The organism is Haemophilus parainfluenzae (assembly GCF_003252755.1).
Lineage (GTDB): Bacteria > Pseudomonadota > Gammaproteobacteria > Enterobacterales > Pasteurellaceae > Haemophilus_D > Haemophilus_D parainfluenzae_N.
In genome coordinates, this window is the sequence record NZ_QEPT01000002.1 from 228,412 (window position 1) to 286,082 (window position 57,671).

59 protein-coding genes, 4 tRNA genes and 1 other annotated feature (2 of these 64 only partly in view) are annotated in these 57,671 nt (G+C 39.0%); of the genes, 44 read left to right on the top strand and 19 right to left on the bottom strand.

The window, feature by feature from the left end:
• The 5 genes from tilS to znuC form a co-directional block, all read right to left on the bottom strand.
• Nucleotides 1-877 carry the 5' portion of a tRNA lysidine(34) synthetase TilS gene (gene tilS / locus DPV95_RS03415; protein ID WP_049368034.1) on the bottom strand. It extends 416 nt beyond the left edge of the window, so 877 of the gene's 1,293 nt are visible here — the first part of the coding sequence; it begins with the start codon at nt 875-877; its stop codon lies off the left edge, out of view.
• Nucleotides 877-1,743 carry a pyridoxal kinase gene (pdxY, locus tag DPV95_RS03420; protein ID WP_049364468.1) on the bottom strand — a complete coding sequence of 289 codons (867 nt, stop codon included), beginning with the start codon at nt 1,741-1,743 and terminating at the stop codon, nt 877-879. Before pdxY ends, tilS begins: the two co-directional genes overlap by 1 nt.
• 114 nt (nt 1,744-1,857) lie before the next feature.
• Nucleotides 1,858-2,805: an acetyl-CoA carboxylase carboxyl transferase subunit alpha gene (accA, locus tag DPV95_RS03425; RefSeq protein WP_049368033.1), complete on the bottom strand. Its 948-nt coding sequence runs from the start codon at nt 2,803-2,805 to the stop codon at nt 1,858-1,860.
• A gap of 87 nt (nt 2,806-2,892) precedes the next feature.
• Nucleotides 2,893-3,678 (bottom strand): zinc ABC transporter permease subunit ZnuB, encoded by a 786-nt coding sequence (gene znuB, locus DPV95_RS03430; protein WP_005696720.1) that lies wholly within the window; start codon nt 3,676-3,678, stop codon nt 2,893-2,895.
• 9 nt (nt 3,679-3,687) lie between these two features.
• Complete coding sequence (gene znuC / locus DPV95_RS03435) at nt 3,688-4,482, bottom strand: zinc ABC transporter ATP-binding protein ZnuC (RefSeq protein ID WP_049370526.1); 795 nt, start codon at nt 4,480-4,482, stop codon at nt 3,688-3,690.
• Nucleotides 4,483-4,660: 178 nt separating this feature from the next.
• Between znuC and mepM the strand changes: the two genes are divergently transcribed.
• From mepM to DPV95_RS03465, 6 genes are all read left to right on the top strand, one after another.
• Nucleotides 4,661-6,136, top strand: coding sequence for a murein DD-endopeptidase MepM (gene mepM / locus DPV95_RS03440; protein ID WP_049369154.1), 1,476 nt, complete (start codon nt 4,661-4,663; stop codon nt 6,134-6,136).
• 134 nt (nt 6,137-6,270) lie between these two features.
• Nucleotides 6,271-7,224: an ABC transporter permease gene (locus DPV95_RS03445; protein WP_049369155.1), complete on the top strand. Its 954-nt coding sequence runs from the start codon at nt 6,271-6,273 to the stop codon at nt 7,222-7,224.
• The gene (locus DPV95_RS03450; RefSeq protein WP_111406648.1) at nt 7,217-8,176 is read left to right on the top strand and encodes an iron chelate uptake ABC transporter family permease subunit; all 960 of its coding nucleotides are present in this window, start codon (nt 7,217-7,219) and stop codon (nt 8,174-8,176) included. Before DPV95_RS03445 ends, DPV95_RS03450 begins: the two co-directional genes overlap by 8 nt.
• Nucleotides 8,167-8,928: an iron ABC transporter ATP-binding protein gene (locus tag DPV95_RS03455; RefSeq protein ID WP_111406649.1), complete on the top strand. Its 762-nt coding sequence runs from the start codon at nt 8,167-8,169 to the stop codon at nt 8,926-8,928. Before DPV95_RS03450 ends, DPV95_RS03455 begins: the two co-directional genes overlap by 10 nt.
• Before the next feature lie 14 nt (nt 8,929-8,942).
• Nucleotides 8,943-9,851, top strand: a complete 909-nt coding sequence (locus DPV95_RS03460) for a siderophore ABC transporter substrate-binding protein (protein WP_049381640.1) — start codon at nt 8,943-8,945, stop codon at nt 9,849-9,851.
• A 120-nt stretch (nt 9,852-9,971) separates the two neighbouring features.
• A complete protein-coding gene (locus tag DPV95_RS03465; RefSeq protein WP_111406650.1) occupies nt 9,972-10,922 on the top strand; it encodes a sigma 54-interacting transcriptional regulator in 951 nt (316 codons plus the stop codon).
• On the opposite strand, the gene hflX is transcribed toward DPV95_RS03465, so the two are convergent.
• The 3 genes from hflX to rluC all read right to left on the bottom strand — a co-directional run bounded on the left by hflX (nt 10,912) and on the right by rluC (nt 13,628).
• Nucleotides 10,912-12,267: a ribosome rescue GTPase HflX gene (gene hflX / locus DPV95_RS03470; protein WP_049364478.1), complete on the bottom strand. Its 1,356-nt coding sequence runs from the start codon at nt 12,265-12,267 to the stop codon at nt 10,912-10,914. The two genes, DPV95_RS03465 and hflX, sit on opposite strands and share 11 nt — an antisense overlap.
• A 9-nt stretch (nt 12,268-12,276) precedes the next feature.
• Nucleotides 12,277-12,561 (bottom strand): RNA chaperone Hfq, encoded by a 285-nt coding sequence (gene hfq, locus DPV95_RS03475; protein ID WP_049364479.1) that lies wholly within the window; start codon nt 12,559-12,561, stop codon nt 12,277-12,279.
• Nucleotides 12,562-12,647: 86 nt separating this feature from the next.
• Complete coding sequence (rluC, locus tag DPV95_RS03480) at nt 12,648-13,628, bottom strand: 23S rRNA pseudouridine(955/2504/2580) synthase RluC (protein ID WP_049364480.1); 981 nt, start codon at nt 13,626-13,628, stop codon at nt 12,648-12,650.
• Nucleotides 13,629-14,054: 426 nt separating this feature from the next.
• Between rluC and rne the strand changes: the two genes are divergently transcribed.
• Both rne and DPV95_RS03490 read left to right on the top strand, forming a co-directional pair.
• A complete protein-coding gene (gene rne / locus DPV95_RS03485; RefSeq protein WP_111406651.1) occupies nt 14,055-16,859 on the top strand; it encodes a ribonuclease E in 2,805 nt (934 codons plus the stop codon).
• A 154-nt stretch (nt 16,860-17,013) separates the two neighbouring features.
• A tRNA-Ser gene (locus DPV95_RS03490) sits at nt 17,014-17,103 on the top strand.
• A 68-nt stretch (nt 17,104-17,171) separates the two neighbouring features.
• Here the strand turns inward: DPV95_RS03490 and priC are convergent.
• The 4 genes from priC to gloA form a co-directional block, all read right to left on the bottom strand.
• Nucleotides 17,172-17,753 carry a primosomal replication protein PriC gene (gene priC / locus DPV95_RS03495; protein ID WP_111406652.1) on the bottom strand — a complete coding sequence of 194 codons (582 nt, stop codon included), beginning with the start codon at nt 17,751-17,753 and terminating at the stop codon, nt 17,172-17,174.
• 39 nt (nt 17,754-17,792) lie between these two features.
• Nucleotides 17,793-19,145, bottom strand: coding sequence for a Na+/H+ antiporter family protein (locus DPV95_RS03500; RefSeq protein WP_111406653.1), 1,353 nt, complete (start codon nt 19,143-19,145; stop codon nt 17,793-17,795).
• A gap of 102 nt (nt 19,146-19,247) precedes the next feature.
• Nucleotides 19,248-19,375 (bottom strand) — a sequence feature (His leader region).
• 117 nt (nt 19,376-19,492) lie between these two features.
• The gene (rnt, locus tag DPV95_RS03505) at nt 19,493-20,182 is read right to left on the bottom strand and encodes a ribonuclease T (protein ID WP_049368020.1); all 690 of its coding nucleotides are present in this window, start codon (nt 20,180-20,182) and stop codon (nt 19,493-19,495) included.
• A 10-nt stretch (nt 20,183-20,192) separates the two neighbouring features.
• The gene (gene gloA / locus DPV95_RS03510) at nt 20,193-20,600 is read right to left on the bottom strand and encodes a lactoylglutathione lyase (RefSeq protein ID WP_049368019.1); all 408 of its coding nucleotides are present in this window, start codon (nt 20,598-20,600) and stop codon (nt 20,193-20,195) included.
• Nucleotides 20,601-20,832: 232 nt separating this feature from the next.
• On the opposite strand from gloA, the gene DPV95_RS03515 reads away from it, so the two are divergent.
• Nucleotides 20,833-22,161 (top strand): phosphoglycerate transporter protein PgtP, encoded by a 1,329-nt coding sequence (locus DPV95_RS03515; RefSeq protein ID WP_005696695.1) that lies wholly within the window; start codon nt 20,833-20,835, stop codon nt 22,159-22,161.
• Nucleotides 22,162-22,287: 126 nt separating this feature from the next.
• Entirely contained in the window at nt 22,288-24,864 is a 2,577-nt protein-coding gene (locus DPV95_RS03520) for a GDYXXLXY domain-containing protein (protein ID WP_049368018.1), read from the top strand.
• Nucleotides 24,865-24,931: 67 nt separating this feature from the next.
• Here DPV95_RS03520 and cmoA read toward each other — a convergent pair whose 3' ends face one another.
• Nucleotides 24,932-25,657, bottom strand: a complete 726-nt coding sequence (cmoA, locus tag DPV95_RS03525; protein ID WP_049368017.1) for a carboxy-S-adenosyl-L-methionine synthase CmoA — start codon at nt 25,655-25,657, stop codon at nt 24,932-24,934.
• A 184-nt stretch (nt 25,658-25,841) separates the two neighbouring features.
• On the opposite strand from cmoA, the gene aspS reads away from it, so the two are divergent.
• From aspS to ruvB, 9 genes are all read left to right on the top strand, one after another.
• A complete protein-coding gene (aspS, locus tag DPV95_RS03530) occupies nt 25,842-27,608 on the top strand; it encodes an aspartate--tRNA ligase (RefSeq protein WP_049368016.1) in 1,767 nt (588 codons plus the stop codon).
• Nucleotides 27,609-27,668: 60 nt separating this feature from the next.
• Nucleotides 27,669-28,358, top strand: a complete 690-nt coding sequence (locus tag DPV95_RS03535) for a hypothetical protein (RefSeq protein ID WP_111406654.1) — start codon at nt 27,669-27,671, stop codon at nt 28,356-28,358.
• 364 nt (nt 28,359-28,722) lie between these two features.
• Nucleotides 28,723-29,991 carry an NRAMP family divalent metal transporter gene (locus tag DPV95_RS03540; protein ID WP_014064903.1) on the top strand — a complete coding sequence of 423 codons (1,269 nt, stop codon included), beginning with the start codon at nt 28,723-28,725 and terminating at the stop codon, nt 29,989-29,991.
• Between the two features lie 101 nt (nt 29,992-30,092).
• A complete protein-coding gene (gene nudB / locus DPV95_RS03545; RefSeq protein ID WP_049368014.1) occupies nt 30,093-30,551 on the top strand; it encodes a dihydroneopterin triphosphate diphosphatase in 459 nt (152 codons plus the stop codon).
• 47 nt (nt 30,552-30,598) lie between these two features.
• Complete coding sequence (locus DPV95_RS03550) at nt 30,599-31,339, top strand: YebC/PmpR family DNA-binding transcriptional regulator (RefSeq protein ID WP_005697071.1); 741 nt, start codon at nt 30,599-30,601, stop codon at nt 31,337-31,339.
• 17 nt (nt 31,340-31,356) lie between these two features.
• Nucleotides 31,357-31,791 carry an ACP-like domain-containing protein gene (locus tag DPV95_RS03555; protein WP_049368013.1) on the top strand — a complete coding sequence of 145 codons (435 nt, stop codon included), beginning with the start codon at nt 31,357-31,359 and terminating at the stop codon, nt 31,789-31,791.
• Between the two features lie 50 nt (nt 31,792-31,841).
• Nucleotides 31,842-32,414 carry a crossover junction endodeoxyribonuclease RuvC gene (gene ruvC, locus DPV95_RS03560; RefSeq protein ID WP_049368012.1) on the top strand — a complete coding sequence of 191 codons (573 nt, stop codon included), beginning with the start codon at nt 31,842-31,844 and terminating at the stop codon, nt 32,412-32,414.
• A gap of 59 nt (nt 32,415-32,473) precedes the next feature.
• Complete coding sequence (ruvA, locus tag DPV95_RS03565; RefSeq protein ID WP_049368011.1) at nt 32,474-33,085, top strand: Holliday junction branch migration protein RuvA; 612 nt, start codon at nt 32,474-32,476, stop codon at nt 33,083-33,085.
• A 13-nt stretch (nt 33,086-33,098) separates the two neighbouring features.
• On the top strand, nt 33,099-34,106 hold the full coding sequence (gene ruvB / locus DPV95_RS03570; protein WP_041918230.1) for a Holliday junction branch migration DNA helicase RuvB: 1,008 nt from the start codon (nt 33,099-33,101) through the stop codon (nt 34,104-34,106).
• 55 nt (nt 34,107-34,161) lie between these two features.
• On the opposite strand, the gene DPV95_RS03575 is transcribed toward ruvB, so the two are convergent.
• Nucleotides 34,162-34,473: a DUF5339 domain-containing protein gene (locus DPV95_RS03575; RefSeq protein ID WP_049368010.1), complete on the bottom strand. Its 312-nt coding sequence runs from the start codon at nt 34,471-34,473 to the stop codon at nt 34,162-34,164.
• A 458-nt stretch (nt 34,474-34,931) separates the two neighbouring features.
• Here DPV95_RS03575 and DPV95_RS03580 point away from each other — a divergent pair, with 458 nt between their 5' ends.
• The 23 genes from DPV95_RS03580 to iscX all read left to right on the top strand — a co-directional run bounded on the left by DPV95_RS03580 (nt 34,932) and on the right by iscX (nt 50,506).
• Nucleotides 34,932-36,497, top strand: coding sequence for a cytochrome ubiquinol oxidase subunit I (locus tag DPV95_RS03580; protein WP_014064908.1), 1,566 nt, complete (start codon nt 34,932-34,934; stop codon nt 36,495-36,497).
• A gap of 14 nt (nt 36,498-36,511) precedes the next feature.
• On the top strand, nt 36,512-37,651 hold the full coding sequence (cydB, locus tag DPV95_RS03585) for a cytochrome d ubiquinol oxidase subunit II (protein ID WP_049368009.1): 1,140 nt from the start codon (nt 36,512-36,514) through the stop codon (nt 37,649-37,651).
• 11 nt (nt 37,652-37,662) lie between these two features.
• Nucleotides 37,663-37,761, top strand: a complete 99-nt coding sequence (locus DPV95_RS03590; protein WP_111406655.1) for a cytochrome bd oxidase small subunit, CydX/CbdX family — start codon at nt 37,663-37,665, stop codon at nt 37,759-37,761.
• A gap of 2 nt (nt 37,762-37,763) precedes the next feature.
• Nucleotides 37,764-38,051: a cyd operon protein YbgE gene (gene ybgE / locus DPV95_RS03595; RefSeq protein ID WP_049368048.1), complete on the top strand. Its 288-nt coding sequence runs from the start codon at nt 37,764-37,766 to the stop codon at nt 38,049-38,051.
• A 71-nt stretch (nt 38,052-38,122) separates the two neighbouring features.
• Nucleotides 38,123-38,551 carry a tol-pal system-associated acyl-CoA thioesterase gene (gene ybgC / locus DPV95_RS03600; protein WP_239660989.1) on the top strand — a complete coding sequence of 143 codons (429 nt, stop codon included), beginning with the start codon at nt 38,123-38,125 and terminating at the stop codon, nt 38,549-38,551.
• Between the two features lie 20 nt (nt 38,552-38,571).
• A complete protein-coding gene (gene tolQ, locus DPV95_RS03605; protein ID WP_005696675.1) occupies nt 38,572-39,258 on the top strand; it encodes a protein TolQ in 687 nt (228 codons plus the stop codon).
• A gap of 78 nt (nt 39,259-39,336) precedes the next feature.
• Entirely contained in the window at nt 39,337-39,756 is a 420-nt protein-coding gene (gene tolR, locus DPV95_RS03610) for a colicin uptake protein TolR (RefSeq protein WP_032803822.1), read from the top strand.
• A 17-nt stretch (nt 39,757-39,773) separates the two neighbouring features.
• Nucleotides 39,774-41,015: a cell envelope integrity protein TolA gene (gene tolA, locus DPV95_RS03615; protein WP_049368008.1), complete on the top strand. Its 1,242-nt coding sequence runs from the start codon at nt 39,774-39,776 to the stop codon at nt 41,013-41,015.
• Between the two features lie 41 nt (nt 41,016-41,056).
• The gene (gene tolB, locus DPV95_RS03620; RefSeq protein ID WP_005696671.1) at nt 41,057-42,340 is read left to right on the top strand and encodes a Tol-Pal system beta propeller repeat protein TolB; all 1,284 of its coding nucleotides are present in this window, start codon (nt 41,057-41,059) and stop codon (nt 42,338-42,340) included.
• Between the two features lie 24 nt (nt 42,341-42,364).
• A complete protein-coding gene (pal, locus tag DPV95_RS03625) occupies nt 42,365-42,832 on the top strand; it encodes a peptidoglycan-associated lipoprotein Pal (RefSeq protein WP_005696669.1) in 468 nt (155 codons plus the stop codon).
• Nucleotides 42,833-43,010: 178 nt separating this feature from the next.
• Nucleotides 43,011-43,086, top strand: a tRNA-Lys gene (locus DPV95_RS03630).
• Between the two features lie 25 nt (nt 43,087-43,111).
• Nucleotides 43,112-43,187 (top strand) — tRNA-Lys (locus DPV95_RS03635).
• Nucleotides 43,188-43,217: 30 nt separating this feature from the next.
• Nucleotides 43,218-43,293 (top strand) — tRNA-Lys (locus DPV95_RS03640).
• Nucleotides 43,294-43,411: 118 nt separating this feature from the next.
• Nucleotides 43,412-44,131 carry a tRNA (cytosine(32)/uridine(32)-2'-O)-methyltransferase TrmJ gene (gene trmJ / locus DPV95_RS03645; protein ID WP_080351275.1) on the top strand — a complete coding sequence of 240 codons (720 nt, stop codon included), beginning with the start codon at nt 43,412-43,414 and terminating at the stop codon, nt 44,129-44,131.
• A 59-nt stretch (nt 44,132-44,190) separates the two neighbouring features.
• The gene (iscR, locus tag DPV95_RS03650; protein WP_049366739.1) at nt 44,191-44,646 is read left to right on the top strand and encodes a Fe-S cluster assembly transcriptional regulator IscR; all 456 of its coding nucleotides are present in this window, start codon (nt 44,191-44,193) and stop codon (nt 44,644-44,646) included.
• Nucleotides 44,647-44,709: 63 nt separating this feature from the next.
• Nucleotides 44,710-45,924 carry an IscS subfamily cysteine desulfurase gene (locus DPV95_RS03655; protein WP_049366738.1) on the top strand — a complete coding sequence of 405 codons (1,215 nt, stop codon included), beginning with the start codon at nt 44,710-44,712 and terminating at the stop codon, nt 45,922-45,924.
• Between the two features lie 54 nt (nt 45,925-45,978).
• Entirely contained in the window at nt 45,979-46,362 is a 384-nt protein-coding gene (gene iscU, locus DPV95_RS03660; protein WP_005696665.1) for a Fe-S cluster assembly scaffold IscU, read from the top strand.
• Between the two features lie 50 nt (nt 46,363-46,412).
• Nucleotides 46,413-46,736 carry an iron-sulfur cluster assembly protein IscA gene (iscA, locus tag DPV95_RS03665; RefSeq protein WP_007242827.1) on the top strand — a complete coding sequence of 108 codons (324 nt, stop codon included), beginning with the start codon at nt 46,413-46,415 and terminating at the stop codon, nt 46,734-46,736.
• A 9-nt stretch (nt 46,737-46,745) separates the two neighbouring features.
• A complete protein-coding gene (gene hscB / locus DPV95_RS03670; RefSeq protein WP_049366737.1) occupies nt 46,746-47,267 on the top strand; it encodes a Fe-S protein assembly co-chaperone HscB in 522 nt (173 codons plus the stop codon).
• A gap of 74 nt (nt 47,268-47,341) precedes the next feature.
• Nucleotides 47,342-48,028 (top strand): DUF2625 domain-containing protein, encoded by a 687-nt coding sequence (locus tag DPV95_RS03675; protein ID WP_049366736.1) that lies wholly within the window; start codon nt 47,342-47,344, stop codon nt 48,026-48,028.
• Between the two features lie 40 nt (nt 48,029-48,068).
• Nucleotides 48,069-49,925: a Fe-S protein assembly chaperone HscA gene (hscA, locus tag DPV95_RS03680; RefSeq protein WP_049366735.1), complete on the top strand. Its 1,857-nt coding sequence runs from the start codon at nt 48,069-48,071 to the stop codon at nt 49,923-49,925.
• 45 nt (nt 49,926-49,970) lie between these two features.
• A complete protein-coding gene (gene fdx, locus DPV95_RS03685) occupies nt 49,971-50,312 on the top strand; it encodes an ISC system 2Fe-2S type ferredoxin (RefSeq protein WP_005696659.1) in 342 nt (113 codons plus the stop codon).
• Entirely contained in the window at nt 50,312-50,506 is a 195-nt protein-coding gene (gene iscX / locus DPV95_RS03690) for a Fe-S cluster assembly protein IscX (RefSeq protein ID WP_049366734.1), read from the top strand. Before fdx ends, iscX begins: the two co-directional genes overlap by 1 nt.
• Nucleotides 50,507-50,540: 34 nt before the next feature.
• On the opposite strand, the gene DPV95_RS03695 is transcribed toward iscX, so the two are convergent.
• The 5 genes from DPV95_RS03695 to DPV95_RS03715 all read right to left on the bottom strand — a co-directional run bounded on the left by DPV95_RS03695 (nt 50,541) and on the right by DPV95_RS03715 (nt 56,078).
• Nucleotides 50,541-51,197, bottom strand: a complete 657-nt coding sequence (locus DPV95_RS03695) for a class I SAM-dependent methyltransferase (RefSeq protein ID WP_049366733.1) — start codon at nt 51,195-51,197, stop codon at nt 50,541-50,543.
• Nucleotides 51,198-51,273: 76 nt separating this feature from the next.
• Nucleotides 51,274-52,284, bottom strand: a complete 1,011-nt coding sequence (gene mglC / locus DPV95_RS03700; protein WP_049366732.1) for a galactose/methyl galactoside ABC transporter permease MglC — start codon at nt 52,282-52,284, stop codon at nt 51,274-51,276.
• Between the two features lie 18 nt (nt 52,285-52,302).
• Nucleotides 52,303-53,817 (bottom strand): galactose/methyl galactoside ABC transporter ATP-binding protein MglA, encoded by a 1,515-nt coding sequence (gene mglA / locus DPV95_RS03705; protein WP_049366731.1) that lies wholly within the window; start codon nt 53,815-53,817, stop codon nt 52,303-52,305.
• A 77-nt stretch (nt 53,818-53,894) separates the two neighbouring features.
• Entirely contained in the window at nt 53,895-54,890 is a 996-nt protein-coding gene (gene mglB, locus DPV95_RS03710; RefSeq protein WP_014064930.1) for a galactose/glucose ABC transporter substrate-binding protein MglB, read from the bottom strand.
• A 180-nt stretch (nt 54,891-55,070) separates the two neighbouring features.
• Nucleotides 55,071-56,078: a substrate-binding domain-containing protein gene (locus DPV95_RS03715; RefSeq protein WP_049366740.1), complete on the bottom strand. Its 1,008-nt coding sequence runs from the start codon at nt 56,076-56,078 to the stop codon at nt 55,071-55,073.
• A 215-nt stretch (nt 56,079-56,293) separates the two neighbouring features.
• On the opposite strand from DPV95_RS03715, the gene galT reads away from it, so the two are divergent.
• Nucleotides 56,294-57,340 carry a galactose-1-phosphate uridylyltransferase gene (galT, locus tag DPV95_RS03720; RefSeq protein ID WP_049366730.1) on the top strand — a complete coding sequence of 349 codons (1,047 nt, stop codon included), beginning with the start codon at nt 56,294-56,296 and terminating at the stop codon, nt 57,338-57,340.
• A gap of 54 nt (nt 57,341-57,394) precedes the next feature.
• Nucleotides 57,395-57,671, top strand: partial view of a galactokinase gene (gene galK / locus DPV95_RS03725; RefSeq protein ID WP_049366729.1) — the start only. Its footprint extends 878 nt past the window's final position; only the first 277 of its 1,155 coding nucleotides appear in the window; its start codon is at nt 57,395-57,397; its stop codon lies off the right edge, out of view.

The following is a 57,671-nucleotide window of genomic DNA, read 5'->3' on the forward strand; positions in this document are numbered from 1 at the left end:
ATGCCTCAATTTTGGCCTTAATCACATCATCAATAATATGCATTAATTGAACCTGCGTAGGCATGGCAATCTGATTTTTTGCCAACCACATTCGTAAAAGTGCGGTTTGTTTTTGCGATGAATAGCCTAGAAAATTTACGAGTGAAAACTGTTTTTGATCCTCAAGAAGATGCTGCTCAAAGCAAGGTTGTAATAATTCATTAATTAGTTGTTGTTGCTCAAAACAATGTTGTGCGGCACGCTGAACTGCATGATCAAAATGCCCCCAGCGTTGGCATATTTCAGGCAAAATTTGGTTGCGTAAAAAATTGCGATCGTAATAATTATCTTGATTACTTTCGTCTTCGACCCAAGACAGATTTTCTTGATGAATGTAATCTTCTAATTCACTTCGTCTAAAAGAAAGGAGCGGGCGTAGAATAGGCATCCCAAATAATTGGCTTTCTTTTTGCATAGCACCTAAACCTTGTAATCCCGCGCCTCGTTTGAGCGCCAGGAAAAAGGTTTCAGTTTGATCATTTAAATGATGCGCAGTGACCAGATATTCATCTGGCTGAATATGTTTTAAAATCGCCTGATAACGGGCTTCTCTAGCGCCGGCTTCAATGCCATCATGCATTTCCACTTTGACTTTTTCAATAATAAGTGGAATGGCAAATTGTTTACAGCGTTGTTGGCAATGTGCAGTCCAAGCATCCGCATTCGGGCTTAATCCGTGATGGATATGGATAGCTCGCAGGCTTAAGTGCGGTCGTTTTTCTCTGAGTTTTTTAACTAAAGAAAGCAGTGCAGTTGAATCCAAACCACCGCTAAAAGCGGTGAGAAGCTTATTGGCGGTGGTTGGAATTTGTGCTTGGAATAATGAAAAAAGATCCATTAGGCAACTTTAACAGCTTTGTAGTTTGTGCTTGGATTTAAGATCTCAAAACGTGCAGCAATAGGTTGGAGTTCGTAAGATTTCAAATCAAAGGTGGTTTTCATTACGCCTGCAACAGCATTATTCATTTTTTCAAAAGCTTCAACATCGTTGCCACAGTTTAAGTAATGCGCCAAGAAAGTCCCCGCAATTAAATCACCCACACCAACAGGTTCAAAGTTAAATTTATAAAGCGGACGGCTTAAATGCCATACACCTTCAGGTGTCGCCATAATAATTTCAAAGGTATCAGGATCATTTAATTTACCTGCTTTTCCTAGGTGTTTGACCAACACTTTTTTCACACCTTTGGCCACTAATGCATTGGCGGCTTTCAGCACATCGTCAAACGTATTGATAGGGAAGTCAGAAAGCGTACGAAGTTCGGAAAGATTTGGGGTCATGATATCCGCACGTGGAATGGCTTTTTCAATTAAGCGTTCACGTACACCATCAGCTACTACGCAGACTTTTTCGGCATTTGGCATCACAGGATCGCACAAGTAAAGTGCATTTGGGTTACGTGCTTTGATTTTTTCTAAAGCATAGATAATTTTGTCAACTTGCTCAGCTGAACCTAAATAGCCAGAAAGCAATGCATCACATTCTTGCAGTTTTCCAATGGCATCTAAACCGTTAGCGATCTCACCAATTTGTTCTTGTGGAATCACCATGCCTGTCCATTTGCCATATTGGGTGTGGTTAGAAAATTGCACAGTATTGAGTGCCCATACATCTACGCCTAATAGCTGCATTGGAAAGGTGGCAGATTTATTGCCGGCAAAACCATAAACCACGTGAGATTGAATGGCTAATACATTTTTCATTTTGAACTCCTTTTACATTATTTTTATTTTAGTGTTGATACTTTTGCTCGTATCTATGCCTTATTCTCAAAACACAAAAAGAGCGGTTAAACTAACCGCTCTTTTTCTATTTTATTAACAATAACCGTAAGACATTAAACGTTCATAACGTCTTTCTAATAAGCCATCTTTGTCGAAGGTATCGAGTTCGTTTAGTTCTTCAACAAGGCATTGTTTTAAATTACGTGCCATTTCATGATAATTACGATGTGCACCACCTAATGGCTCTTGAACGATATTATCAATTAAACCTAACTCTTTTAAACGAGTTGCGGTTAAGCCCATGACTTCTGCTGCGGTTGACGCTTTTTCTGCGCTTTTCCATAAGATAGAAGCACAGCCTTCTGGTGAAATAACAGAATAGGTTGAATATTGCAACATATTCACTTTGTCACCGACACCAATAGCTAATGCACCACCAGAACCGCCTTCACCGATTACCGTACAGATAACAGGCACTTTTAAGGTAGACATTTCACGTAAGTTACGAGCAATGGCTTCAGATTGACCACGTTCTTCCGCACCGATGCCCGGGTAAGCCCCTGGTGTGTCGATAAAGGTAATGATAGGTAAGTTAAAACGCTCAGCCATTTGCATTAAACGTAATGCTTTACGATAGCCTTCAGGTGCTGGCATACCAAAGTTACGTGTTACTTTATCTTTTACTGTACGACCTTTTTGGTGACCGATAATCATTACCGCGCGACCATCTAAACGAGCAAGACCACCTACGATTGCTTTATCATCTGCAAAGGCACGATCGCCTGCAAGTTCTTGGAAATCAGTAAAAATATGTTCGATATAATCAAGCGTGTATGGACGATTTGGGTGACGTGCCATACGAGAAACCTGCCATGCATCAAGATTTGCAAAGGTTTTTTTGGTTAATTCATCGCTTTTCTTTTGTAAGCGTTTAATTTCATCGTGTAAATCAATTTTGTCATCAGATGCTGAACGTAGCGCTTCAATTTTGGCTTCAAGTTCAGCAATAGGTAATTCAAAATCTAAATATTCTTGGCTCATTTCTTATCCTAAAATATCGTCAAAAGTTGCCCGCACTTTATCAAGATTTAAGGTGCGGTGCAAATGGTTTTCACTGGTTGGAGCGGATTATAAATATTCCTTTTTTAGTAATGATAACAAAAACAAAAATGCGGAACAAATCACGACAGAAGGCCCCGCAGCGGTATCATAAAAGGCGGAAAGGAATAACCCGCCAACGACGGAAAGCATACTGATTAAAATGGCAATAAATACCATTTGTTCAGGTGTTTTGGCAAAACGTCTTGCTGTTGCGGCGGGAATAATTAATAGCGATGTAATAATCAGGGCTCCAACAAACTTCATGCTTAAGGCAATCGTCAGTGCGGTCAAAATCATTAAGATGAATCGCATTTTTTTAATGTTAATGCCCTCCACTTGAGCCAGTTCAGGTGAAACTGTGGTGGAGAGTAAGGCTTGCCAGAAGTAAAGCAGTGTGCCTAATACAATAACAACACCCGCGCCAATATAAGGTAAATCGTTAAAATTAATGGCAAGCAAATCCCCAAAAAGATAACTCATTAAATCTACACGGACATTTTTAAGTAAGCCAACTGTGACTACACCAAGAGAAAGACAACTGTGTGCGATAATCCCTAAAAGGGTATCCACTGAAAATTGCGTGTTACTTTCGAGCCATACCATCAATACAGCGAGAATAATCGTCAAAATTACAATGGCAACATAAGGATTAATTTGTAGGAAAATCCCTAACGCCACACCAAGCAAGGCCGAGTGGGAAAGGGTATCACCAAAATAAGCCATTTTACGCCACACCACAAAAGCACCCAGTGGTGCGGTAATTAAGGAAAGCAGTAATCCCGTAAGCAAGGCGGGAAATAAAATCTCAAACATGATTTTTCCTTATTGTTGGCATTCAGATGGATTGGCACTGCAACTACAAACATCACCGTGCATATTATGATGATGATTATGATGGTGCGTATAAAAGCCCACATTTTGTGAGATTTGGTTGCCCCAAAGGCGTATAAATGTTGGATCATTCGATAAACTTTCGGGTGTGCCGGCACAGCGAATATGTTGATTGATGCACAACACTTCTTTACTGTCCGCCATCACGATATGCAAATCATGGGAAACCATTAAAACCGCACAATTTAAGGCTTGTTGAGTACGGTGAATCAGCTGATAAAGTTCAGCTTGACCATTAATATCGACCCCTTGAGTTGGTTCATCTAGCACCAGTAAATTGGGTTTGTTCAAAATCGCACGAGCTAATAACACGCGTTGCATTTCCCCACCTGAGAGTTTTTGCATATTATTTTTTCTCAAATGAGTGATAGAGAGTTGCTCAAGTGCGGTTGATATTTCTTGCGTTTTAACACCTTTTTTGAGTGCCAGAAAACGCTCAACCGTCATTGGTAAGCTGTGATCGAGGTGAATTTTTTGTGGGACATAGCCAATTCTGACATTGGTGCTATAAATCACCTCACCGGATGTCGGCGGTTGTAATTTTAATAAGGTTTTCAAGAGGGTCGATTTCCCCCCACCATTTGGGCCTACAATGGTGATAATTGAATTAGGATAAATGCTGAAATTAATATCCCGTAATGCTGTCTTTTGTTCAAAGACCACATTGATATTTTTCAGCGTAATTAATGGTGTTGGTTGGGCTGGTTGAATGGCGTGAATCTGCATAATCCCCCCTTTAAAAATGGCTCACTAAAATAGCTCATTTCCTTGTTTTTCTCAAGAAATTCTGACTATGCCTAATATTTAGGCATAAGATTTGACATTTTTAGGGTAAAATGAATTTTTTTTAGAGTTTGTAGTCTGAAGAGCGAAAAGCTTTTTATTCATTTTAAAGGTATCTATTTTGCAACACGTTAAATTAGCTAGAGATCGACGGAAACGAAAATCCCGTATAAAAGCGGCGATTTTTTTTGCCGCACTTTTGCTTATTTTAACGGGTATTTTCCTCGCTTTTAAAGATACCGCTGATTATGATCCTTCTTTGCAAAGTAATCTTGAGCCAGAGATGGTGGATAACGTTCAATATCAATCCCTTACACCTGAAAAAACAGAATCAGATAAGCAACAAACTCAAGCAGGCGAACATCCTGAAACTAAGCAGAATGCGAATACGGAAGATGCGACTTCTTACGATGATGATCTTCAAGCCAAAGATGATGAAGTAGATGAAATTAAACCACAGTTTGATGAGCTAACTGATTTGCCAAAAGATGCACAAGATGCGCTCAGTGGCATTTTAGATGTAGCTGATCAGGCATTGCGTATTACCGATCAATTTAGTCATACCGTGGTGCGTGGCGACTCTTTAAAAGACGTGTTAGAGCTTTCTGGTTTAGAAGATGATACGGCGAAAAATTTAATTGCCGAATATCCTGAATTAAAAAACTTACGCGCCGGTCAGCAGTTCTATTGGATTTTAGATAAAGAAGATCAGCTGGAGTATTTAAACTGGTTGGTGTCTGAAAAAGAAGAACGTATTTATGAACGCACGGAAGACGGTAAGTTTAAACGCCAAATTCTAGAGAAGAAAAGTATCTGGAAGAAAGAAGTGCTAAAAGGCACGATTAACGGATCCTTTGCTTCAAGTTTACGTGATTTAGGTTTGGATGGTCGTCAAATCAGCCAATTAAGTTCTGCGTTACAGTGGCAGGTGAGTCTCCAAAAACTCAGTAAAGGGACTAAATTTGCGATTTTAGTGTCTCGCGAATATTTAGGCGATAAATTAACGGGGCAAGGTAACGTTGAAGCGATTCATATTATAGCCGATGGTAAGAGTTATTATGGTATTCAAGCGGCGAATGGTCGTTACTACGATAAGCAAGGTGAAACTCTTGGTAAAGGCTTTGCGCGTTATCCATTACAACGCCAAGCACGTATTTCGTCACCATTTAACCCAAATCGCCGCCATCCAGTAACGGGACGTGTTCGCCCACATAAAGGGGTAGACTTTGCTGTCGCACCAGGTACACCAGTTATTGCGCCAGCAGAAGGTGTGGTGGAAAAAGTGGCTTACCAAGCCGGTGGTGCAGGACGTTATGTTGTGATACGTCATGGTCGTGAATATCAAACGGTGTATATGCATTTAAGTCGTGCTTTAGTTCGAGCAGGGCAAGCTGTGAAGAAAGGGGAACGTATTGCATTAACAGGGAATACGGGTATTTCAACGGGGCCTCACTTGCACTACGAGTTTCATATCAATGAGCGAGCGGTGAACCCGCTTACGGTGAAATTACCAGGTACCAGCAGCGGTATGGCAACTGCAGAGCGTAAGCAATTCTTAGTCCGAGCGAAAGAAGTTGAAAGAACATTAAAATTATAGTGAATAAAATGCGGTCAAATTTGACCGCATTTTTTATAGGCCTAAAAAATTAGCTGAAAACTGACCGCACTTCATCTTTTCTCTTTTTCCTCAATATGCTATTCTCTTTGCATTTTAGAATTATTCTCATTTTTATGATTAAGAGACGTTATCTGATTTTTCTTTTGATAGTGCTTTCCTTTATTTCACTTTTTCTCGGGGTAAGTACCGTTAATTTGCAAGGGTTACTGAATTTTGAAGGTAATCAATGGCAGATCTTTTTAATTAGTCGCGTGCCTCGTTTAATTAGTATCTTAATTGCTGGCGCATCCCTAAGTATTTGTGGTTTAGTGATGCAGCAACTCAGTCGAAACCGATTTGTTTCTCCCACCACTGCGGGCACCATGGATAGTGCAAGATTAGGGATTTTAATGGCCATGCTGTTTTTCCCAACAGCTTCAATGTTGTTAAAAACCGCCATTGCGGTCATCGTGTCTTTCCTTGGCACATTATTATTTATGACGATTCTGTCCCGTTTGAAATTCAAGGACACGATTTTTGTGCCTTTAGTGGGGATTATGTTCGGTAATATCATCAGTTCAATTACCGCCTTTATCGCTTATAAAGAAGATCTATTGCAAAACTTATCCGGGTGGCTACAAGGGGACTTTTCTCTTGTGATGTCTGGTCGCTATGAATTGTTGTATTTCAGTATTCCTACACTCATTGTGGCTTATTTATTTGCGCATCGTTTTTCTATTGTCGGGATGGGGAAAGATTTTGCGGTTAATCTAGGTCTAAATTACAACCAGGTACTTTATCTCGGATTGCTCATTGTGGCAGTGGTCTCTTCGATTATTATCGTGTCTGTTGGCGTGATCCCTTTCTTGGGGTTAATTATTCCGAATATCGTCACGCTTTATTTAGGGGATAACTTGAAGAAAGTGTTATCTCATACCGCCTTGTTGGGTGCCGTATTTGTTTTATTCTGCGATATTTTAGGTCGAAGTGTGATTTATCCTTATGAGATTTCCATTAATGCCGTAGTTGGCGTATTTGGCAGTGGTATCTTCTTGTTTTTATTATTAAAACGGTATAGAAATGGCTAAGAAATCTTCTTCTCAACTGATTGTATTGTCGTTGTTAGCCATTGTTTCTCTTGCACTCTATTTAGGCTACAACTTACCAAACCGTTGGCAATATGCCTTGGAAAATCGTGCCTTATCCTTAATTGCGATTGTGATTACAGGCGCGGCAATTGCACTTGCTACAATGATTTTCCAAACGGTTGTGAATAACCGAATTCTCACGCCGAGTATTTTAGGTTTAGATTCGCTGTATTTACTGATTCAAACGGCGATTATTTTCCTTTTCGGTTCAAGCACATTGCTTTCTATGAATTCGATTGCATTGTTTGTCTTGTGTACGGGATTAATGATGGCGTTTTCATTAGTGCTTTATCACTTCCTGTTTAAGAAAGAAAACCAAAATATTTTCTTCTTGTTGCTTGTCGGGATTATTTTCGGCACCTTCTTTGGTAGCTTAACGACCTTTATGGAAGTGTTGATTGATCCAAATGAATTTCAGATCGCACAAGATATTGGCTTTGCAAGTTTCAACCGAATCAATACTAAAATCTTGTGGGTCGCATTAGCCATTTTAGTGACGACGATTGTTTTCAGTTTAAAATATTGGCATTGCTTTGATGTGTTGGCGTTAGGGCGAGAAAATGCCATTAACTTAGGTATCGATTATCAAAAGACCTTAAAAGTCCTGTTAATTCTCGTGGCAATTTTAACGTCAGTGTCGACCGCACTTGTTGGCCCACTTACTTTCCTTGGGTTATTGGTGATGAATGTGACCTTTGAATTTGTTCGTGATTATCGCCATAAGGTGCTTATTCCTGCTGCGATGTTAATTTCCATTATTACCTTGGTTTTTGGGCAATTATTGGTTACTCATATTTTTACCTTCCGCACGACATTAAGCATCATCGTTAATTTTGTCGGCGGTGTGTACTTTATTTATTTGTTATTAAGAGCAAACAAAAAATGGCAATAGAAATTCGCAGTATTACTAAAAGTTACGGAAGCAAAAAGGTGGTGGATAATGTGTCCGTTACCATTCCTACGGGGAAAATTACGTCTTTTATCGGGCCGAATGGCGCGGGGAAGAGTACGGTACTGTCTATTATGAGCCGTTTGTTGAATGCTGATAGTGGCGAGATCTATCTTAACGGTGAATTGCTCAATCGTAAGAAAAGTAGCGATATTGCGAAACAACTTGCGATTTTAAAGCAAACTAACAATATTAATTTGCGTCTAACCATTGAAGATTTAGTCGCTTTTGGGCGTTTTCCTTATAGCAAAGGAAACTTAACCAAAACTGACCGTACTTTTATTGATAATGCCATTGCCTATATGAATTTAGATGATATTCGTCACCAATACATCGATAACTTAAGTGGTGGGCAGCGACAACGCGCTTATATTGCGATGACACTTGCACAAGATACCGATTATATTTTGTTGGATGAACCATTAAATAATCTAGATATGAAGCATTCAGTGCAGATCATGCAAGTTTTGCGTAAATTAGCGACAGAACTCAATAAAACCGTGGTGATTGTGATTCATGATATTAATTTCGCCTCTTGTTATTCAGACTACATTGTTGCCATGAAAAATGGAAAATTAGTCCAACAAGGTGAAGTTAACCACATTATGCAATCAACCGTATTACAAGATATTTATGATATGACGATTCCGATTCAGGATATCGACGACCATAAAATTGCCGTTTATTTTAGATAAGTAAGGAAATCTTTATGAAAAAAACATTATCAACTTTAGCACTTTCACTCTTCGCACTTTCTGGTGTTGTACAAGCTGCGGATATTACGGTGGAAAATTCCGTTGGAAAACAAGTCGTGCCACAAAATCCACAACGTGTGGTGGTTCTCGATTTTGGTGCAGCTGATACGCTTCGTGCATTAGGTGTACAAGATAAAGTCGTAGGTTTTCCTCAAAGTAGCAAAATCCCTGCTTATCTTGCAGAATTTGCAGACAAAAAATATAAGAATGTTGGTGATTTGAAAGAGCAATCATTAGAGCAAATTAATGAGCTCAATCCGGATTTGATCATTGCTTCTAAACGTCAAGAAAAAATGCTCGACAAGTTTAAGGAAATTGCACCCGTGTTGAATGTGGATTATGACTACACCAATTATTATCCAAGTTTTCAACAAAATGTGACCGCACTTGGACAGATTTTTGGTAAAGAAAGTGTCGCGAAAGAAAAACTTTCAGCATTGGAAAGCAAGGTTGACCAAGTCGCAAAAGATGCGAAAGACAAAACAGCTTTGTTGGTATTGGTTAATGAAAGTAAAATCAGTGCCTTTGGTGACGGTTCTCGCTATGGCATGGTGTATCAAAAATTTGGTTTTAAACCGATTGATAACAGCATCAAATCGTCTACGCATGGACAAAGTGTTGGTTTTGAATATATCTTAGAAAAAAATCCAGACTTTTTACTCGTAGTGGATCGTACAGCGGCCATTACAGAAAAAGCCAACAATGCACAAAAAGTATTGGATAACGATATCATCAAACAAACCAAAGCGTATAAAGATGGACACATTGTGTATCTTGATGCGGCCAATTGGTATCTTGCGTTTGGTGGTTTAGAAAGCATGGAAATCATCGCACAAGAACTTGATCGTGCAGTGAAAAAATAATACGAAAAACCATCTAAAAGGGCAGTCAAGGATTGCCCTTTTTATATGTAAATTAATCTTTACACATATCAATAAACTTCCTATCATATCGGCATCATTCAATAAATTTGAGCTTATTTTATGCTGACATTTAATCCACAAGATCCGTTCTCTTGCTTTGTCACTCAAAGCCTTTCCATGAAAAGTGCGGTCGAAAATGCACAACGTTTTGCGATGTTTGATGTGCCGCTTTTAATTCAGGGTGAAACGGGCACAGGTAAAGATTTATTAGCAAAAGCTTGCCATTTTGCGAGCTTGCGTCGTGAGAAAAAATTCATTGCAGTAAACTGTGCAGGCCTGCCGGATGAAGATGCGGAAAGCGAAATGTTTGGGCGTAAAGTGGGTGACAGTGAAACCAGCGGTTTTTTTGAATATGCTAACGAAGGCACGGTGTTACTGGATGGCATTGCCGAGCTTTCATTAAGTTTACAAGCAAAATTATTGCGTTTTTTAACCGATGGTTCTTTCCGCCGAGTGGGGGAAGAAAAAGAACATCATGCAAATGTTCGTGTGATTTGTACGTCACAAGAACCGATGGAAAAGCTGTTAGAGCAAGGGAAATTACGCAGTGATCTATTCCATCGCTTAAATGTTTTGGCGCTAAATGTGCCGCCCTTGCGTGAACGAGTGGAAGACATTCAACCTTTAACGGACGGTTTTTTACAAGAAATTAGCACGCAGCTTAAGATTCCAATGCCGCAATATAATGCTGATTTTTTGAGTTATTTGAAAGGGCAGCCTTGGCAAGGTAATGTGCGAGAGCTTTACAATGTCTTGTATCGTGCCTGTTCCTTAGCGAAAAATAACCAGCTTGATATTGAAAGTTTAAATTTAAAACCCGTACAAAGTGCGGTCATTTCTGTGGATGATTTTGGAGAGCAAACCCTAGATGAGATCATGGGACAATATGAGGCGAGTGTACTCCGTGCTTTTTATGCTCAGTATCCAAGTACTCGAAAATTAGCACAACGATTAGGTGTATCACATACGGCGATTGCCAATAAATTAAAACAATACGGTATTAGTAAATAATTTCTGACAGTTTAGGGAATTGTTTACAAAGTTTGAGCCATTCGACTTTATCAATTTGTACATTGAGGATAAATTCACCTTCATCCGAAATTTGTTCGTGACGAATGCTATCTAATTGATAGAGCGCATGGCGAATTTTGCCCTCTTGCGGGAGCAGCGTGAGAGTGAAAGAAAGTATCTCATTTTTCAACCGCACTTTAATGGCTTCAAGTAGCAGCTCTAATCCTTCACCTGAATGCGCGGAAAGATAAACGGCAACGGGCTTATTCTCGTCATCATATTCAATATGGGGCGCCACATTTTCCAATAAATCGATTTTGTTATACACAAGCAAAGCTGGCACTTTATCAGCCTTAATCTCCTCCAATACTAAATTTACCGCTTCAATATTTTCGATCTTTCGAGCGTCAGCTGCATCAATGATATGTAATAACAAACTGGCTTCTACCGTTTCTTGCAAGGTAGATTTAAAAGCGGACACTAAATCATGGGGGAGTTGGCGAACAAAACCAACAGTATCCGCGAGAATGGCTGTACCAACATCTTGAATTTGTAAACGTCTTAATGTGGGATCAAGGGTGGCAAAAAGCTGATCCGCCGCATAGACATTGGCTTGCGTGATAAAATTGAATAGCGTCGATTTTCCCGCATTGGTATAACCAACCAAAGAAATGGTCGGAATATCCGATTTTTGTCGGGTTTGGCGATTTTGGTTGCGTTGTTTTTCGACTTTTGCCAAACGATTTTGCAACTGCGCAATACGCACCTTGATTAAACGGCGATCCGTTTCTAATTGCGTTTCGCCTGGACCACGTAATCCAACTGCACCTTTTTGTTGATCTAAACCTGTTTTTCGGCGAACTAATCGAGTCGATAAATGCTTGAGTTGGGCTAATTCAACTTGTAATTTCCCTTCGTGTGAGCGAGCTCGTTGGGCAAAGATATCTAAAATTACCCCAGTGCGATCCACTACGCGACATTGGCAGATGCTTTCTAAATTACGGGTTTGTGCAGGGGTTAATTGATGATTCACCAAAACAACATCGGCATCTAAGGCTTTCACCGCATCAGCAATTTCTTGTGCTTTCCCTTCACCGATAAAATATTTTGCTTGTGGTGTAGCTCGGCTTGTGGTGATGATTTGTAAAATCTCAACATTGGCAGATTCTGCTAAAAGTTGGAATTCTTGCAGATCTTCAATGTTTTTATTTTGAGAAAAGAAAACATGCACGACGACAGCTTTATCTTTCGCCGATTGGTTATTGTCGCCTGTTTTAGATGACGAAAGTGCGGTTGAAATTTCTGGTGAATTTTCAACCGCACTTAAATTGATGAAATCATTCATTGAACAGAATTATTCTGCTTGTGTTTCTACTTCCGCTGCAGCGTCAGAAGTTTGTGCTGCATGATGACCGCCGTTATTATTGTGGTGAGAAACAGAACGTGCTGGAACCACAGTTGAAATAGCGTGTTTGTACACCATTTGATTAACAGTGTTTTTTAATAAAATCACGAATTGGTCGAATGATTCGATTTGACCCTGTAATTTAATCCCATTAACGAGATAAATCGAAACAGGAATACGTTCACGGCGTAACGCATTCAAATAAGGATCTTGTAATGATTGTCCTTTTGCCATTTTGCTATCCTTTGTTGTTATATGTTAATTAATGATAGAAACGAGTTGTCTCCGTCACCAAATATAGCAATAAACATTTTTCTTGTCTATGGGTTTATCTCTTTGCTTTCACGCAGTTTTTTCAGAATTGTTTTCATTTTTTCATCTAGTTGTGCATTGAAACGTAATGTTTCGCCCGTTTTAGGGTGTTCAAAGCGAATAGAAAATGCATGTAAAAACAAACGATTGAGTCCGAGATCTTGCATATATTTATCGAATTCTTTATCACCGTATTTATCATCCAGCGCGATTGGGTGACCTGCATATTGAGTATGAACTCGGATCTGATGGGTTCTTCCCGTTACAGGCGACGCTTTTACTAAGGTCGCATTTTGATAGCGTTCTTCAATGGCAAATCGCGTTTCTGAAGGTTTGCCTTGTTCACTGACTTTAACGATGCGTTCACCGCTGGCTAACTCATTTTTTAATAGAGGCGCTTGTACGACTTTTACATGAGATTGCCATTGTCCACGTACGAGTGCGAGATAATCTTTTTGTACGTTTTTAACACGAAGTTGTTCATGTAAGTTGCGTAAGGCAGAGCGTTTTTTTGCCACTAATAAGATACCCGATGTATCTCTGTCTAAGCGATGAACCAATTCTAAAAAACGTGCTTCGGGGCGTAATGCACGCAAGGCTTCAATCACACCAAAATTCAAACCACTCCCGCCATGAACCGCAATACCGGAAGGTTTATTCAATACTAATAAACAATCATCTTCAAAAATAATATGGCTTTCAAGGGAAGCGACTTTATTCAAGTTTTTAGAAATCGGTGCAGTATTTTTTTCAGAAACACGAACTGGAGGCACACGCACCACATCACCATTTTGTAATTTATATTCAGGTTTGATTCGCCCTTTGTTCACACGTACTTCGCCTTTACGCAGAATGCGATAAATCAAACTTTTTGGTACGCCTTTTAATTTAGCCAATAAATAATTATCAATGCGTTGTCCTGCTTCGTCCTCAGAAATGGTGAGCATTTTGACGGATTGATTGATGATTTTTTCTTGTTTTTCAGTCATTGAATCTGTCCTTTAAAAATTGGGCTGAATCATATCACAATATCCCAGGTGATAATAGCAAGAATGCCTTGCTAATTTAGCCCCGAATGTGGATAATAGAGCGTCTTTCTGCGCCTAAAATTTGGCATTTAGAAAGCGATTTTGTATGTTGGTCAAAACTCAATGCGGCGAATGGCATAAGACATTGATAATCAACATATTTTTCTTGAAGGTTAACGCTTCCTTGCAATGCGTAATTAACACACCGCATTGTTTTACGAAAATTGTATTAGATAACAATTGAGTATGCTATCAATGCACCCAGCAACACACAGTCGTGAGATTGACTGTTCGCGAGAAACACGAGGTCGATGGCTAAGGTCAGTAAATCTGTAAAGTGCGGTTAATTTTCAAGGTATTTTAGATAATTCAAACGAGAAATTGACAATGAAAAGAATGTTAATCAATGCGACTCAAAAAGAAGAGTTGCGCGTTGCGTTGGTCGATGGCCAGCGTTTATTTGACTTGGATATTGAAAGTCCGGGTCATGAACAGAAAAAAGCCAATATTTACAAAGGGAAAATCACTCGCGTAGAGCCGAGTTTAGAAGCAGCCTTTGTGGATTATGGTGCAGAGCGTCATGGCTTCCTTCCTTTAAAAGAAATTGCCCGTGAGTATTTTCCTGCTGATTATGTGTTCCAAGGTCGTCCAAATATCCGTGATATTTTGACCGAAGGCCAAGAAGTGATCGTTCAGGTGAATAAAGAAGAACGTGGCAATAAAGGCGCGGCCTTAACCACTTTTGTTTCCCTTGCCGGTAGTTATTTGGTGATTATGCCAAACAATCCGCGTGCAGGTGGTATCTCTCGCCGTATTGAAGGCGATGAACGTATCGAATTAAAAGAAGCATTGAGTTCTTTAGATGTACCGGAAGGCGTTGGCCTTATCGTGCGTACAGCGGGTGTGGGTAAATCACCAGAAGAATTACAATGGGACTTGAAAGTACTATTACATCATTGGGAAGCGATTAAACAAGCTTCACAAAGCCGTCCGGCGCCGTTCTTAATTCACCAAGAAAGTGATGTGATCGTTCGTGCGATCCGTGATTACTTGCGTCGTGATATCGGTGAGATCTTAATTGATAGCCCGAAAGTATTTGAAAAAGCGAAAGCGCACATCAAACTTGTACGTCCAGATTTCATCAATCGTGTGAAATTGTATCAAGGTGAAGTGCCGTTATTTAGTCACTATCAAATTGAGTCACAAATTGAATCCGCCTTCCAACGTGAAGTGCGTTTACCTTCTGGTGGTTCGATTGTCATTGATGTGACAGAAGCGTTAACGGCGATCGATATCAACTCGGCGCGTTCAACTCGTGGTGGTGATATTGAAGAAACCGCATTAAATACCAACCTTGAAGCGGCGGATGAAATTGCTCGTCAATTACGTTTACGTGACTTAGGTGGTTTAGTGGTCATCGATTTCATCGATATGACACCGGTTCGTCACCAACGTGAAGTAGAAAATCGTATCCGTGATGCGGTGCGTCAAGACCGTGCGCGTATTCAAATCAGCCGTATTTCTCGCTTCGGCTTATTGGAAATGTCTCGTCAGCGTTTAAGCCCATCATTAGGTGAGTCTTCTCACCATGTTTGCCCACGCTGTCAAGGTACGGGTAAAGTACGTGATAACGAAAGTTTATCTCTTTCTATCTTACGTTTAATCGAAGAAGAAGCGTTAAAAGAAAACACCAAACAAGTACACACTATCGTGCCTGTACAAATTGCGTCTTACTTACTTAACGAAAAACGTAAAGCTGTTCATAGCATCGAAAAACGCCATGATGTTGATATTATCGTGGTACCAAATGAAGCAATGGAAACGCCGCATTTCAGCGTATTCCGTGTACGTGAAGGCGAAGAGCTAAATGAATTAAGCTATAACTTAACGAAATTCCATGATGCACAAGACGATACATTTGTACCAGAAGAGTCTCTTGTTTCTCGCAATATCGAAACTGCAGCAGTGACCTCTGAGCAAGTGATGGAAAGTGCAGCAGTATCTCTATCGATCCCAACGGCAGCGCCAGCACCAGTTGAGCGTAAATCGGAAGAACCGTCATTGTTTGCGAAAATTGTTGCCGCAATTAAAGGTTTATTTGCTTCTGAACCAAAAGAAGAAGAGAAAAACCAAAACAACCGCAACAATCGTAACAACAACCGTAATAATCGCCGCAATCAAGATCGTCGTAATAATCGTCGTTCTCGCAACAACGAAAACAACGATAATGCGAAAAATACAGATGAAGAAAATGCACGTCCAACTCGCGAGCGTATAAATAATCGTCGCAATCGTCGTAACGCGAATGAAGAAGTGACATCTGAAAGTGCGGTTAATTTTGCTAATGTTTCTGATGATAATCGTCAAGAAGAAAAAGCAGAGAAACCGGTAGCAGAGCGTCGTCAACGTCGTGATTTACGTAAACGTGTTCGTATTGAGGATAATACAAATAACATCAACGAGAATGTTATTGAGGCCGTTGAAGTTCCTGTGATTAAAAATGAAGTAGTTGAAAATAACACTGTTGATAATACAGAAGATAAACCACGTCAAGAACGTCAGCGCCGTACACCTCGTCATTTACGTGCATCAAATAATCAACGCCGTCGTCGTATTGAAGTGAAGTCACCAATGCCATTATTTGCGGCAGTTGCTTCACCAGAATTAGCAAGCGGTAAAGTATGTATCGATTATTCTGCAGTGAATGCACCGAAAGAAAATAATTTCTTATCAGTGGATGAGTTGCTTGAGCAAGAGAAAACGAAAAAGGGTGTGATCACCCCGGCAACGGGTATTGTCGTGGAAGAAAAATCAGTTGAAGCACAACCTGCGTTAGATTTCATTACTCAACCGGCGAATGAAGCGGTTCAACAGAAAGTGCAAGAGTCATTAGAACGCTTGCATCATAAATCAGAACCTGTTGCTCAAGTTGCAACGGCAGAAGTTGAACCACAAGAAAAAGCTGAGTTTGCTCGTTCTTATGTGTTCACAGGTCGTGCAGGTACTATTTCAGCCGTGCCGCATACAAAAGCAGCGATGACACTAGCGAAAGCACCAGATGAAGAGTCTAAACCATTCCCAATTGTGGAATGGAAAGAGTCTCGTTATTACTTTAACGGTAAAGGCGCGGCAGGTCATCATAGTGCAATTAGTCACATTTACTCTGAACCTACACAAGCAAAATCAGAGTAATATCTTAACCATAAAAACGGAACCAGTAGGTTCCGTTTTTATTTTGTGTATTTTTAAAACATAGTGATTTAAAAGTAGTCAGTCAGATAATTTTTTTATTTTCTTGCTTGACGGGGTGGGGGAAAAAACGTATTATTCACCTCGCTTAAATCACGGAGGAATGGTCGAGTGGTTGAAGGCACCGGTCTTGAAAACCGGCGAGGGTTTACGCCCTCCGTGAGTTCGAATCTCACTTCCTCCGCCATCAAATTCAAAAAATCCCTAAGTCGAAAGATTTAGGGATTTTTGCTTTTCAGTCTATTTAAAAATATCTTATTTTTTGACCGCACTTTCTTGGGCCTCTTTAAAGGCAAGGTATTCTTCTAAGGTCTCAATCGCTTCTAAACATTTTTGACGGCGCGTTAAATAAATTGCTGCTGTTTGCTTATGCATATCTCGTTGAATATCTGTTTGAGCCGTATTAGCTTGTGCTTTGGCTTCTTCGTATTTTTCCGTGAGTTGCTGCAAGGCTTCATAATACTTTTCTAGACGCTCTCGAGGAGGGAGACGATGAATGCTATGTTGTGATTTACTACTTGCAACTTGTGGCTCTGTTATTTTCGGCTGAATGGGCTTTTTATGCTTGCGATTCATGGCTTCGGTCAAGGCGGCACATTGCCCTAAAAGATGTTCTGCCATAAATACAATTTGTTCTTCATTTTGATGAGGAATTTTACATAGCTTAGTTAAGCTTTGCTCGATTTCTTTGAGATAAAAACCGACGGTTTCAAAATCTTCGGTAAATAAAGTGCGGTTAAATTTCGCGTTGATTTTTTTATCAGAGTTAGCCTGATAGGCTTGAGTCAGTTGCTGTACTTTTTGTTCGAGCGTATTGAGTAATGATTGAATAGACATAAAAAAATCCCCGCATAATGAATGCAGGGATTATAACGATTAAAGTGTCATGGCTGCAATCCAACCGAACGCTAATAATGGGATATTGTAGTGAATAAAGGTTGGCACAACAGAATCCCAAATGTGGTCGTGTTTACCATCTATATTCAAACCGGATGTTGGCCCAAGTGTTGAGTCAGAAGCCGGTGAACCCGCATCTCCTAATGCTGCTGCTACACCTACGATAGCTACTGTCGCAAGTGGTGAGAAACCAAAAGAGAGACAAAGTGGTACATAAATTGAGGTGATAATTGGTACAGTTGAGAAAGAAGAACCAATACCCATGGTAATCAATAACCCAACGAGTAACATTAAGAATGCCGCAACGCCTTTACTTTGAATCGCACCCGTTGAAAGTGCATCAACTAACTCTTTCACACCGCTTGTGGTATTAATCACATTAGCGAAACCAGACGCAGCAATCATAACAAAGCCGATCATCGCCATTAAGCGTAAACCTTGTTGGAAAATGTCGTTACTTTCTTTGAGTTTGAAGATACCGAATGCCCCGAAAATGATTAAACCGACTAAACCACCAATAATTGTAGAGCTTGTGAAAAGCTGTGTGGCAAAAGTGGCGACAATAGCAACCGCACTTGCGGTAATTTGAATAGGTTTAATGTTCGCAATGTGTTGTTCAATTTCAGTTGTAGTTGGTTCTGCCGTTGTCACAACATACTCACGCGGTTTGCGATAGGTAACAAATACGGCAGTGAGTAAACCAAGAATCATACCAATAACAGGGATAAGCATAGCGAAAGAAACTTCACCAACACTGGTTTGTAAGCCGAGTGGAGCCCCAGCAAGATTGATATTTTTTACTAAAACGCTTTCGATAAAGATTTTACCGAAACCAACCGGTAAGATCATATAGGTTGCGGTTAAACCGAAGGTAATAATACAAGCGACTGCACGACGATCGATTTTTAAACGGTTAAAAATAGAAAGTAAAGGTGGCACTACAATGGGGATAAACGCAATGTGCACTGGGAGCAAGTTTTGGGATGAAATGGCGAATAAAAGCAAAATACCAAGCAACATATATTTAAACCACGCTAAATTTTTACCAGTTGGTGTTTTGTTCATTCGGGTAATAATTTTGTAGGCAAGCAAATCAGTGATGCCAGATTTTGAAATCGCAATGGCAAATGCACCGAGCATCGCATAGTTCATGGCAACTTCAGCACCACCACCTAAACCGCCTGTAAAGGCCTCAATGGTTTTGCTTAAACCTAGGTCTCCGCATAAGCCAGCTGTAAGAGCAGAAATCACAAGTGCGATAACCACGTTCACGCGCAGTAGGCTTAACGCCAGTAGCACGACAATTGAAATAACAACGGGATTAGATAGCATATTGTTGTTCCTTATTGATTAATTAAACTTAAAAGGTCGCATAAAAGAAAATTGATTTAAGGCTAAATGTCGCATAGTAATAAACTCCTGTAATTAATAATAAAACAAAACCCCTCGAAAGTTGCCTTCCGAGGGGTAAGATTTTTTGGATCTTTATCTTGTCAGCTCGGAAGAAATCTTCCAAGCACGCCAACAGCCTGAAAGATTATTCAGTTGAATGACGATGATGGTGACGAAGAATAAAGTTCATTTGAAACTCTCTTATTTAGATAACTAAATTGAATTAATTTTTAAAATACGGTAAACCGAAAACGATTGCAAGTCTTTTTTCTAAAAAATTTTGAAAATTAAAGTGCGGTCTGATTTTCAGTAGTTTTTCCCGTTTCATCGGTTTGAGCTATATGCGGGAAACCACCAAGATCTTTTAAGTGATTGACCATATAGCAGAATAATTCCGCAGTGCGTTCGGTGTCATATAGCGCAGAGTGTGCTTGTTTACCATCAAAAGGAATTTTTGCCGCTTGGCATGCTTTAATGAGAACCGTTTGTCCAAACATAAAACCGGCAAGCGTTGCGGTATCAAACATCCCGAAAGGGTGGAATGGATTACGTTTTACACCCGTACGTTCAGCAGCTGCCATCACGAAACTTTGGTCAAAAGCCGCATTATGTGCCACGATAATAGAACGCTGACATTCAGAATCTTTTTGTCCTCGACGCACCATTTGGAACAATCCTGTGATGGCATCTAATTCAGATACGGCACCTCGCAATGGATTATGAATATCAATCCCGTTAAATTTGAGTGATTCCGGATTAATATTCGCACCTTCAAATGGCTCAATATGAAAATGGCATTTTTGATCGGGGTGTAAATTGCCATTCTCATCCATTTTTAAGGTGATTGCCGCAAGTTCTAAAAGCGCATTTTTTTTGGCATCAAACCCAGCCGTTTCCACATCAATAATGACAGGAAAGTAGCCGCGAAACCGATTTTTTAATTGGTGGTGATAAGGAATTTCAGGTGTATCTGACACAATGTATTCCTTAATTCCCTAAAGCTGATTTTGCACTTTTATTTTCGATAAACTCGATCTTATAACCATCTGGATCTTCAACGAATGCAATCACGGTTGTGCCACCTTTAACAGGGCCGGCTTCGCGAGTTACTTTACCGCCATTAGCACGTACCGCTTCACAAGTTGCGTAAATATCATCTACACCAATAGCAATATGACCGTAAGCATTACCAAGATCATATTCAGTCACGCCCCAGTTGTATGTTAATTCAATTTCAGTTGCACTCTCACCATCCTCGTAACCTAAAAAGGCTAGTGAATATTTATACTCAGGGTTTTCACTTGTGCGTAATAAACGCATACCTAAAACGTCTTGATAAAATTTAATAGAGTGGTCTAAATCACCCACTCGAAGCATGGTGTGTAAAATTCTCATCTTATTATCCTTTTTTATTGGGTTGGTCGGTATTATAACATAGAAATTTTTAAATAGACTTAGGACGTAATTTATCCCAGAAATTAGAGTCGTTTAAATAACGAAAATGAACTAATCATTTGGAGTGGTCGGAGCTCTGTTTCATATTCGGCTTTGGTAATCTGTTTCTCGTTGTAGTGGCCTAGCTATTACAAGGATACGACAAGTTGTAAATTATTATAGGAGAACAAAGATGTTTTCATTCTTAAAAGCATCTCCTCCAGCACCAAGAATTGAAAGTTCTAGAACAGATGCCGAGTATAAAAAATTACGTTGGCAGGTATTTGCTGGAGTATTTATCGGGTATGCGGCTTATTATCTTATCCGCAAAAACTTTTCTTTAGCAATTCCTTATCTTATTGATGAATATGGCTTTACTAAAGCTGATTTAGGTACAGTTGGGGTAGCGTTATCACTGGCTTACGGTTTTAGTAAGTTCATTATGGGGAATATTTCTGACCGAAGTAATCCTAAATATTTTATTACTATTGGTTTATTAGGTTCTGCATTAGTGAGCTTAATTTTCGGTTTAGTACCAGGCGTGCTTTCTTCTATTCCATTGATGATTGTGTTAGCTGCATTAAATGGCTGGTTCCAAGGAATGGGATATCCACCAGGTGCAAAAACAATGACCAACTGGTTCTCGGTTTCTGAACGTGGTGTGTGGTGGAGCTGGTGGAACGTATCACATAACTTAGGTGGTGGTTTAATCGGTCCATTAGCGATCCTCGGTTTATCGATTTTCGGGGTATGGCAATCTTTATTCTATTTACCAGCCTTAATCGCCATTGTATTGGCATTCATCATGTTCTATTTAATGCGCGATACTCCAGAATCACAAGGGTTACCACCGGTAGATGAATGGAAAGGTGAAAAAATTGTAGAGAAAGTCGAATCAGCTCACACGCTTTCTTCTAAAGATATTTTCATGAAATACATCATTAATAATAAGTTCTTATGGGCGATTGCACTTGCGAACGTATTTGTGTATTTCATTCGTTACGGCATTATTGACTGGGCCCCAACGTATCTAAAAGAAGTGAAACATTTCTCTGTAGACAAACAAAGCTGGGCGTATTTCCTTTACGAATACGCAGGTATCTTTGGTATGCTTGCTAGTGGTTATTTAAGCGATAAAGTCTTCAAAGGCCACCGAGCACCGCCGATGTTATTATTCCTAACTGGTGTGTTAATCGCGATTATTGTTTATTGGAAAAACCCGGAAGGTAATCCACTCGTAGATAATATTTGTCTTGTTGCTATCGGTTTCTTAATTTATGGTCCAGTAATGATGATCGGGCTTCAAGCGGCAGACCTTGTGCCACGTGTGGCAACAGGTACAGCGACAGGTCTAACCGGGCTATTCGGTTACTTATTAGGTTCTGCGAGTGCAGGCTATGTAATGGGTAAATTGGTCGACTTATTTGGCTGGGATGGTGGTTTTTATGCCTTGATCGTTTCTTGCTTCTTAGGATTTGGTTTCATTGCTTTTACCTTACTCCATAAGCCGAATGCAGCGTAATAAATATTATTTTACCTAAATTAAAATGTGGCTAAATTGTATTATTTAGCCACATTTTTTTGTTATTTATTTACCTGACTATTATGCTAAGATAATACGAATATTTTTATAAAAAGGAAAAAATGAATGAATACAACTGGCCTTTTTAATCTTTCTTGGCAACGTTATTTAAATTTACTGTTTTTATTATTAACCGTGGGATTTTTAACGAGTGGAGTAGTCACGTTAATTGCAGCCAATTTAGATTATTTTTCTGATTTAGCCAAAATTTATGGCTTACAAACACTGCTTGTGGTGACACTGGTATTAGGCCTTTATTGTTTTATTCGAGAAAGTCGTCGACAAGCCAAAGAAAAATTAAAGTGGAAGACATATAGTATCTTTTTTGTTGTTTCTGTGTTAATTGGCGGTTTATTTGCCTTAGTCGGACAAACCTATCAAACGGGAGCTGATTTATGGCAGTTATTTGCTGTTTGGACACTGTGCCAACTTCCGTTTTTATTATTGTTTCCGAATGTGGCTTCTGCGTTATTATTTGCCACCACTACCAATGTTACATTTTATTTATTTAATGAACAAAACTCCTATAACTCAATGGGTTATGCCGTGCTAATTAATACTGGATTCCTCGTGGTATCTGAATTATTCAGTAAAACTTTTCATGATCAACATTGGCGAATTTTACCTAAAGTATTTTTAGTACTGACTTTTGCCAGTTTATTTGGTTTAACTGTAATTTATGATGTGTACTTTCATGCTTATGCTTGGGGGGAGCTTGGTCGTTCATCACTCAGTTCTTTACAGATTGCTATTCCTTCTTTGGTTGCATTTTACATATATCAAAAATACCGCTTTGATTTTATTAATTTAATTATTTCAGTTGTTGCCTTTCTAGGTGCTTATTGCTTTTGGGGTTCTGAGTTTATTCAAGCTTTCGAAGATGGATTGGTTTTAGGATTAATTGGCTTTATTTTTACTGTTATGGCAATCAATTGGTTGGTGAAACTCTATAAACGAGAACATCCAAATAATAAGAAATCCCATTGGGCGACTTCAATATTATGGGTGATAGCTTTATTGATAGCGGTAGTGACGATAGGCGCTTGGCTATTTTTTTCTTTAGGTTTAGATGAGTCTAGTACATTAATCATTGGTATTATTTTATTTGGCATAGCTTGGTCGCTTACCTTAAATAAAGATAAAAATGAATACACTACAATTTTAGCGGGTTTATTTTTTCTAATCGCAAACAGTTTTTTAGGATTCTATTTGCTTGTTAAATTTGATAATCTTTTTCTTTTATTAGGATATGAATTTAGCGAAGATTCAAATCTCGGTATCTTTATTTCCACACTGATTTTTTCAGCCATTATTATTGTTAGCTACAAATTGATGCCAAATTCTTTGGTTAGGATTCTACTGGTTATCCAACTTCTCGTTTATTGGCAAATTTCCTATGATATATATTTCCATAGTTACAGCTTGAATAACACATGGTTTAATAAAATCCAGCTACTGAGTTCGATTGTCTTCTTTTATTGGAGCATGAGACCTCATCAATCAGAGCAAATTCATTTAAAGCCGATTGCCTGGGGAATGGTATTATTCTCTCTATGGAGCTCTTTGCCATCTTATATGATGCTTCCTTTGGTAGATTATGGTCTTATTGATACAGATGTTTTAAGTGATGTCATGCTATCAGACGCTATGAGCCTTAATAATATACTGCAAGTTTTAAGTGGACGATTTTGGTCCCACTTCCAGTTTGATGTTAACCATATCTTATATTTACTTATTTGTGTATTACCATTAATTGTCTATGCACTAATGAATAAGCACAGCAAAGCTAAACATATAGAAGTTTTGTTAATTTTATTAGCATTAAGCTTGTTTGCATTAGGCTTTATTGGACTACCCGTCATTTTATATTTAACAGCGTTATTATTGCTCATTTATTGGACGGATAGCCGCGCGTTTTTTGGTCTTTTGGTATTTGCCTTTATTGTTTATTTAGGTGGATTCTATTACCAATTGAGTATTCCATTGCTCTATAAAGGAGTATTGTTAGTAAGTTTTGCTGTTATTTTTGCGATCGTCACCTTATTTTTACATGCACGTTATAAATCCCCTTCACAAAGTGCGATCGAAAACTATCCCGTTTTTAAAGCACCGATTGGGCTTGTAGGCGTATTTTTGATTGTGTTATTGGGGGCAGTGAATTATAAAGTGCAGCAATTTGAAGATGTGCTGGCTACCGGTAAGCCTGTTGTCTTAAAAATTGCTCCCGCGGATCCTCGTTCATTAATGCAAGGAGACTATATGGTATTGAATTATGCTATTTTATCTGAATTACAGCAAAGTCAGTTTTCATCTGAATCGAATGAATCTAATGAAACCACAGGTATAGATGAATTAAGTCCTTCGGGAAAAAAAGCTTATATACTTGTTCATCTTGATAAAAATCATGTCGCGACACTTTGTGAGGCGCAATCAGAGATACCAACAGATTTTAAACATTGCACACCAAATGTTTATTTACCAATTCGCTATAAAGGTTGGTCACCTGAATTACCAAGCCAAGATTATTTCTTTGCGGAAGGGAAAGGTGAATATTATGCACAAGCGGAATATGCAGAATATCGCTTTAAAGACGGTATTTTGTTGCTAGCTCGTTTATTAGATAAGGATTTAAAAGGGCTATAAAGCATTGGTGACAAATAAGGGCGTATTTGATACGCCCTTATTTTTTAGATGATTGATTAGGTTATGATTATTTCACTGCAATCATTGAGCCAAAATTAAAACATTGGAACCATAATTCGATGTGTGAAAATCCGATGTTTTTTAACCGCTCTTTGTGGATGTTAATCGAGTCAGTACGCATTACATTTTCAAGTGCGGTGCGTTTTTGGCTCACTTCAAGTTCACTATAACCGTTAGCACGTTTGAATTGGTGGTGGAGGTCAATCAGTAGCTCATTCACTTTTTCATCTTCAAAACGGAATTTTTCAGAGAGCACTAATACACCATTTGGGTTTAAACCTTGGTAGATTTTGGTGAGCAAGGCTACACGATCTTCCGGTGGTAAAAATTGCAACGTGAAGTTGAGCACTATCATTGAGGCGTTCTTTATTTCAATTTGACGAATATCATCGCAAAGAATTTCTACGGGTACATCACTATGATAAGCCGCAACGTGCTGACGGCAGCGTTCCACCATTGGCAGAGAATTATCGACACCGATAATTTTCACATTCGGTTGTTTAATATTACGTCGCATAGAAAGAGCTGCCGCACCGCGTGAACAGCCTAAATCATAGACTTGGCTGTCAGCCGTCACAAAACGTTCAGCCAACATACCAATCGCCGTGATAATGTTGGAGTAGCCCGGAATCGAGCGTTGAATCATATCGGGGAACACTTCCGCCACGCTTTCATCAAAAGTAAAATCGCCCAGTTTTTCGATCGGGGCTGCAAAAATCGTATCTTTCATCATGATTGAATTCTGTTGTTGTATTGAGAGGGCATTTATTTAGATAAAATGCAAAAAACTGCGGTCATTTTAGTGAAAGTTTTTAAAGGATCAAATAAATTTCGCTTTTCAATTTAAAAGACATGTCTTTTTCCGTATAATCAACGCGTTAATTATCCATTTTTAGAAAAATGAAAGGAATATAGAAATGATGCGTACACATTATTGCGGTGCATTAAACCGCAACCATATTGGACAAGAAGTAACATTAAGCGGTTGGGTTCACCGTCGTCGCGATTTAGGTGGTTTAATTTTTATTGATATGCGTGATCGTGATGGTGTCGTACAAGTTTGTTTTGACCCGAAATATCAAGAAGCCTTAACCGCAGCTTCAGGCTTACGTAATGAATTTTGTATTCAAATTAAAGGTGAAGTAATCGCGCGTCCTGACAATCAAATTAATAAAAATATGGCGACAGGCGAAATAGAAGTATTAGCGAAAGAATTACGCATCTACAACGCTTCTGACGTTTTACCATTAGACTTCAACCAAAATAACACCGAAGAACAACGTTTAAAATATCGTTATTTAGATTTACGTCGTCCAGAAATGGCACAACGTTTGAAAACCCGTGCAAAAATCACCAGCTTTGTGCGTCGTTTTATGGATGACAATGGTTTCCTTGATATTGAAACCCCAATGCTTACCAAAGCAACGCCAGAAGGTGCGCGTGACTATTTAGTGCCAAGTCGTGTGCATAAAGGCAAATTCTATGCATTGCCGCAATCACCACAGCTTTTCAAACAGCTTCTCATGATGTCTGGTTTTGATCGTTATTATCAAATCGTGAAATGTTTCCGTGATGAAGACTTACGTGCAGACCGTCAGCCTGAATTTACCCAAATTGATGTGGAAACCTCTTTCTTAACTGCACCAGAAGTGCGTGAGATCATGGAGCGCATGGTGCACGGTTTATGGCAAAACATCATTGGTGTGGATTTAGGTAAATTCCCACAAATGACCTGGCAAGAAGCAATGACTCGTTTTGGTTCAGATAAACCAGATTTGCGTAACCCGCTTGAATTAGTTGATGTGGCAGATATCGTTAAAGATGTTGAATTTAAAGTATTTAATGAGCCTGCAAACAATCCAAACGGCCGTGTTGCAGTGATTCGTGTACCAAATGGTACAGAAATTACCCGTAAACAAATTGATGAATACACACAATTTGTAGGCATCTACGGTGCGAAAGGTTTGGCTTGGGCGAAAGTGAATGATATCAATGCTGGCCTTGAAGGTGTACAAAGCCCGATTGCGAAATTCTTAAATGAAGAGGTATGGAAAGCGTTAGCTGAACGTGTGAAAGCTCAAACTGGCGATATCTTATTCTTCGGTGCAGACAAATGGCAAACCACCACTGATGCAATGGGTGCGTTACGTTTGAAATTAGGTCGTGACCTTGGTTTAACTCGTTTAGACGAATGGCAACCACTTTGGGTGATTGATTTCCCAATGTTTGAACGTGATGAAGAGGGTAATCTTGCAGCAATGCACCACCCATTCACTTCACCAAAAGATTTTACGCCAGAACAATTAGAAGCGAATCCAACCGATGCGGTAGCAAATGCTTACGATATGGTGATCAACGGCTATGAAGTAGGTGGTGGTTCCGTGCGTATTTTCGATCCGAAAATGCAACAAACCGTATTCCGCATTCTTGGTATCAATGAACAGGAACAACGTGAAAAATTTGGTTTCTTATTAGATGCATTAAAATTCGGTACACCTCCACATGCAGGTTTAGCATTTGGTTTAGACCGTTTAACCATGCTTTTAACTGGCACTGAAAATATCCGTGATGTGATAGCATTCCCGAAAACAACAGCCGCAGCTTGTTTAATGACAGAGGCGCCAAGTTTTGCGAATCCGCAGGCGCTAGCGGAGTTGAGCATTCAGGTTTTAAAAGCCGAGTAAGTTTGAAATTTGAATCAAAAAGTACGGTCAATTTGATCGCACTTTTTTATGGAGAGTTGAATGAAAACTAATAAAGAACTCCAAATGTTGGAAGAGAATACTATTTTTTCATCAGTTATTCCTGTTTTACAAAAATATTACCCCAATAGTAGCCTCTTATTAGAGCATACTGACAAACCAGATAAAATTATTGTAGTAAACAATAAAAAAATTGGAGTTGGAATAACACAAATTGACTCAGAATCTCATTTGGCTTATTTCAACCCAATTCACAGATTTGAAAAAGAATTTAGAAAATCGATAGATGAAGATACTCCTTCTACATTAATAAAAAAGAATTTTTTTTATCCTGAAAAAGAGCTTAAAACTATCGTAAAAAATATATTTAAAAAAATTCAATTATACAAAAAATATAAGAAGGAATCCGTATTACAAGATTGTGTTTTAATTATTTACAGCCAAAGATTTGGTATAAAAAATGAATGTTTTAATGCTATGTTCAGCCATCTTGAGAGAATTCTTAAGAAGAAAAATTGTCCATTTAGATATATCTTTTTTTGTTCTTCTGGTCTTTATAAAAATGATGGATGTTCATTAGTCTACGATAGATATAGATTTTTAAGAAAAAAAAGTGATAAGGGTTTTGGGGTTCCTATAGTTGAAGGAAAAGTTTTTGCAAAATTTGGGGATTGTATAAATCTTGATGAATTATCTGCAAATCAGCCTATATCATCTAATAGAAAGAAATAATTGTAAAGAAGGTAAGGTACACTTAGAAGCATTCATTTACTGGTGAAGTTAAGTTGAGAAGATACTATCGAAGATCGAATGTGTAATGCATATCTTATGATAAAGTGCGGTCAAAAATTCAACTGATTTTGACCGCACTTTCTTTTTATTGAAAAAATTTTATTCACTTAAATACATCACTTTTTTGGTATGAATATGATGTATTTCTATTTGTTTTGAAGTTATATCCTGAAATTTCAAAATAATTAGATTTTTAATCTTTTATTCTTCTTTAAATGGAACTTTATTTACTTTACTCAAGGATAAAATTCTATTATAAATAAGACCTTTTTCGATTTATGATTAATTTATAAGAGAACATTTTATGAGTGAAGTTTCAACTCCAGTAGAAAAATCAACGTGGGCGAGTAAATTCTCTGCCTTAGGTCCGGGCATCGTGATGGCATCAGCAGCTGTTGGTGGTTCGCATATTATTGCATCTACCCAAGCTGGTGCGATCTATGGTTGGGAATTAGTGAGTATTGTTATTCTTGCTAACTTATTTAAATATCCTTTCTTCCGTTTCGGTGTTCAATATACCTTAGATACCGGTAATACTTTGTTAGAGGGTTACCGTCAAAAAGGGAAGTTCTACCTTTGGTTATTCCTTGCTTTAAACGTTTTTGCCACAGTAATTAATACTGCTGCAGTGGGATTATTAACAGCTGCAATTTTAACCTTCATTACGCCAATTCCTCTACCAATGCCAGTATTAAGCTCATTAGTGATTCTTGTGACAACCGGCATTTTATTGTTGGGTAAATATCGTTTATTAGATAGTTTATCGAAAATCATCATGATTGCTTTAACGGTAACAACCGTGAGCGCAGTCGTGATTGCTTTTATGCGTAATGGTATCAATGGCGTAGCCACACCTGATTTTGTAGCACCTTCTCCATGGGAATTAAGTAAATTAGCGTTTTTAGTGGCCTTAATGGGCTGGATGCCTGCACCAATTGAAATTTCTGCTGTTAACTCTATGTGGGTGGTGGCAAAACGTCGTCTAACGAAAGTATCTTATGAAGATGGTTTATTTGACTTCAACGTGGGTTATATCGGTACAGCAATTTTAGCTGTCGTATTTTTAGCGCTTGGTGCATTGGTGCAATATGGTTCTCCTGAAACCGTCGAGATGGTTGGCGGAAAATATATTGCACAACTTATCAATATGTATGCAAGTACTATCGGTGAATGGTCTCGCTTATTAATTGCAGTCATTGCGTTCATGTGTATGTTTGGTACAACAATTACAGTAATTGATGGTTACTCTCGTACCAACGTTGAATCTTTGCGTATCTTATTCGGTAAACAGGAAAGCTCTGTGAGAATTCTTAATATCGGTATGATTTTTGCGGCGTTATCTGGTTTAGCGATTATTTTCTACTTTAATAATGCAGTAGGTCCAATGCTGAAATTCGCGATGATTGCTTCATTTGTTTCTGCACCAATCTTTGCTTGGTTGAATTTATCTCTGACTAAGCACGCGAAACACAGTGTAAAAGGCGGATTATTGTGGTTATCCCTTATTGGGTTATTCTACTTAACAGCCTTTGCAGGCTTGTTTATCGCCCAACAAGCTGGCTGGTTAAACTAAAATAATTGAGATAATTACCGCACTTTAGTTTTAAAGTGCGGTAATTTTTTTGAAAGTTTTTAGTAGAAAAGGTATGATGCTGCCCATTCTCAATTATGTAGATGACGAGCTTGAAATATAAAAATAATCAATCGGTTCTCGTGGTAATTTATGCGGAAAGCACGCATCGTGTTCTTATGCTTCAACGCCAAGATGATTCCACTTTTTGGCAATCCGTTACGGGGACACTGGAAACCAATGAAACACCAAGAGAAACAGCAATTCGAGAAGTTTGGGAAGAAGTAGGATTAAAAATAGAAGAAAATTCGACCGTACTTTTTGATTGTAAAGAGAGTATAGAATTTGAAATTTTTCCGCATTTCCGCTATAAATACGCACCGAATGTAACTCACTGTCATGAACATTGGTTTTTATTGGCAGTTGAGCAGGAATTTGAACCGATATTAAGTGAGCATTTGGCGTATCAATGGGTTTCTCCAGAACATGCGATCCAAATGACAAAATCGCCGAATAATGCCGAGGCCATCAAAAAATATTTGATGAACGGCTTTCCTCTATAGAAGAGGATTTCATTTAAAAACGTTTTTAAGATAAGAAGGAAAACAACATGGCAGGCCATAGTAAGTGGGCAAATATTAAACACCGTAAAGCAGCACAAGATGCGCAACGCGGTAAAATTTTTACAAAATTAATTCGTGAATTAGTCACTGCGGCAAAAATTGGTGGCGGTGATGTCAGTGCGAACCCGCGTCTACGTGCGGCAGTAGATAAAGCCTTATCGAGCAATATGACTCGCGACACCATTAACCGTGCGATTGAACGCGGTGTGGGTGGTGGTGATGATACCAATATGGAAACAAGAATTTACGAAGGTTATGGTCCGGGTGGAACTGCTGTGATGGTTGAGTGTCTAAGTGACAACGCAAACCGAACCATCTCACAGGTTCGCCCAAGTTTCACTAAATGTGGTGGTAACTTAGGGACTGAAGGTTCTGTGGGCTACTTATTCAGCAAAAAAGGCTTGATTTTAATTAGCCAAGGTGAAGAAGATGCGTTAATGGAGGCAGCAATTGAAGCCGGTGCAGATGATGTTCAACCGCAAGATGATGGATCATTTGAAATCTATACCGCGTGGGAAGATTTAGGTTCTGTGCGCGATGCAATCGAAGCAGCAGGATTTAAAATTGATAACGCAGAAGTGACAATGATTCCATCAACAACAGTTGATCTTGATCTTGAAACTGCGCCTAAATTGTTGCGTTTAATTGACATGTTAGAAGACTGTGACGATGTACAAAACGTATATCATAACGGTGAAATTAGTGATGAAGTTGCAGCTCAGCTGTAATTTTAAGGAGATTTAGAATGAAATTAGCTAAAGTATTACCTGCAATGGCCGCTCTTGTTGTTTTATCAGCTTGTGCAAGCGAAGCACCAAAAGTAGAAAACAAAGCAGAGCAAGCTGCAGCAACTACTGTAACGGATAAAACAGTAGTTTATACTTGTAACAAGAAAACTGTAACTGCAGTTTATCAATTCGAAAACCAAGAGCCAACAGCGGCAATGGTAATGGTAGGCAACAAAGTTGTTGCGAAAGATTTCGCTCGTGATGCAGCTCAAAAAGACTTCACTTCATTTACTTCTGGCAAATATGTTTGGAACGTAGACAGTGGTTTAACTTTAGATAAATTTGATTCTGTTGCGCCAGTGAATCTTTTAATCAAAGGCAAAAAAGCAGATAAAATTGTTGTGAAAAACTGTGATGTAGATGCAAAAGCAACTGCAAAAGCAAACCAATAATTAACGCTAAAAACGGCCGGCATTGACCGGCCGTTTATTTTTGAGAGTTTATGAGTATTATTTTAGGCATTGACCCAGGTTCTCGTGTAACGGGTTATGGTGTGATTAGACAAAATGGTCGACATTTAGAATATCTCGGCAGTGGAGCAATCCGCACGCAGGTAGAGGATTTACCTACACGCTTAAAACGAATTTATGCTGGCGTGACAGAAATCATCACACAATTCCAGCCCGATATGTTTGCTATTGAACAAGTGTTTATGGCTAAAAATGCGGATTCAGCTTTAAAACTGGGGCAAGCACGTGGTACGGCGATTGTGGCAGCTGTGAATCAGGATTTACCTGTATTTGAATATGCGGCTCGTTTGGTGAAACAGACTGTCGTAGGGATTGGTTCTGCAGATAAAGTTCAAGTACAAGATATGGTGACACGAATTTTGAAGCTCTCAGATAAACCTCAGGCAGATGCGGCAGATGCTTTAGCTATTGCCATCACTCATGCTCATACCATTCAACATTCCTTGCATATTGCTGGCTCGGTCAAAACCACAGAAACACATGAAAAAATGACCGCACTTTTAAAAACAAGATACAGCCGAGGTCGATTTAGATTAAAAATTTAACTGGATTAATATCCAGTTTTATTTTATTCTATGCAAAATTTTTTTTACATGGAAATCTTATGATTGGTCGTTTAAAAGGCATCTTATTAGAAAAACAACCTCCTGAAATTTTGCTTGATGTACAAGGCGTCGGTTACGAATTATTGTTACCAATGACCAGTTTTTATGACTTACCAGAAATCGGGCAAGAAACCACTTTATTTACCCATCTTGTTGTGCGTGAAGATGCTCATCTTCTTTTTGGATTCGCCCAAAAAACTGACCGCACTTTATTCCGTGAATTAATTAAAACCAATGGTGTTGGTCCTAAATTGGCACTCGCAATTTTATCTGCAATGTCAGTAGAGCAGTTTGCTTACGCTATTGAGCGAGAAGAACTGTCAAAATTAGTTAAAATTCCTGGTGTGGGCAAGAAAACGGCTGAACGCTTATTGGTGGAGTTAAAAGGGAAGTTTAAAGATGTTCGCCAAAGTGATTTCTTTGTGGAGAGCAAGCATATTCCTTCAACTTCAGAATTACGTCAAGCGGAGAGCTCAGCTGATGAAGCGGTTGCTGCGCTGATTGCGTTAGGCTATAAACCAACCGATGCTGAAAAAATGGTGAAAAAAGTCGCTAAAGCGGATTTAAGCAGTGAGCAATTAATTCGTGAAGCCTTAAAAGCCGCATTATAAAGATTAAATAGATATGATCGAAGCAGATAGAATTATTAGCAGTCAGGCAAAGATGGATGAAGATGTTATCGATCGTGCGATTCGTCCAAAGCTTTTAGCTGATTATGTGGGACAGCCGCAAGTGCGAGAGCAAATGGATATTTTTATTAAGGCGGCAAAATTGCGTCAAGATGCCTTAGATCATCTTTTGATCTTCGGCCCTCCAGGTTTAGGAAAAACGACGCTAGCTAATATTGTGGCAAATGAAATGGGTGTGAATATTCGCACAACATCGGGGCCTGTGCTTGAAAAAGCCGGCGATTTGGCAGCAATGCTGACAAATCTTGAACCCCATGATGTGTTGTTTATTGATGAAATTCACCGTCTTTCTCCTGCGATTGAAGAAGTGCTTTATCCCGCAATGGAAGATTATCAGCTAGATATTATGATCGGCGAAGGACCAGCGGCACGTTCAATTAAATTGGATTTACCACCTTTCACATTAATTGGTGCAACAACTCGAGCGGGTTCTTTAACTTCGCCACTACGTGATCGTTTTGGTATTGTTCAGCGTTTAGAATTTTATTCCGTTGAAGATTTAACTTCTATTGTGACAAGAAGTGCCTCTTGCTTAAATCTGGAATTAGAAGATAAAGCCGCTTTTGAAGTGGCTCGTCGTTCACGTGGCACCCCTCGTATTGCAAACCGTTTATTGCGTCGCGTTCGAGATTTTGCTGATGTGCGTAATGATGGCATTATTTCGGCAGATATTGCGAAACAAGCGCTTTCAATGTTAGATGTAGATGATGCGGGCTTTGATTACTTAGATAGAAAATTGCTTACCGCAGTGATTGAACGTTTTGATGGTGGACCAGTTGGGTTAGATAACTTGGCTGCAGCAATAGGTGAAGAACGAGACACTATCGAGGATGTTTTAGAACCTTACTTGATTCAACAAGGATTTTTACAGCGTACGCCTCGAGGCCGAATTGCGACCTCGTTAACTTATCGACACTTCGGACTTCAGAAGCCGTCAGAATAAGAGATAGAAAAAAGGACATATTGATATCAATATGTCCTTTCTTTTTGAAACCTGCTTAGTTAGTTCCTTCAGTATAGCTCTTCATGCTATTTAATCTTGCTAAACCCACATCACAGCTTTTTTGTTGAGTCGCTAATTCCATCTCGAGAATTTGCTGTTTGCTTTGATTAAGTTTACTTTTGATTTTACCTACTTGAGTATGAGTGCCAGGCTGTTTTTCTGCTTGAGCAATCAAATTTTCTGTTTCTTTAAATAACTGTGTACATTGTTGTGGAAGAGCAGCTTTGTTTTCTGTAAGAGGTGCTGCGGTGGCAGATAATGCCATAGAACCGAAAAGTGCAGTCAAAATTACGCAAATTTTTTTCATTGTAAATCCCTACAAATCTCTCCAAATATTATTAGGCTAAAAAATAGCAAAATCTTGCAGCCCTGTCTAGTGATTATTTTGTCCATTTTTTTTAAATAAAGTTTCCTTGTGATAGATAAATTTTTCCATTTTGAGCAAAAAATACAGAATTTGATGTGGATCAATTTTGTCATTGTTATGCAAAATAGGGTATTTTGTAACTTATATCAAAAAATGTGATCAATATAACGGTTTTTTCTATTTTTTATCCGCATAAATAGTAGTAGAATATGGCAAAATTTTGAATGTTTATATTGTAATCGGTTACTGCATTCTGTTTTGAGAATAGAAAAGGCAATTATTACGTAAATAATTCAATGTTTCTTAACGACTTTTGTTGAGTAGTTTGGGGTGATTATTTGGGATTATCCTTGGTAATCATAAAGTGAAAATCTTGTAGATTTATACAAGGAGTTGAGATGTTAGACGTTGTTGATCTCTCACGCTTGCAGTTTGCGTTAACTGCGTTATATCACTTCATTTTTGTACCATTAACATTAGGTTTATCTTTCGTTCTTGTGATCATGGAAACCATTTATGTTAAAACGGGCAAAGAAGTATATAAAGATATGACTAAATTCTGGGGTAAGTTATTTGGTATTAACTTTGCTCTAGGGGTAACGACCGGTATTATCATGGAGTTCCAATTCGGGACAAACTGGTCTTATTATTCTCACTATGTAGGTGATATTTTCGGTGCGCCATTAGCGATCGAAGCATTACTTGCATTCTTCTTAGAATCCACTTTCGTGGGTCTATTCTTCTTTGGTTGGGATCGTTTAACTAAAGGTAAACACTTACTCGCAACTTACTGCGTAGCCTTTGGTTCAAACCTTTCTGCAATGTGGATTTTAGTGGCAAATGGTTGGATGCAACATCCAGTAGCAGCAGAATTTAACTTTGAAACCGTTCGTATGGAGATGACCAGCTTCTTAGATCTTTGGTTAAACCCAGTTGCGCAAAGTAAATTCTTACATACATTAACAGCAGGTTATTCAACTGGTGCTATGTTTGTATTAGGTATTAGTGCATTCTATTTATTAAAAGGCCGTGATATTGGTTTTGCTAAACGTTCATTCTCTGTAGCAGCAACCTTTGGCTTTATCGCAGCATCAGCAGTATTAATTATGGGTGATGAATCAGGTTACGACATCGGTAAAGCACAACCTGTGAAATTAGCTGCAATGGAAGCTGAGTTTGAAACTCATCCTGCACCAGCCCCATTCCACCCAGTGGCGATTCCAAATACTGCAGAAATGAAAAATGATTTTGCGATTGAAATCCCATATTTAGGTGGTTTAATTGCAACGCGTTCTTTAGACACTGAAATCGTTGGTTTGAAAGAAATTCAAGCAAAAAATGAAGGCCGTGTTCGTAACGGTATGGTTGCTTATGATTTATTCACACAATTAAAAGCAGAGAAAAAATCAGCAGGCCAAGTAAATCCAGAAACTAAAGCAAAATTTGATGAAGTTAAAGGTGATTTAGGTTTCGGTTTATTATTAAAACGTTACACAGATAAAGTTGTAGATGCAACGGATGAACAAATTAAACAAGCAGCACGTGATACTATTCCAAACGTAGGTCCTAACTTCTGGGCGTTCCGTGGTATGTTAGCAGCAGGCGGTTTAATTATTTTACTGACCTTTGGTGCATTTGTTCAAAATTTACGTAACAAAGTGACTTCCTCTCGCTTATTACTTAAAGCATTGCTTTGGGGTATCCCATTGCCAATCTTAGCGATTGAATTTGGTTGGTTCTTAGCTGAATTTGGTCGTCAACCGTGGGCGATTTATGAAGTATTACCGGTAGGTGTGTCTGCTTCTAACTTGAGTGTAGGTGACCTATGGTTCTCTATCGGTTTAATTTGTGTACTTTACTTCTTCTTCATTATTGCGGAAATGTATTTGATGTTTAAATATGCACGTTTAGGTCCGAGTGCATTGAAAACCGGCAAATACTATTTTGAGCAATCATCTAAATAAGCAGGAGATGAATTATGCTTGATTATGAAATTCTACGTATTATTTGGTGGGTGCTAGTTATCGTATTGCTTATCGGCTTCTCTGTAACAGATGGATTCGATATGGGCGTAACCGCACTTTTACCAGTAGCAGGTAAGAAAGAAGTAGAAAGACGTATTATGATTAACTCTATTGCTCCACACTGGGATGGTAACCAAGTTTGGTTATTAACTGCTGGTGGTGCAATCTTTGCGGCATGGCCGATTGTTTATTCTGTAGCGTTTTCAGGTTTCTATATTGCCTTATTCCTTGTGTTAGCTGCGTTATTCTTCCGTCCAATTGGTTTTGAATATCGTGCGAAAATTGATAATCCAACATGGCGTGCGATGTGGGATTGGGGCTTGTTTGCGGGGGGGTTTGTGCCTGCATTAGTATTCGGTGTGGCATTTGGTAATTTATTACAAGGTGTGCCATTTGAATTAAATGAGCTTTCACAAGCAACTTACACCGGTTCTTTCTTTGCATTATTAAACCCATTTGCATTACTTTGTGGTGTGTTAAGCCTTGCAATGTTAGTGACTCACGGTGCAAACTGGTTACAAATGAAAACCACTGCAGCATTGCGTGATCGTGCAAGAGCGATTACACAAATTGGTGCATTAGTAACATTAATTACTTTTATACTTGCCGGTGTGTGGCTTTCTTTCAAAGAAGGTTATGTTGTAACTAGCACTATCGATCACTTTGCAGCATCAGCGCCAGCTTCAGGTAAAGAAGTGGCAGTTGAAGCAGGTGCATGGTTCAAAAACTTCAATGAAAATCCAGCTTTATGGGCATTCCCAGTATTAGCTGTGGTAGGTGCATTATTAAATGTGGTTGCATCTAAAGCAAATCGTTGTGGTTTTGCGTTCTTCTTCTCTGTATTAACAATGGCAGGTGTGATTATTACTGCGGCAGTATCAATGTTCCCATTTGTAATGCCTTCAAGTACTCATCCAGAACAAAGCTTGTTAATGTGGGATGCAACGTCAAGTGAATTAACATTAACTTTAATGTTCTACTTGGCATTAGTATTTGTTTCCATCTCATTGCTTTACACCATTTGGTCATACTACAAAATGTTTGGTCGCTTGGATGAAAGCTTTGTTGAAGACAACAAAAACTCATTATACTAAGGAGAAACAATATGTTATATGTAATTTGGGTAGTGGGTGTGTTGGCTGCAATTATGGTGAGTGCTAAATTAACCATTGGTAAAGAAAAGTCAGGTAAATTTGACGAGTAATGATGATTAATTCGCTCTATCAATTAAGTAATAAGGGTTCCTTGCGAACCCTTTCGTTTATTTTGGCGTTATTTTTGACCGCGGCTTTCTTTTTAAATTTAAATCAATTTTCGACCGCACTTCGTACTGCACATCCCGCTTGGATTCTTGTGATTTTTTGGGGATTGATTAATTTGTGGATTCACGGTATCGGATTTGAAATTCGCCGAGCAATATGGCAGCTTGTTTTCTTGCCATTTATTGGTTATTTCACCACAATAATTGCCATTGTTCAGCATTGGTTACTATAGAAACTCTAGATAAATATTGTTATTTGGCGCTTGCACATCTAATGAACAGGTTCTAAAATAAGCGGCTTGTTATGGCTAATAATTTGAGCATTATTTTGAATAACCAATGTTTTACCTTTCCGGTTCGTGTCTATTATGAGGACACGGATGCAGGCGGAGTAGTGTATCACGCACGTTACTTACATTTCTTTGAGCGTGCGCGAACTGAATATTTAAGAACGCTTAATTTTTCCCAACAATCATTATTGCAGGAACAACAGTTAGCTTTTGTGGTCAAAACCATGTCTATTGACTATTGTATTCCGGCAAAATTGGATGATTATCTTATTGTCGAAACTGAAATAACAGCAGTGAAAGGAGCAACAATTCTCTTTGAACAGCGGTTAGTTCGTGAGACAGTGGTGTTATCGAAGGCTACTGTTAAGGTAGCCTGTGTTGATCTAGGCAAAATGAAACCTGTCGCAATTCCTGAAGAATTAAAAGCGGCATTTTTAAAGTAAATAACTTTTCGGAGTATGCAATGACTGCAGAATTGAACTTTTTAGATCTTTTTTTAAAAGCGAGTATCGTTGTTCAACTTGTAATTGTGATCTTAATTTCGTTTTCAATTATTTCTTGGGCAATCATCATTCAACGTAGCCGTATTTTGACGAGCGCGTTAAAAGAAGCGAACACTTTTGAAGATCGCTTCTGGTCTGGTGAAGATTTAAACAAACTTTATGATGGTTTATCTAATCGTCGTGAAGTATTAACGGGTAGCGAACAAATTTTCTTTGTCGGCTTTAAAGAATTCTCTCGCTTAAAACAAGTGAATGCAGATGCTCCAGAAGCGATCATCAAAGGTACGACTCGTGCAATGAACCTTGCGATGAATCGTGAAGTAGAAGCGCTTGAAAGCCGTGTACCTTTCTTAGCAACAGTTGCTTCTGTAAGTCCATATATCGGTTTATTTGGTACCGTTTGGGGGATCATGCACGCATTTATGGCATTAAGTGGTGCAAAACAAGCAACATTACAAATGGTTGCTCCAGGTATCGCAGAAGCCTTGATCGCAACCGCAATCGGTTTGTTTGCGGCGATTCCGGCTGTAATGGCATATAACCGTTTAAGCTTACGTGTAAATGCGATTGAACAAAATTATGGTAACTTCATTGATGAATTCACCACAATTTTACATCGTCAAGCTTTTGGTAAAGCGCCCCATTAAAAATCAATGAAAAATTGACCGCACTTGATTAATCAGACGAAAAGTGCGGTGGATTTTAGCGAAGTTTTAGAGGAAATTATGGCTCGTCGTCAGCGTAAAGACATTAAATCTGAAATTAACATTGTGCCATTTCTCGATGTTCTTTTAGTTTTGGTGTTAATTTTTATGGCAACCGCGCCGATTATCAGTCAGAGCGTTCAAGTGGAACTCCCTGATTCGGTGCAAAGTCAAAATGTATCAAATGAAGATAAAACACCGGTTATCTTAGAAGTAGCAGGTGTAGGGCAGTATTCGATTTCTATTGGTGGTCAACGCCAAGAAGGACTTAACGAAGAAATGGTAACCCAATTATCAAAACAAGAATTTGATAAAGACAATAACACAATGTTCTTAGTGGGCGGAGCAAAAGATGTACCTTATGAAGAAGTGATTAAAGCACTGAATTTACTACATCTTGCCGGCATTAAGTCTGTGGGTTTAATGACCAATCCAATTTAAGATAAGTAGGTAAAACCGTGCAGAATAATCGACGAAAAAAACGTGCAAATGAGTTTGTCATCTCTATTGCGATGCACCTTGCATTGTTTGGTTTGTTGATTTGGAGCTCTCTTTATCAAACCGTTGAAATAATGGGTGGTGGAGAAGGTGAAGGTGATGCCATGGGAGCTGTGATGGTCGATACTGGCAGCGCAGCGCAAGAATGGGGACGTATTCAACAACAGAAAAAAGGTCAAACTGATAAACAGAAAAAACCAGAACCTGTAGTCGAAGAGAAAAAACCAGAGCCTGAACCAAATCAGCAAGAAATTGCGAAACAAGAAGAGATTAAGCGTCAGCAGGAAATTCAACGTCAAAAAGAACTTGAAAAACAAAAGCAGCAAGAAATTGAAAAGCAAAAACAGCAACAAGAACTTGCTCGTCAAGAGGCGTTAGAAAAGCAGAAACAAGCTGAAGAAGCGAAAGCAAAACAAGCTGCTGAAGCAGCGAAGTTAAAAGCTGATGCAGAAGCGAAACGTTTAGCGGCAGCAGCTAAACAGGCTGAGGAAGAGGCAAAAGCTAAAGCACAAGCCGAAGCTCAAAAAGCCAAAGAAAAAGCTGAAGCCGATGCTAAAGCGAAGGCTGAGGCAAAAGCGAAAGCCGATGCTGAAGCAAAAGCGAAGGCCAAGGCAGAAGCAGATGCTAAAGCGAAAGCTGAGGCGGATGCTAAGGCTAAGGCAAAAGCTGAAGCCGATGCTAAAGCAAAAGCAGATGCAGAGGCGAAAGCGAAGGCAGAAGCAAAAGCTAAAGCGGATGCAGAAGCAAAAGCGAAGGCTGATGCGAAGGCAAAAGCTGACGCAGCAAAACGTAAAGCAGATCAAGCGGCTTTAGATGACTTCATGAACGGCGGAGATGTCGGTGGTGGTAGTGCATCTAAAGGTGGTAATGCAAATAAAGGCGGTACACAAGGTAGTGGTGCAGGACTAGGTGCTGGAGATGGTGGTAAAGTTGGTGACCAATATGCAGGTGTCATTAAACGTGAAATTCAACGCCGTTTCTTAAAAGACCCAAGCTTTGCCGGTAAAGTTTGTAGCATTAAAATCCAACTCGGTCGAGATGGTACGATTTTAGGCTACCAACGCGTTTCAGGACCTGATGATATTTGTACTGCAGCATTAAGTGCGGTAGCGAGAACGAAAAAAGTTCCAGCAGCACCATCTGATGCTATTTATGAGAAATATAAAGCGCCGACTATCGATTTTGATATCAATGCTCGATAATCGGTTTTAGGAAAGTAACAACGTTAAAATAAGGTGATTAAATGAAATTGATCAAACGTGTTATGGGGCTATTTGTGGTGATGTTTGCATTTGCAAGCACAGCAATGGCAGAAGATGAAGTTCGAATTGTGATTGATGAAGGTGTTGATGGCGCTCGTCCTATCGCAGTTGTTCCTTTCGCAGGTTCTGCACCTGAAAATATTGGTCAAATCGTTGCAGATGACTTACGTAATAGTGGTAAATTTAACCCTATTCCAGTAAGTCAAATGCCACAACAACCAACGACTGCAGCAGAAGTGAAACCAGAGGCTTGGACTGCTTTAGGTATTGATGCGGTTGTGGTAGGTCAAGTGACATCAACTGGTAGCGGTTATAACATTTCTTACCAATTAGTTGATACTGTAGGTGCATCAGGTACACCTGGTGCGGTACTTGCACAAAATAGCTATACAGTGACAAATAAATGGTTACGCTATGGTGCACATACCGTGAGTGATGAAGTATTCGAAAAATTAACCGGTATTCGTGGTGCATTCAGAACCCGTATCGCTTACGTAGTGCAAAAAAATGGTGGCTCACAACCTTATGAAGTTCGTGTAGCAGATTATGATGGCTACAACCAATTTATCGTAAATCGTAGCTCACAACCAATTATGTCTCCAGCTTGGTCTCCAGATGGTAAACGTTTAGCATACGTATCTTTTGAGAACAAAAAATCACAACTTGTTGTACAAGACTTAGGTTCAGGTTCTCGTAAAGTAGTTGCTTCTTTCCCTGGACATAACGGTGCGCCAGCATTCTCTCCGGACGGTTCTAAACTCGCATTTGCTTCTTCACAAGATGGTTTATTAAACATCTATGTAATGGGCTCAAATGGTGGTACACCTACTCAATTAACTCGCGGTGCAGGTAATAATACAGAACCATCATGGTCTCCAGATGGTAGCTCAATTCTCTTTACTTCAGATAGAAGTGGTTCACCACAAGTTTATCGCATGAGCGCAAGTGGTGGTGGTGCATCACCAGTTGGTGGTCGCGGTAGTGCGCAAATCAGTAGTGATGGTAAAACTCTCGTGATGATCAACGGTAATAACAACGTGGTGAAACAAGATCTCACCAGCGGTAGTTCTGAAGTATTAAGTACATCTTTCTTAGGTGAAAGCCCAAGTATTTCTCCTAACGGTATCATGATTATTTACAGCTCTACACAAGGGCTAGGAAAGGTGTTACAATTAGTTTCTGCAGATGGTCGCTTTAAAGCGAGTCTTCCAGGAAGTAATGGCCAAGTGAAATTTCCAGCTTGGTCTCCATACTTGACTAAATAAAAAAACTCATTGAGGAGAAATCTAATGAACAAATTTGTTAAATCATTATTAGTTGCTGGTTCAGTAGCTGCATTAGCAGCATGTAGCTCATCAAACAACGATGCAGCAGGCAACGGTGCTAACAACGGTCAAACTTTCGGTGGTTACTCTGTTGAAGATCTTCAACAACGTTACAACACCGTTTACTTCGGTTTCGATAAATTCAACATCGAAGGTGAATACGTTCAAATCTTAGATGCTCACGCTGCATACTTAAATGCAACTCCAGCTTCTAAAGTTGTTGTTGAAGGTAACACTGACGAACGTGGTACTCCAGAATACAACATCGCTTTAGGTCAACGTCGTGCTGATGCAGTTAAAGGTTTCTTAGCTGGTAAAGGTGTTGATGCTGGTAAAGTATCAACTGTTTCTTACGGTGAAGAAAAGCCTGCAGTGTTAGGTCACGATGAAGCGGCATACTCTAAAAACCGTCGTGCAGTGTTAGCATACTAATATTTTTAGAGAATTTTGATTCTTAGAAGAAGGGAGAGTAGAAATACTCTCCTTTTTTATTTGTTTTAAGATCTTGTCAGAAATTGACGAGTATTCACGCAATTAACACAATTTCTTCAGATTTTTCTTGCGTCAGAAAATAAAATCGGTAATATACGCACCTGTTACGAAATGATGTGGGTCGTTAGCTCAGTCGGTAGAGCAGCGGACTTTTAATCCGTTGGTCGAAGGTTCGAATCCTTCACGACCCACCACTTTTATTTCGAAGAATTCCTAAATGGGTCGTTAGCTCAGTCGGTAGAGCAGCGGACTTTTAATCCGTTGGTCGAAGGTTCGAATCCTTCACGACCCACCATCTATTTTACAGATCATTATTTAACCGGTTGGGTTGTTAGCTCAGTTGGTAGAGCAGCGGACTCTTAATCCGTCGGTCGAGAGTTCGAGCCTCTCACAGCCCACCAATCACATCTTCTTTCCATGTGTTAATAAATTTATAAAAAAGTAAAATTTTTTTTAAATTCTTGACTATATTTAGCGGTTATTATGATAGAATATCCACAAATTTAAGTCGGGCATAAAATGTTACAGAATATTCGAATTGTTTTGGTTGAAACATCACATAGCGGGAACATCGGTTCAGCGGCGCGTGCAATGAAAACAATGGGATTATCCAATCTTTATTTGGTCTCGCCAAAATCAGTGGATGAGCAATCTATTGCATTAGCTGCAGGCGCTGATGATGTTGTGCGTAATGCCCACATTGTTGATACTTTTGAACAAGCAATAGAAGATTGCTCATTAGTAATTGGGACCAGTGCGAGATTACGCCATTTACAGAGTACACTGATTGAGCCAAGAGAATGTGCGGAGAAAGCCTGTGCACATCAAGGCCAAGTGGCGATCGTATTTGGTCGTGAGCGTGTTGGACTCACAAATGAAGAATTACTTAAATGTCATTATCATTTAAATATCCCTGCTAATCCTGAATATTCTTCGCTAAATTTAGCGATGGCAGTTCAGTTGGTAAGTTATGAAATGCGAATGGTATTTTTAGCAAAAGATAAAACGGAAAGTACACTTTCAACAATAGAAAATATCTATCCAACAGCACAAGAAATGGAATATTTTTTTGCTCATACGGAACAGGTGTATCAGTCTCTTGGTTTTATTCAAAATCAAGGGGTTATACAAAAGTTAAGACGACTTTATAACCGTTCTTCTCTAGAAAAAAATGAATTAAATATTTTGCGAGGAATGTTAAGTGCGGTTGAAAAACGCCTTAATCTGCAAAAAGAGTAAAATTGACTATCATAGTCAGATAGGTAAACTACCTAGATGACGATTTATAGGGATGCTTTATGAAACTAACATCTAAAGGACGATATGCGGTTACCGCAATTTTAGATATCGCACTACACTCAGGAACAAATCCAGTTTGTTTAGCGGATATCTCAGAGCGTCAAAATATTTCACTTTCTTATCTTGAGCAATTATTTGCCAAATTGCGTCGTGGTGGATTAGTAAAAAGCGTTCGCGGCCCAGGTGGTGGCTATCGTTTAGCGTTACCAACTAATCAAATTTCTATCGGCATGGTGATTTCAGCCGTCAATGAGAATATTAATGTCACAAGATGCCTTGGCAAAGGAAATTGCAAAGGTGGAGTAGAGTGTTTAACTCATACTTTATGGCAAGATTTAAGTGATCGTATTTCTGATTTTTTAGATGAGATTACATTAGCCGAGCTTGTGGAGAAAAAAGCTGGGAAGCATAAAGCTCACAAAGATTTTGATGACTTAATTGTAGTCAACCAATAATGGGAAAGTAGATTAAAGTGCGGTCAAATTGATAGCATTTTTAGTAGTTATTTAGGAGTGAAAATGAAATTACCAATTTATTTAGATTATGCAGCAACATGTCCAGTGGATGAACGTGTAGCTAAAAAAATGATGGAATATTTAACCATTGATGGTGTATTCGGTAATCCAGCATCTCGTTCACATAAATTTGGCTGGCAAGCTGAAGAAGCGGTTGATATTGCACGTAATCAAATTGCGGATTTAATTGGTGCAGATTCACGTGAAATTGTGTTTACTTCAGGTGCAACAGAAGCAGATAACCTTGCAATTAAAGGTGCGGCGCACTTTTATCAAACAAAAGGTAAGCACATTATCACCTGCAAAACTGAACATAAGGCTGTATTGGATACTTGCCGTCAATTAGAGCGTGAAGGCTTTGAAGTCACCTATTTAGATCCAGAAGAAGATGGTTTAATCGATCTTGAGAAATTTAAAGCAGCATTGCGTCCAGACACAATTGTTGTGTCAATTATGCATGTGAATAATGAGATTGGCGTGATTCAAGATATTAAAGCAATTGGTGAGCTTTGCCGTGCAAACAAAACCATTTTCCACGTAGATGCAACGCAAAGTGTCGGTAAAGTAGAAATTAATCTTGCGGAATTACAGGTTGATTTAATGTCAATGTCTAGCCACAAATTGTACGGACCAAAAGGGATTGGTGCATTATATGTATGCCGTAAACCGCGTGTTCGTTTAGAAGCGATTATCCATGGCGGTGGTCACGAGCGTGGTATGCGTTCAGGTACATTACCTGTACACCAAATCGTTGGTATGGGTGAAGCATATCGCATTGCAAAAGAAGAAATGGATACTGAAATGCCACGTATCCGAGCATTGCGCGATCGTTTATACAATGGTCTTAAAGACATTGAAGAAACCTATGTAAATGGTTCAATGGAACACCGCGTAGCGAATAATTTGAACATCAGCTTTAACTATGTAGAAGGTGAGTCGTTAATGATGGCATTACGTGATATTGCGGTATCTTCTGGTTCCGCTTGTACGTCTGCAAGTTTAGAGCCATCTTATGTATTACGTGCATTAGGTCGTAATGATGAATTAGCACATAGCTCAATTCGTTTCACGCTTGGTCGTTGGACCACTGAAGAAGAAATTGATTACACCATTAATTTAATGCATGGTGCAGTAGCGAAACTTCGTGAATTATCGCCACTTTGGGATATGTTCAAAGAAGGCATTGATTTAAACACTATTGAGTGGGCAGCCCACTAATTTTCAAGGCGGCTTGGCCGCCTGATAGCAACTTATTTAGGAAAGGAAAAGAATATGGCATACAGCGAAAAAGTTATCGATCATTACGAAAATCCACGCAATGTTGGTTCAATGGACAAAAAAGATAATTCTGTGGGAACCGGCATGGTGGGTGCGCCAGCTTGTGGTGACGTTATGCAGTTACAAATCAAAGTAAATGACAGCGGCATTATTGAAGATGCAAAATTCAAAACTTATGGTTGTGGTTCTGCGATTGCTTCTAGCTCTTTAATTACTGAATGGGTAAAAGGCAAATCTTTAGATGAAGCAGGTGCAATCAAAAACAGCCAAATTGCGGAAGAACTTGAATTACCACCGGTAAAAGTTCACTGCTCAATTTTAGCAGAAGATGCAATTAAAGCCGCCATTGCTGACTATAAAAATAAACAAGGTAAGTAATCAAAGTGCGGTTGAAAATGACCGCACTTTATCAATTTAAGGATCAGAATATGTCTATAACACTCACTGAAAAAGCGGCAGAACGAGTTCGTACTTTTCTTGAAAATCGTGGAAAAGGCATCGGTTTACGCTTAGGTGTAAAAACATCAGGTTGTTCGGGTTTAGGCTATGTGCTTGAATTCGTTGATGTGCTCAATGATGACGATCTTGTTTTTGAGCAGCATGGCGTGAAAGTAGTAGTCGATCCAAAAAGCTTGGTTTATTTAGATGGCATTGAGCTAGATTATGTCAAAGAAGGCTTGAACGAAGGCTTTAAATATAACAATCCAAATGTGAAAGAATCATGTGGATGTGGTGAAAGTTTCCATGTTTAAGGAATAAAGATGACAAATCCTTTTGCTATTTTTGATTTGCCCGTTGCTTTCAATGTTGATCAATCGCTTTTGTCTGAACGCTATTTAGTGCTTCAAAAGAGTTTGCATCCGGATAATTTTGTTACGGCAGATGCACAAAAACAACGCATTGCAATGCAAAAATCAACAGAAGTTAATGATGCATTAAAAACCTTGAAAGACCCAATTTTACGTGCGGAAGCAATTATTGCATTAAATACGGGAGAAGCACAGGATTTAGAACAAAAGAGCACACAAGATATGGCATTCCTAATGCAGCAATTAGAATGGCGAGAAGAGCTCGAAAATATTGAGCAAAGCCAGGATGAAAATGCATTAGAATCCTTTGCGAAACGCGTTAAAAAAGAAACAAAAGAAATATTGACCGCACTTGAAGAACAACTAAATGAGCAACAATGGTCAACTGCTGCACAGTTCTGTGATAAATTACGTTTTCTAAAAAAATTGGCGGATGAAATTAGCCAAGTAGAAGAACGTCTATTTGAATTATAATCTTGAGGGCGTTTAATACGCCCTTTTCGCTATTGATAAATGGGTAATTGCCCTCATACTAATGAAACTCGATTATGCAAACTTTAGAACAACTGACTGATGCCTCAAAATCTGCTTGGGGAACCATTTCCCAATGGATTGAGCATGCTCGTAATCATTGTGAGGTGATTAAAAAAGATCAATCTAGTGCAGAACGTGAGCTTTTCACCATGCAAATGCCCACTTCTTCTCCAATGGGCGCGGTCATTTATGAAACCGGTGGCATTTTAATCCATCATGGTTGGTTGCGTATATTGGGGTCAGGCAGTTTTAAATTACCACGTGGATTAATGGACTGGAATTTCAGCAAATCCTTTAATCAATCAGGCGATAAACCCAAATATTTGCTTGTTGCAGATGATGTCATTGGTGGTTATTTTGCTTTAAATGGTGGTTCTTTAGGTTCTAATCTTGGCAAGATTTATTATTTTTCGCCAAAAGACTTAACTTGGCATGATTTAAATTTTACCTATACAGATTTCTTGGCTTGGGCATTAAATGGTGACATTGAAGCATTTTACCAAAATCTGTTTTGGCAAAATTGGCAAGAAGATGTAAAACAACTCGATGGTAACCACATGATTGTTTTTACACCCGAGCTTTCAGAAGATAAGACGACTGATATTAATCAGCGTGAACGACGTGAAGTCAACATTGAAACCCATTACAACGCAAGTTTCACCGAACAAGATAAATTTGCACAAGCTTATTCAGTGGCATAACGAGCCCTTAACGAATTAATTATTAGAGATAAAAAGAGATATGGCATTACTCCAAATTGCAGAGCCAGGACAAACGGCTGCACCACATCAACATCGTCTTGCGGTAGGGATTGATTTAGGTACAACAAACTCTTTAGTTGCCGCAGTGCGTAGTGGTCAAGCCACCATTTTGAATGATGAACAAGACAGAAGCCTTGTACCTTCAGTCGTGTATTATGGTGAAAATGAAAAACTTGTGGGTACTGAAGCATTTGCCAAAGCTGCAATGGATCCTAAAAATACGATTATTTCGGTTAAACGTCTGATTGGTCGTAGTCTTGCAGATGTGCAATCACGTTACACAAACTTACCCTATGAGTTTGTGACAAGTGAAAATGGGTTGCCGTTATTGGTCACACACCAAGGCAAAAAAAGCCCGATTGAAGTCTCTGCAGATATTTTATCTCGTTTAAATCATATTGCTGAACAACGCCTTGCAGGTGAGCTTTCAGGTGTAGTGATTACCGTTCCTGCGTATTTTGATGATGCTCAGCGTCAAAGTACGAAAGATGCAGCACGCCTTGCGGGGTTAAATGTATTACGTTTATTAAATGAACCTACTGCTGCTGCGGTAGCTTATGGCTTAGATAGTGGAAAAGAAGGTGTTATCGCTGTTTATGACTTAGGTGGTGGGACCTTTGATATCTCGATTTTACGTTTATCTAAAGGCGTTTTTGAAGTCTTAGCAACAGGTGGAGATACCGCCTTAGGTGGTGATGATTTTGACCATTTAATTGCCGATTGGATTGTTGAGCAAGCGGGTATTCAACCACAAAATGTAAATGAGCAGCGTGAACTTTTAAGTTTAGCTACACAAACTAAAATTGCCTTAACGAGTGCACAAAGTGCGGTCATTTCTTGGCGCGGATTTGAAGGTGAGTTAAGTCGTGAGCAATTCAATGAATTAATTCATTCATTGGTTAAACGTTCTTTATTAACCTGCCGTCGAGCATTAAAAGATGCGCATGTTGAAGCTGAAGACGTGCAAGAAGTGGTTATGGTTGGCGGCTCAACTCGCGTGCCTTACGTACGTGAGCAAGTAGGCGAGTTCTTCGGTAAAACGCCATTAACCTCTATCGACCCAGATAAAGTAGTAGCACTAGGTGCGGCAATTCAAGCGGATATTTTAGTGGGGAACAAAAATGACAGTGATATGTTGTTACTCGATGTTGTGCCGCTTTCTTTAGGCATTGAAACCATGGGCGGTTTAGTGGAGAAAATTATTCCACGCAACACCACGATTCCAGTGGCTCGTGCACAAGAATTTACCACCTTTAAAGATGGTCAAACTGCGATGACGGTACATGTAGTGCAAGGTGAACGTGAATTAGTGGATGATTGCCGTTCTTTAGGTCGTTTTACGTTGCGTGGTATTCCGCCAATGGTAGCAGGCGCGGCCCATATTCGTGTGACTTATCAAGTGGATGCGGATGGCTTATTAAGTGTGACCGCCATGGAAAAATCCACAAAAGTCCAAGCATCGATTCAAATTAAGCCTTCTTATGGTTTAACCGATGAAGAAGTGACAGCAATGATTAAAGCTTCTTTTGATAATGCACAAGATGATATGCAAGCACGTGAATTAGCCGAGCAACGTGTTGAGGCTGAGCGTGTGATTGAAAGCGTGATTGTGGCATTACAACAAGATGGAGCGGAATTATTAACCGAATCGGAATTTCACCAAATTGAAAATGCATTGAAACAATTAATGGATGTAAAAGAAGGAACAGAGCGTCATGCTATCGTTCAGGGAATCAAAGCCCTTGATGTCGCGACTCAAGAATTTGCGGCAAGACGGATGAATAAATCCATTAATCAAGCGCTGACAGGCAAATCTGTATCAGATATTGAGCAATAAAGTGCGGTTATAAATTAACGAGTTTTTTATATTGAGGAAAGTAATATGCCAAAAGTGATTTTTTTACCGAATGAAGAATTCTGTCCAGAGGGTATGGTGGTTGATGCTGCAGCAGGCGACAACTTATTAGAAGTGGCACATAATGCGGGTGTGGAAATTCATCATGCTTGCGATGGTTCTTGTGCTTGTACAACATGCCATGTAGTCATTCGTGAAGGGTTTGATTCATTAAATGAAGCCAGCGATCAAGAAGAAGATATGCTAGATAAAGCATGGGGCTTAGAAATGGATAGCCGCCTTTCTTGCCAATGTGTCGTGGGTGATGAAGATTTAGTGGTGGAAATCCCCAAATATAATATTAACCATGCAAATGAGGCGGCTCACTAATGAAATGGACTGATGCCCAACTTATTGCAGAAGAGCTGTATGATCGTAATCCAGATTTAGATCCTAAAACGGTACGTTTCACGGATTTACATAAATGGATTTGTGAACTAAAAGATTTTGATGATGATCCAATGAAATCTAACGAGAGTATTCTCGAAGCAATTTTGTTGAAATGGTTAGATGAATACGAATAAGCCTGATTACACAGGCTTATTATATTTTTAATAGTTAATCTGATAGTTTTTGTATATAAAGTTGGTAAACTGGCAACATTTGTAAAACATGGAGTTTTTGCTGATAGATATTGACATAAGCATCAACAGCAGGTTTTACTAAGTGGTAGTAGTTTTGTTTTCCATTTTCTTCTGGGCTCCATAAATAGTCATCAAAAGCAATAATCCCATTATTTTTTACTAATTTATGGGCTAAAATAGCATCGAACAGTACATCTGGGGCTTCATGAGAACCATCTACATAGATAAAATCAAATTTTCCAGCTTCGCCTTTTGCTAATAGTTCAATCATTTTAGTATGGGAATATCCTTTATGTTTGATAATATTAAGGGATTTTCCGCATTGTTTAGCATAAATCATTAATGTTTGAATATTCTCATTGAAAGATTGCTCAACGGAACTCATATCCCATTTTCCTTGATGCTCTAATCCGCCCTCCCAAGAATCAATACAATGAATTTCTATTTCATTATGGTATTTAAGCATTTCTTCAGTAAAAAAATGAGTAGAACGCCCTTCAAATGAACCAATTTCTAAGATCCGTTGAGGTGTAAATTGTTCAAAAATATAGGATAGAGAAGGGATATTATGAGTAAACCAGTCAGTACTGAAATAGACAGTTAAATTATCTTTAGTTACGTTGTTTGACATTTTAAATCCTTAGATTATATTAAATATGAACCGCACTTTATTGCTAAAGTGAGGTTATTTTTATGGTTGTTTTTAATTATTTTTTCTTCGCGTATTTTAAGGAGTCGATAGCAACCGCGAGGATGATAATGCTACCTTTAATGATATATTGCCAGTAAGGGTTTACACCGATATAAGTTAAACCGTAGTTAATAACGGTGAAGATGATAACACCCGTGATTACACCGATAACAGTACCCACACCACCGGCGAAAGATACACCACCTACTACGCAGGCAGCAATCGCATCTAATTCATACATGAAACCGAGGTTGTTGGTAGCACTACCGATACGACCAGCTTCTAACATACCACCGAATGCATAGAACATACCTGCAATCATGTAAATCACAACAAGGTTACGTGCTACGTTTACGCCAGATACTTTTGCTGCTTCAGGGTTACCACCGATAGCAAAGATATTTTTACCGAAGCGTGTTTTATTCCACATTACCCAAACTAAGAATGCACAAATCGCCGCATAAATAGTGATGTAGGATAATTTGAACGAACCAAGTCTGAAGAAGCCTTGTGCGAAGTTAGAGAAAGATTCACTGAAACCTGCAATTGGTGAGCCACCTACGCCATCATAATAAAGTGAGTTGAAACCGTAAACGATGATCATGGTACCCATGGTTGCAATGAACGGGGTTACATTGAGATAAGCGATAACTAAACCATTCACTAAGCCGATTACAGCACCTACTGCACAAACAGTCAGGATAACTACTGGAATAGGAATTTCACCTAAATCAGGGAACACGCGGTTCATGTTTTCCATTGATTGCAAGAGGGTAGCAGAAATAACCGCTGCTAAACCTACTTGGCGACCGGCTGATAAGTCGGTACCTTGAGTGACAAGCAAGCCTGCAACACCAAGGGCGATAATGAGACGGACGGATGATTGAGTTAAAATGTTACTAAAGTTGCGAACATTCAAGAATGTTGGATCTTGTGCGATGATGATGCCAAGTAAAATCAACAACACAAAATAAATCGCATTTTGTTTTAAGAAATCGAATGATTTATTTTTTGGTAAGGCACTCATAATTTGTTCCTTTATGATTTATAAATATTTTGCGGCAAGTTGCAAAATTTCTTCTTGAGACGTTTTTGCTGTTTCAACGATGCCGGCAACACGACCATTACTCATGACCAAAATTCGGTCTGTTACGCCTAATAATTCCGGCATTTCTGATGAAATCATAATGATGCCTTTATCTTTTTTAGCGAGTTCTTGAATGAGCTGATAAATTTCAAATTTTGCCCCAATATCAATACCACGAGTTGGTTCGTCGAGCATTAAGATATCTGGTTGGGTTAAAAGCCAACGGCCGATAATGACTTTTTGTTGGTTACCACCAGAAAGCGAGCCAATTGTTGTTTTGTGAGAAGGTGTTTTTACGTTCATCGCATCAATCACCCATTGTGTATCGCTCGCCATTTTTTTGTTGCTGAGCAATTTCCAAGGAGTGAGGTAAGATTTCATATTTGAAATCAAAGAGTTAAATTCAATACTTAGGTTTGAATAAATCCCGGTTGAACGACGTTCTTCAGTCACCAAAGCAAAACCGTGGTTAATCGCCTCAAGTGCGGTATGATTTTTCACGATTTTTCCGTTGAGCTTGATCGTCCCTTCTTTTAATTCGCGTACACCAAAAATGGCTTCCACAATATCGGTTCGTTTTGCACCAACAAGACCTGCGATACCTAAAATTTCACCTTTGCGTAAATTAAAGGAAACATCTTGAATAGAAGGTTGGTTCACCGCAGTTAAATGTTCCACTTCAAGCGTGACTTCTTTTGGTACGTTAGTTTTTTCAGGGAAACGTTGTGTTAATTCACGGCCAACCATCATTGAAACAATTTCTTCCATGGTGGTGCCTTTAACTTGAACGGTATTGATCCATTTACCATCACGAAGAATGGTGATTTCATCACAAATTTTGAAGATTTCATCCATTTTGTGTGAAATATAGATAATGCCACAACCGCGATCTTTTAATTTTTGAATAATTTTGAAAAGATGTTCCACTTCTTTTTCTGAAAGTGAGGATGTTGGCTCATCCATAATTACGATTTTAGCGTTATAAGAGAACGCTTTCGCAATTTCGATCATCTGCATTTGTGAAACGGAAAGTTTGGCCACTTTTTCTCTTGGATCAACATCAATATCCAATTCATCGAAAATCGCTTTGGTATCACGATACATTTTGGCGTGATCCACAAAAGGACCTTTAAGTGGGTAGCGACCCAACCATAGGTTATCCATTACACTGGTTTGACGCACCAAGTTAAGTTCTTGGTGAACCATTGAAATCCCATTTTCAAGGGCTTCTTTTGATGTTTTAAAATCAACAGGTTTGCCTAAGAATAAAATTTCACCTTCGTCTTTTGCATAAATTCCGAAGAGGCATTTTAATAATGTAGATTTACCTGCCCCGTTTTCGCCCATCAAGGCGTGAACAGAGTGAGAACGAACTGTTAGATTGGCGTGATCAAGGGCTTTTACACCGGGGAAAGACTTACTGACATCCGTCATTGTCAGTAGTACATCACTGTCTTGGGTTTGAGTTGTCATATCCAACCTCATCAAAAAAGGGGAAAGGGAATTTGGGTTTCCTTTCCCCTAAAATTAAAGAAAAGCAATAGATTTTCTTATTTTAAGAATTCACTTAGGTTATCTTTATCTACACCAACATAAGGGATACGCACCACACGGTTTTCTAATTTCCATTGTGTACCTTCTGTTGCTGCTTTACCGTTAGCAAGGTTTGCAGAAAGTTGAACAACTGCTTTACCTTGGTTAACACCATCGTTTAACACAGTACCAGCAATTTCGCCTTTCTTAATTAATTGAAGCACTTCTGGTAATGCATCCACACCAAAGATTGGTAATTTTTTACCGTGTGCTTTGGTTGCTTCTAATGCACCTAACGCCATACCGTCATTGTTTGAAATAATCATTTCAATTTCGTTAGCTTTAGAGCTAGATAACCATGCATCCACTTTATCTTTAGCCATTGCTGCATCCCACATACCGGTATCAATAAATAATTGTTCGGTTTGGATACCTTTAGCATTTAATTGCTCAATCACATATTTAGTACGCGCTTCTGCGTCTGGGTGACCTGGTTCACCTTTTAATAATACATATTGGATTTTACCGTCTTTGTTTAAGTCGAAGGCTGGCATTGCTTTCCATTGTTTCGCAATTAAGTCACCTTGGATTAAACCAGATTCTTTAGGGTCTGTACCAACATAGTAAGCGTGATCGTAGCTACCAATTGCTTTTGCACCTGGGTCTTTATTGAAGAAAACAACAGGAATGTCATCTTGTTTAGCTTTCTTGATAACAGTTGAAGCTGCTGCTGGGTCTACTAAGTTAATCGCTAAAGCTTTTACACCTTTAGAAAGCAAACCATCTACTTGGTCATTTTGAATAGATTGTGCATTTTGAGAGTCATTCATTAATAACTCAATGCCGCCAAGCGCTTTCGCTTCTTTATCGATTTCTTTACGCATTAATGACATGAAGTTGTCATCATATTTATAAATGGTAACACCAATACGGTTATCGGCTGCGAAACCTGAAGTTGCTGAACCTAAACCGATTGCTAAAGCGACTGCACTTAATACTGCTGTTTTTTTCATAAAAACGCTCCTATGTAGAGAAAGAGATTTTATTGTTGATTTTTTATATATCAAATAGAGGAATGTTGCGTACATCTATTGCAACTGAATCCATCATAACGAAATCAAAACCGTTAATCTGTGATCAAACTCACATAAATGAAAACGATTACATAGCAATGTTTAAATTTGTGATCTCCATCACGGTTTTATTGCATTTTCTACGGAAAAACGTCTCACCAATGTTGGATTAAATTGGACAACAGTAGGTGTGACAATAGATGAATCGACTAAACTTAATGCCAGTTTTGCTGCATAATTTGCCATTAAATCAATTGGATATCGAACAGTAGTGAGCTTCGGAATTAAATATCGAGCAATCGGCATATCATCAAATCCCACAATGGAAAATTGTTTCGGGACTTTGATATTGTTTTCATTTAAAACAGAAATTGCACCGGCTGCCATGGTATCGTTATAGGCTACCACAGCGGTTAAATTGGAGTTGTAGCTTAATAAATCAATCATGGCCTTTTCACCACCTTCAAAATCAGGTGAATTATGCACAATGGCTTGTTCTACAATGGGGAAGTTATGCGCTTCTAAGGCCTCTAAGTAGCCTTCCTTACGTTCTGTTTCATCTAAAATACCGTGATTGGAACCAATATAGGCGATGTGCTTATGGCCATAACGAATCAGGATCTCAGTTGCAAGATAGGTACCTTGGCGGTTATCAAGGCTGACGCAACGATTTTCATAGCCTGCAATCACACGGTTAATTACAACCATACCGGGTACATTTTCTAAATAATGCTGTAACTCTTCATCAGAAAGGGCTTTGGAATGAACAACCAGGCAACTACAACGCTTGCGTAGCAAGGTATCAATGGCTTCACGCTCTTTTTCTGCATGATGGTATCCAATGCCGATCAAAATCGTTTTTTGATGCTCTTCAGCGACTTTATCGACCGATTTAACCAAGATAGCAAAGAACGGATCCGTTACATCGGTAACCACCACGCCAATGGTATCGGTATTTTGCACGGCTAGAGCTTGTGCGTTTGCATTGGGTTGATAATTTAAGACTTCCATTGCACGTTGTACCGAATAACGGGTTTTTTCACTCACAGATGGGGAGCGATTAATCACCCGGGAAACAGTGGCAACCGACACGCAAGCTAATTCAGCAACATCTCGAATTGTAGGCATAACAGGGCTCTCATTCATTTTTTCATAGCAATTATCATAGTAAATTTGAATAAAATTGAAAGCGGTTACTTTCAAAAATGCTACATTCGTCACAAAAAAGTGATTGGACGAGCGGCTTATTTCCTGATTTTGTGATAATGATCACGGTTTATTTTTTTTAATTTGTTATCTTATGAGAAAATTTTTTGTAATCGTTTACATTTTGGAGCAAAAATATGAGCGAAACCGTATTTGAACCGACAGATCATCCACATCGTCGTTATAATCCGTTAATTGATCAATGGGTTTTAGTCTCGCCACATCGTGCTAAACGTCCATGGCAGGGGCAACAAGAAAAAGTGAGTGAGGAGCAAAAGCCAAGCCACGATCCAAATTGTTATCTTTGCCCGCGTAATAAACGTATCACTGGCGAACCTAATCCGGATTATCATAAACCTTATGTATTCAAAAATGATTTCTCGGCTTTATTAGAAGATACACCAGCGCCAGAGCAATCTGCCGATCCGCTTTTCCAAATGAGCCAAGCGCGTGGTGAAAGCCGTGTTATTTGTTTTTCGCCAGATCACAGTAAAACATTACCATTATTGACCGCACTTGAAATTGAAGAAGTGATTAAAGTGTGGCAAGAACAATTGCGTGAACTGGGTCAAAAATATCAGTGGGTACAGATTTTCGAAAATAAAGGTGCGGCAATGGGATGTTCCAATCCACATCCGCACGGACAAATTTGGGCAAACAGCTTTTTACCGAATGAAGTCGCACGTGAAGATGTTGCTCAACGAAATTATTATGAAAAACACGGTTCGGTGCTTTTAGTGGATTACGTTCAAAAAGAATTAGAGAAAAAAGAACGTATTGTGGTGGAAACCGAGCATTGGGTTGCGGTAGTGCCTTATTGGGCGGTGTGGCCGTTTGAAACCTTGTTATTGCCAAAAGTGCATGTCAAACGCTTAACAGAATTAACCGATGCTCAAGCCAAAGATCTTGCCGTGATATTGAAAAAGCTGGCAACAAAATACGATAACTTATTTGAAACTTCTTTCCCTTATTCAATGGGTTTCCATGCAGCGCCATTTAATGGAGAAGATAACGAACATTGGCAGCTTCATGCGCATTTTTATCCACCATTATTGCGTTCAGCTACAGTACGCAAATTTATGGTGGGTTATGAAATGTTAGGTGAAAGCCAACGTGACCTCACCGCAGAACAAGCCGCAGAAAGATTACGTGCGTTAAGCGAAGTACATTATAAAGAACGTTAAGCAATAATTTCCCTCTTGAGTTAAGAGGGAGTGTGAAAGATAAAGGAAAATAATATGACTCCAGTCCAAAAATCCCAACACATTTTTACGCAAAAATATAACAAGCAACCTGAACTGACTGTGTATGCGCCAGGTCGTGTAAACATTATCGGCGAACATACTGACTACAATGATGGCTTTGTAATGCCTTGTGCGATCAATTATGGTACAGCTATTGCGGGATCAAAACGTGCTGATCATATTTGGAATGTTTATGCCGCAGATCTTGATCTTGAGGATACCTTTTCTCTTAATGAAGATTTCCCTCAAAGTGAGCAAAAATGGGCGAATT

Bases quoted from the DNA above. Each gene is read 5' to 3' on its own strand.
- DPV95_RS03590 (WP_111406655.1), top strand. From the start codon at position 37,663: ATGTTATATGTAATTTGGGTAGTGGGTGTGTTGGCTGCAATTATGGTG.
- DPV95_RS03465 (WP_111406650.1), top strand. From the start codon at position 9,972: ATGCTGACATTTAATCCACAAGATCCGTTCTCTTGCTTTGTCACTCAA.
- pdxY (WP_049364468.1), bottom strand. From the start codon at position 1,743: ATGAAAAATGTATTAGCCATTCAATCTCACGTGGTTTATGGTTTTGCC.
- ruvC (WP_049368012.1), top strand. From the start codon at position 31,842: ATGAGTATTATTTTAGGCATTGACCCAGGTTCTCGTGTAACGGGTTAT.
- cydB (WP_049368009.1), top strand. From the start codon at position 36,512: ATGCTTGATTATGAAATTCTACGTATTATTTGGTGGGTGCTAGTTATC.
- DPV95_RS03500 (WP_111406653.1), bottom strand. From the start codon at position 19,145: ATGCTATCTAATCCCGTTGTTATTTCAATTGTCGTGCTACTGGCGTTA.
- DPV95_RS03455 (WP_111406649.1), top strand. From the start codon at position 8,167: ATGGCAATAGAAATTCGCAGTATTACTAAAAGTTACGGAAGCAAAAAG.
- trmJ (WP_080351275.1), top strand. From the start codon at position 43,412: ATGTTACAGAATATTCGAATTGTTTTGGTTGAAACATCACATAGCGGG.
- fdx (WP_005696659.1), top strand. From the start codon at position 49,971: ATGCCAAAAGTGATTTTTTTACCGAATGAAGAATTCTGTCCAGAGGGT.
- aspS (WP_049368016.1), top strand. From the start codon at position 25,842: ATGATGCGTACACATTATTGCGGTGCATTAAACCGCAACCATATTGGA.
- rluC (WP_049364480.1), bottom strand. From the start codon at position 13,628: ATGACTGAAAAACAAGAAAAAATCATCAATCAATCCGTCAAAATGCTC.
- priC (WP_111406652.1), bottom strand. From the start codon at position 17,753: ATGTCTATTCAATCATTACTCAATACGCTCGAACAAAAAGTACAGCAA.
- hflX (WP_049364478.1), bottom strand. From the start codon at position 12,267: ATGAATGATTTCATCAATTTAAGTGCGGTTGAAAATTCACCAGAAATT.
- DPV95_RS03535 (WP_111406654.1), top strand. From the start codon at position 27,669: ATGAAAACTAATAAAGAACTCCAAATGTTGGAAGAGAATACTATTTTT.
- DPV95_RS03550 (WP_005697071.1), top strand. From the start codon at position 30,599: ATGGCAGGCCATAGTAAGTGGGCAAATATTAAACACCGTAAAGCAGCA.
- accA (WP_049368033.1), bottom strand. From the start codon at position 2,805: ATGAGCCAAGAATATTTAGATTTTGAATTACCTATTGCTGAACTTGAA.
- DPV95_RS03695 (WP_049366733.1), bottom strand. From the start codon at position 51,197: ATGTCAAACAACGTAACTAAAGATAATTTAACTGTCTATTTCAGTACT.
- DPV95_RS03540 (WP_014064903.1), top strand. From the start codon at position 28,723: ATGAGTGAAGTTTCAACTCCAGTAGAAAAATCAACGTGGGCGAGTAAA.
- DPV95_RS03715 (WP_049366740.1), bottom strand. From the start codon at position 56,078: ATGCCTACAATTCGAGATGTTGCTGAATTAGCTTGCGTGTCGGTTGCC.
- mglB (WP_014064930.1), bottom strand. From the start codon at position 54,890: ATGAAAAAAACAGCAGTATTAAGTGCAGTCGCTTTAGCAATCGGTTTA.
- hscA (WP_049366735.1), top strand. From the start codon at position 48,069: ATGGCATTACTCCAAATTGCAGAGCCAGGACAAACGGCTGCACCACAT.
- znuB (WP_005696720.1), bottom strand. From the start codon at position 3,678: ATGTTTGAGATTTTATTTCCCGCCTTGCTTACGGGATTACTGCTTTCC.
- mglA (WP_049366731.1), bottom strand. From the start codon at position 53,817: ATGACAACTCAAACCCAAGACAGTGATGTACTACTGACAATGACGGAT.
- hscB (WP_049366737.1), top strand. From the start codon at position 46,746: ATGACAAATCCTTTTGCTATTTTTGATTTGCCCGTTGCTTTCAATGTT.
- gloA (WP_049368019.1), bottom strand. From the start codon at position 20,600: ATGAGAATTTTACACACCATGCTTCGAGTGGGTGATTTAGACCACTCT.
- ybgC (WP_239660989.1), top strand. From the start codon at position 38,123: ATGGCTAATAATTTGAGCATTATTTTGAATAACCAATGTTTTACCTTT.
- DPV95_RS03460 (WP_049381640.1), top strand. From the start codon at position 8,943: ATGAAAAAAACATTATCAACTTTAGCACTTTCACTCTTCGCACTTTCT.
- DPV95_RS03555 (WP_049368013.1), top strand. From the start codon at position 31,357: ATGAAATTAGCTAAAGTATTACCTGCAATGGCCGCTCTTGTTGTTTTA.
- iscR (WP_049366739.1), top strand. From the start codon at position 44,191: ATGAAACTAACATCTAAAGGACGATATGCGGTTACCGCAATTTTAGAT.
- iscA (WP_007242827.1), top strand. From the start codon at position 46,413: ATGTCTATAACACTCACTGAAAAAGCGGCAGAACGAGTTCGTACTTTT.
- DPV95_RS03450 (WP_111406648.1), top strand. From the start codon at position 7,217: ATGGCTAAGAAATCTTCTTCTCAACTGATTGTATTGTCGTTGTTAGCC.
- DPV95_RS03675 (WP_049366736.1), top strand. From the start codon at position 47,342: ATGCAAACTTTAGAACAACTGACTGATGCCTCAAAATCTGCTTGGGGA.
- cmoA (WP_049368017.1), bottom strand. From the start codon at position 25,657: ATGATGAAAGATACGATTTTTGCAGCCCCGATCGAAAAACTGGGCGAT.
- DPV95_RS03575 (WP_049368010.1), bottom strand. From the start codon at position 34,473: ATGAAAAAAATTTGCGTAATTTTGACTGCACTTTTCGGTTCTATGGCA.
- tolR (WP_032803822.1), top strand. From the start codon at position 39,337: ATGGCTCGTCGTCAGCGTAAAGACATTAAATCTGAAATTAACATTGTG.
- ruvA (WP_049368011.1), top strand. From the start codon at position 32,474: ATGATTGGTCGTTTAAAAGGCATCTTATTAGAAAAACAACCTCCTGAA.
- hfq (WP_049364479.1), bottom strand. From the start codon at position 12,561: ATGGCAAAAGGACAATCATTACAAGATCCTTATTTGAATGCGTTACGC.
- ruvB (WP_041918230.1), top strand. From the start codon at position 33,099: ATGATCGAAGCAGATAGAATTATTAGCAGTCAGGCAAAGATGGATGAA.
- nudB (WP_049368014.1), top strand. From the start codon at position 30,093: ATGACGAGCTTGAAATATAAAAATAATCAATCGGTTCTCGTGGTAATT.
- DPV95_RS03580 (WP_014064908.1), top strand. From the start codon at position 34,932: ATGTTAGACGTTGTTGATCTCTCACGCTTGCAGTTTGCGTTAACTGCG.
- DPV95_RS03655 (WP_049366738.1), top strand. From the start codon at position 44,710: ATGAAATTACCAATTTATTTAGATTATGCAGCAACATGTCCAGTGGAT.
- galT (WP_049366730.1), top strand. From the start codon at position 56,294: ATGAGCGAAACCGTATTTGAACCGACAGATCATCCACATCGTCGTTAT.
- znuC (WP_049370526.1), bottom strand. From the start codon at position 4,482: ATGCAGATTCACGCCATTCAACCAGCCCAACCAACACCATTAATTACG.
- rne (WP_111406651.1), top strand. From the start codon at position 14,055: ATGAAAAGAATGTTAATCAATGCGACTCAAAAAGAAGAGTTGCGCGTT.
- iscX (WP_049366734.1), top strand. From the start codon at position 50,312: ATGAAATGGACTGATGCCCAACTTATTGCAGAAGAGCTGTATGATCGT.
- DPV95_RS03515 (WP_005696695.1), top strand. From the start codon at position 20,833: ATGTTTTCATTCTTAAAAGCATCTCCTCCAGCACCAAGAATTGAAAGT.
- ybgE (WP_049368048.1), top strand. From the start codon at position 37,764: ATGATTAATTCGCTCTATCAATTAAGTAATAAGGGTTCCTTGCGAACC.
- pal (WP_005696669.1), top strand. From the start codon at position 42,365: ATGAACAAATTTGTTAAATCATTATTAGTTGCTGGTTCAGTAGCTGCA.
- tolQ (WP_005696675.1), top strand. From the start codon at position 38,572: ATGACTGCAGAATTGAACTTTTTAGATCTTTTTTTAAAAGCGAGTATC.
- DPV95_RS03445 (WP_049369155.1), top strand. From the start codon at position 6,271: ATGATTAAGAGACGTTATCTGATTTTTCTTTTGATAGTGCTTTCCTTT.
- tolB (WP_005696671.1), top strand. From the start codon at position 41,057: ATGAAATTGATCAAACGTGTTATGGGGCTATTTGTGGTGATGTTTGCA.
- iscU (WP_005696665.1), top strand. From the start codon at position 45,979: ATGGCATACAGCGAAAAAGTTATCGATCATTACGAAAATCCACGCAAT.
- DPV95_RS03520 (WP_049368018.1), top strand. From the start codon at position 22,288: ATGAATACAACTGGCCTTTTTAATCTTTCTTGGCAACGTTATTTAAAT.
- mglC (WP_049366732.1), bottom strand. From the start codon at position 52,284: ATGAGTGCCTTACCAAAAAATAAATCATTCGATTTCTTAAAACAAAAT.